51 protein-coding genes and 1 pseudogene (2 of these 52 only partly in view) are annotated in these 57,671 nt (G+C 61.1%); 30 read left to right on the forward strand and 22 right to left on the reverse strand.

Going from position 1 to position 57,671, the window contains the following annotated elements; translation table 11 throughout:
• Together AC1DXW_RS00530 and mdoH are read left to right on the forward strand one after the other, a co-directional pair.
• Positions 1-57: the end of a glucan biosynthesis protein gene (locus AC1DXW_RS00530; RefSeq protein ID WP_477752194.1), read on the forward strand. 1,758 nt of this gene lie to the left of the window's left edge; only the last 57 of its 1,815 coding nucleotides appear in the window; its start codon lies off the left edge, out of view; the stop codon is at positions 55-57.
• Entirely contained in the window at positions 50-2,620 is a 2,571-nt protein-coding gene (gene mdoH / locus AC1DXW_RS00535) for a glucans biosynthesis glucosyltransferase MdoH (RefSeq protein ID WP_477752193.1), read from the forward strand. Before AC1DXW_RS00530 ends, mdoH begins: the two co-directional genes overlap by 8 nt.
• Before the next feature lie 161 nt (positions 2,621-2,781).
• On the opposite strand, the gene AC1DXW_RS00540 is transcribed toward mdoH, so the two are convergent.
• The 11 genes and pseudogenes from AC1DXW_RS00540 to ubiE all read right to left on the reverse strand — a co-directional run bounded on the left by AC1DXW_RS00540 (position 2,782) and on the right by ubiE (position 10,982).
• Positions 2,782-3,654, reverse strand: a complete 873-nt coding sequence (locus AC1DXW_RS00540) for a methyl-accepting chemotaxis protein (RefSeq protein ID WP_477759727.1) — start codon at positions 3,652-3,654, stop codon at positions 2,782-2,784.
• Positions 3,637-4,698 (reverse strand): annotated as a pseudogene (locus AC1DXW_RS00545) (methyl-accepting chemotaxis protein); the annotation flags it as partial. The pseudogene AC1DXW_RS00545 and the gene AC1DXW_RS00540, both read right to left, overlap by 18 nt.
• Before the next feature lie 225 nt (positions 4,699-4,923).
• A complete protein-coding gene (locus AC1DXW_RS00550; protein ID WP_477752192.1) occupies positions 4,924-5,631 on the reverse strand; it encodes a 16S rRNA (uracil(1498)-N(3))-methyltransferase in 708 nt (235 codons plus the stop codon).
• Complete coding sequence (gene tatC, locus AC1DXW_RS00555; RefSeq protein ID WP_477759706.1) at positions 5,628-6,422, reverse strand: twin-arginine translocase subunit TatC; 795 nt, start codon at positions 6,420-6,422, stop codon at positions 5,628-5,630. Before tatC ends, AC1DXW_RS00550 begins: the two co-directional genes overlap by 4 nt.
• Positions 6,419-6,871, reverse strand: a complete 453-nt coding sequence (tatB, locus tag AC1DXW_RS00560) for a Sec-independent protein translocase protein TatB (RefSeq protein WP_477752190.1) — start codon at positions 6,869-6,871, stop codon at positions 6,419-6,421. The genes tatC and tatB overlap by 4 nt, the downstream gene beginning before the upstream one ends.
• Before the next feature lie 10 nt (positions 6,872-6,881).
• Positions 6,882-7,154, reverse strand: a complete 273-nt coding sequence (locus AC1DXW_RS00565) for a twin-arginine translocase TatA/TatE family subunit (RefSeq protein ID WP_108216223.1) — start codon at positions 7,152-7,154, stop codon at positions 6,882-6,884.
• Positions 7,155-7,179: 25 nt separating this feature from the next.
• Complete coding sequence (locus AC1DXW_RS00570; protein WP_007975564.1) at positions 7,180-7,512, reverse strand: phosphoribosyl-ATP diphosphatase; 333 nt, start codon at positions 7,510-7,512, stop codon at positions 7,180-7,182.
• Entirely contained in the window at positions 7,505-7,906 is a 402-nt protein-coding gene (gene hisI / locus AC1DXW_RS00575; protein WP_477752189.1) for a phosphoribosyl-AMP cyclohydrolase, read from the reverse strand. Before hisI ends, AC1DXW_RS00570 begins: the two co-directional genes overlap by 8 nt.
• Positions 7,907-7,987: 81 nt before the next feature.
• Positions 7,988-9,592, reverse strand: a complete 1,605-nt coding sequence (gene ubiB / locus AC1DXW_RS00580; protein ID WP_477752188.1) for a ubiquinone biosynthesis regulatory protein kinase UbiB — start codon at positions 9,590-9,592, stop codon at positions 7,988-7,990.
• Entirely contained in the window at positions 9,589-10,212 is a 624-nt protein-coding gene (locus AC1DXW_RS00585) for a ubiquinone biosynthesis accessory factor UbiJ (protein ID WP_223457570.1), read from the reverse strand. The genes ubiB and AC1DXW_RS00585 overlap by 4 nt, the downstream gene beginning before the upstream one ends.
• Positions 10,212-10,982, reverse strand: coding sequence for a bifunctional demethylmenaquinone methyltransferase/2-methoxy-6-polyprenyl-1,4-benzoquinol methylase UbiE (gene ubiE / locus AC1DXW_RS00590; RefSeq protein ID WP_007989286.1), 771 nt, complete (start codon positions 10,980-10,982; stop codon positions 10,212-10,214). The genes AC1DXW_RS00585 and ubiE overlap by 1 nt, the downstream gene beginning before the upstream one ends.
• Positions 10,983-11,137: 155 nt before the next feature.
• Here ubiE and AC1DXW_RS00595 point away from each other — a divergent pair, with 155 nt between their 5' ends.
• The 3 genes from AC1DXW_RS00595 (at position 11,138) to AC1DXW_RS00605 (ending at position 12,914) form a co-directional block, all read left to right on the forward strand.
• A complete protein-coding gene (locus AC1DXW_RS00595) occupies positions 11,138-11,413 on the forward strand; it encodes a polyhydroxyalkanoic acid system family protein (RefSeq protein ID WP_429560593.1) in 276 nt (91 codons plus the stop codon).
• A 246-nt stretch (positions 11,414-11,659) separates the two neighbouring features.
• On the forward strand, positions 11,660-12,082 hold the full coding sequence (locus AC1DXW_RS00600; RefSeq protein WP_477752186.1) for a phasin family protein: 423 nt from the start codon (positions 11,660-11,662) through the stop codon (positions 12,080-12,082).
• 10 nt (positions 12,083-12,092) lie between these two features.
• Positions 12,093-12,914, forward strand: coding sequence for a phasin family protein (locus tag AC1DXW_RS00605; protein WP_477752185.1), 822 nt, complete (start codon positions 12,093-12,095; stop codon positions 12,912-12,914).
• A gap of 193 nt (positions 12,915-13,107) precedes the next feature.
• On the opposite strand, the gene AC1DXW_RS00610 is transcribed toward AC1DXW_RS00605, so the two are convergent.
• From AC1DXW_RS00610 to AC1DXW_RS00655, 10 genes are all read right to left on the reverse strand, one after another.
• Positions 13,108-13,728: a TetR/AcrR family transcriptional regulator gene (locus tag AC1DXW_RS00610; RefSeq protein ID WP_477752184.1), complete on the reverse strand. Its 621-nt coding sequence runs from the start codon at positions 13,726-13,728 to the stop codon at positions 13,108-13,110.
• A gap of 59 nt (positions 13,729-13,787) precedes the next feature.
• Positions 13,788-15,470 carry a class II poly(R)-hydroxyalkanoic acid synthase gene (gene phaC / locus AC1DXW_RS00615; protein WP_477752183.1) on the reverse strand — a complete coding sequence of 561 codons (1,683 nt, stop codon included), beginning with the start codon at positions 15,468-15,470 and terminating at the stop codon, positions 13,788-13,790.
• A 115-nt stretch (positions 15,471-15,585) separates the two neighbouring features.
• Positions 15,586-16,440, reverse strand: coding sequence for a poly(3-hydroxyalkanoate) depolymerase (gene phaZ / locus AC1DXW_RS00620; protein WP_347910147.1), 855 nt, complete (start codon positions 16,438-16,440; stop codon positions 15,586-15,588).
• 162 nt (positions 16,441-16,602) lie between these two features.
• Positions 16,603-18,282, reverse strand: coding sequence for a class II poly(R)-hydroxyalkanoic acid synthase (phaC, locus tag AC1DXW_RS00625; RefSeq protein ID WP_477752182.1), 1,680 nt, complete (start codon positions 18,280-18,282; stop codon positions 16,603-16,605).
• A gap of 259 nt (positions 18,283-18,541) precedes the next feature.
• Entirely contained in the window at positions 18,542-18,919 is a 378-nt protein-coding gene (locus AC1DXW_RS00630; protein WP_477752181.1) for a gamma-butyrobetaine hydroxylase family protein, read from the reverse strand.
• A gap of 143 nt (positions 18,920-19,062) precedes the next feature.
• Complete coding sequence (gene hslU / locus AC1DXW_RS00635) at positions 19,063-20,400, reverse strand: HslU--HslV peptidase ATPase subunit (RefSeq protein WP_477752180.1); 1,338 nt, start codon at positions 20,398-20,400, stop codon at positions 19,063-19,065.
• 55 nt (positions 20,401-20,455) lie between these two features.
• On the reverse strand, positions 20,456-20,986 hold the full coding sequence (hslV, locus tag AC1DXW_RS00640) for an ATP-dependent protease subunit HslV (protein WP_046031180.1): 531 nt from the start codon (positions 20,984-20,986) through the stop codon (positions 20,456-20,458).
• A 232-nt stretch (positions 20,987-21,218) separates the two neighbouring features.
• On the reverse strand, positions 21,219-21,932 hold the full coding sequence (locus AC1DXW_RS00645; protein WP_007975583.1) for an SPOR domain-containing protein: 714 nt from the start codon (positions 21,930-21,932) through the stop codon (positions 21,219-21,221).
• 1 nt (position 21,933) lies between these two features.
• Positions 21,934-23,670, reverse strand: a complete 1,737-nt coding sequence (gene argS, locus AC1DXW_RS00650; RefSeq protein WP_477752179.1) for an arginine--tRNA ligase — start codon at positions 23,668-23,670, stop codon at positions 21,934-21,936.
• A gap of 209 nt (positions 23,671-23,879) precedes the next feature.
• A complete protein-coding gene (locus AC1DXW_RS00655; protein ID WP_477752178.1) occupies positions 23,880-26,099 on the reverse strand; it encodes a primosomal protein N' in 2,220 nt (739 codons plus the stop codon).
• A 292-nt stretch (positions 26,100-26,391) separates the two neighbouring features.
• On the opposite strand from AC1DXW_RS00655, the gene rpmE reads away from it, so the two are divergent.
• From rpmE to AC1DXW_RS00670, 3 genes are all read left to right on the forward strand, one after another.
• Entirely contained in the window at positions 26,392-26,610 is a 219-nt protein-coding gene (rpmE, locus tag AC1DXW_RS00660) for a 50S ribosomal protein L31 (protein ID WP_007975586.1), read from the forward strand.
• Positions 26,611-26,645: 35 nt separating this feature from the next.
• On the forward strand, positions 26,646-27,434 hold the full coding sequence (locus tag AC1DXW_RS00665) for a thermonuclease family protein (protein WP_477752177.1): 789 nt from the start codon (positions 26,646-26,648) through the stop codon (positions 27,432-27,434).
• 182 nt (positions 27,435-27,616) lie between these two features.
• Positions 27,617-28,885, forward strand: coding sequence for a malic enzyme-like NAD(P)-binding protein (locus tag AC1DXW_RS00670; RefSeq protein ID WP_053153375.1), 1,269 nt, complete (start codon positions 27,617-27,619; stop codon positions 28,883-28,885).
• 234 nt (positions 28,886-29,119) lie between these two features.
• Here the strand turns inward: AC1DXW_RS00670 and AC1DXW_RS00675 are convergent, their stop codons facing one another.
• Positions 29,120-31,561, reverse strand: coding sequence for a penicillin-binding protein 1A (locus AC1DXW_RS00675; protein ID WP_477752205.1), 2,442 nt, complete (start codon positions 31,559-31,561; stop codon positions 29,120-29,122).
• 217 nt (positions 31,562-31,778) lie between these two features.
• Here AC1DXW_RS00675 and AC1DXW_RS00680 point away from each other — a divergent pair, with 217 nt between their 5' ends.
• The 22 genes from AC1DXW_RS00680 to gspL all read left to right on the forward strand — a co-directional run.
• Positions 31,779-32,843, forward strand: a complete 1,065-nt coding sequence (locus tag AC1DXW_RS00680) for a pilus assembly protein PilM (protein WP_477752176.1) — start codon at positions 31,779-31,781, stop codon at positions 32,841-32,843.
• The gene (locus AC1DXW_RS00685) at positions 32,843-33,409 is read left to right on the forward strand and encodes a PilN domain-containing protein (protein ID WP_477752175.1); all 567 of its coding nucleotides are present in this window, start codon (positions 32,843-32,845) and stop codon (positions 33,407-33,409) included. The genes AC1DXW_RS00680 and AC1DXW_RS00685 overlap by 1 nt, the downstream gene beginning before the upstream one ends.
• Positions 33,406-34,029, forward strand: a complete 624-nt coding sequence (locus tag AC1DXW_RS00690; RefSeq protein ID WP_477752174.1) for a type IV pilus inner membrane component PilO — start codon at positions 33,406-33,408, stop codon at positions 34,027-34,029. Before AC1DXW_RS00685 ends, AC1DXW_RS00690 begins: the two co-directional genes overlap by 4 nt.
• The gene (locus AC1DXW_RS00695; RefSeq protein ID WP_477752173.1) at positions 34,026-34,553 is read left to right on the forward strand and encodes a pilus assembly protein PilP; all 528 of its coding nucleotides are present in this window, start codon (positions 34,026-34,028) and stop codon (positions 34,551-34,553) included. Before AC1DXW_RS00690 ends, AC1DXW_RS00695 begins: the two co-directional genes overlap by 4 nt.
• Before the next feature lie 13 nt (positions 34,554-34,566).
• Positions 34,567-36,639, forward strand: a complete 2,073-nt coding sequence (locus AC1DXW_RS00700) for a type IV pilus secretin PilQ (RefSeq protein ID WP_477759707.1) — start codon at positions 34,567-34,569, stop codon at positions 36,637-36,639.
• Between the two features lie 4 nt (positions 36,640-36,643).
• Positions 36,644-37,162 (forward strand): shikimate kinase AroK, encoded by a 519-nt coding sequence (gene aroK / locus AC1DXW_RS00705; RefSeq protein ID WP_015093141.1) that lies wholly within the window; start codon positions 36,644-36,646, stop codon positions 37,160-37,162.
• Between the two features lie 150 nt (positions 37,163-37,312).
• Positions 37,313-38,413 carry a 3-dehydroquinate synthase gene (gene aroB / locus AC1DXW_RS00710; RefSeq protein ID WP_007975598.1) on the forward strand — a complete coding sequence of 367 codons (1,101 nt, stop codon included), beginning with the start codon at positions 37,313-37,315 and terminating at the stop codon, positions 38,411-38,413.
• Positions 38,414-38,423: 10 nt separating this feature from the next.
• Positions 38,424-40,016 (forward strand): ExeA family protein, encoded by a 1,593-nt coding sequence (locus AC1DXW_RS00715; RefSeq protein ID WP_477752171.1) that lies wholly within the window; start codon positions 38,424-38,426, stop codon positions 40,014-40,016.
• A 351-nt stretch (positions 40,017-40,367) separates the two neighbouring features.
• Entirely contained in the window at positions 40,368-44,813 is a 4,446-nt protein-coding gene (gene gltB, locus AC1DXW_RS00720; RefSeq protein ID WP_477752170.1) for a glutamate synthase large subunit, read from the forward strand.
• Between the two features lie 32 nt (positions 44,814-44,845).
• Positions 44,846-46,264 carry an FAD-dependent oxidoreductase gene (locus AC1DXW_RS00725; RefSeq protein WP_477752169.1) on the forward strand — a complete coding sequence of 473 codons (1,419 nt, stop codon included), beginning with the start codon at positions 44,846-44,848 and terminating at the stop codon, positions 46,262-46,264.
• A gap of 253 nt (positions 46,265-46,517) precedes the next feature.
• Positions 46,518-47,585, forward strand: a complete 1,068-nt coding sequence (gene hemE / locus AC1DXW_RS00730; RefSeq protein WP_477752168.1) for a uroporphyrinogen decarboxylase — start codon at positions 46,518-46,520, stop codon at positions 47,583-47,585.
• Positions 47,586-47,875: 290 nt separating this feature from the next.
• Positions 47,876-49,342, forward strand: coding sequence for an N-acetylglucosamine-binding protein GbpA (gbpA, locus tag AC1DXW_RS00735; protein ID WP_477759708.1), 1,467 nt, complete (start codon positions 47,876-47,878; stop codon positions 49,340-49,342).
• A gap of 58 nt (positions 49,343-49,400) precedes the next feature.
• Complete coding sequence (locus AC1DXW_RS00740; protein ID WP_477752166.1) at positions 49,401-49,970, forward strand: type II secretion system protein N; 570 nt, start codon at positions 49,401-49,403, stop codon at positions 49,968-49,970.
• An 8-nt stretch (positions 49,971-49,978) separates the two neighbouring features.
• Positions 49,979-51,895, forward strand: a complete 1,917-nt coding sequence (gene gspD / locus AC1DXW_RS00745) for a type II secretion system secretin GspD (protein WP_477759709.1) — start codon at positions 49,979-49,981, stop codon at positions 51,893-51,895.
• Between the two features lie 3 nt (positions 51,896-51,898).
• Entirely contained in the window at positions 51,899-53,371 is a 1,473-nt protein-coding gene (gspE, locus tag AC1DXW_RS00750) for a type II secretion system ATPase GspE (RefSeq protein ID WP_477752164.1), read from the forward strand.
• A gap of 3 nt (positions 53,372-53,374) precedes the next feature.
• On the forward strand, positions 53,375-54,583 hold the full coding sequence (gene gspF / locus AC1DXW_RS00755; RefSeq protein WP_477752163.1) for a type II secretion system inner membrane protein GspF: 1,209 nt from the start codon (positions 53,375-53,377) through the stop codon (positions 54,581-54,583).
• A 3-nt stretch (positions 54,584-54,586) separates the two neighbouring features.
• Positions 54,587-55,042, forward strand: coding sequence for a type II secretion system major pseudopilin GspG (gspG, locus tag AC1DXW_RS00760; protein WP_477752162.1), 456 nt, complete (start codon positions 54,587-54,589; stop codon positions 55,040-55,042).
• A 3-nt stretch (positions 55,043-55,045) separates the two neighbouring features.
• Positions 55,046-55,513: a type II secretion system minor pseudopilin GspH gene (gene gspH, locus AC1DXW_RS00765; RefSeq protein ID WP_477752161.1), complete on the forward strand. Its 468-nt coding sequence runs from the start codon at positions 55,046-55,048 to the stop codon at positions 55,511-55,513.
• Positions 55,506-55,889, forward strand: coding sequence for a type II secretion system minor pseudopilin GspI (gene gspI / locus AC1DXW_RS00770; protein ID WP_477752160.1), 384 nt, complete (start codon positions 55,506-55,508; stop codon positions 55,887-55,889). The genes gspH and gspI overlap by 8 nt, the downstream gene beginning before the upstream one ends.
• Positions 55,882-56,424, forward strand: a complete 543-nt coding sequence (locus AC1DXW_RS00775; RefSeq protein ID WP_477752159.1) for a type II secretion system protein GspJ — start codon at positions 55,882-55,884, stop codon at positions 56,422-56,424. Before gspI ends, AC1DXW_RS00775 begins: the two co-directional genes overlap by 8 nt.
• Positions 56,421-57,272 (forward strand): type II secretion system protein GspK, encoded by an 852-nt coding sequence (locus tag AC1DXW_RS00780; RefSeq protein ID WP_477752158.1) that lies wholly within the window; start codon positions 56,421-56,423, stop codon positions 57,270-57,272. The genes AC1DXW_RS00775 and AC1DXW_RS00780 overlap by 4 nt, the downstream gene beginning before the upstream one ends.
• A protein-coding gene (gspL, locus tag AC1DXW_RS00785) for a type II secretion system protein GspL (RefSeq protein ID WP_477752157.1) crosses the window boundary here: on the forward strand, positions 57,269-57,671 show its start. Its footprint extends 704 nt past the window's final position; 403 of the gene's 1,107 nt are visible here — the first part of the coding sequence; the start codon lies at positions 57,269-57,271; its stop codon lies beyond the right edge, outside the window. Before AC1DXW_RS00780 ends, gspL begins: the two co-directional genes overlap by 4 nt.

The raw sequence follows: 57,671 nt of genomic DNA on the forward strand, positions 1-57,671 counted from the left end.
CCGACTGAAGAAGTCCTGACCGAGACCTGGAGCTATCAGTTGCCTGCCGATGAGTAACTCTCAAGTACGGCCAGAAACTCTCTCCGAGTATCTGGCGCATCTGCCGATGACCGACCAGCAGCGCGCGGAACTCGCGGGCTGCCAGTCTTTCAGCGAATTGCACGAACGCCTGTCGTCATCGACGTTCGACGCCCCGACCGAAGCCGCCCAGGCTTCGGTCGGCAAACGCCTGACCCTGAGCACCGCCGAAGAGTTGCAGGACGCGGAAATGCTGGCGCTCGACGCCAACGGCCGGGTTTGCCTCAAGGCGACCCCGCCGATTCGGCGGACCAAGGTCGTGCCGGAGCCGTGGCGCACCAACATTCTGGTGCGTGGCTGGCGTCGGATGACCGGTCGTACCAACCCGCCGGCGCCGCCGAAGGACGAACGTGTCCTGCCGGCGGCGCGCTGGCGTACCGTGGGTTCGATCCGTCGCTACATTCTGTTGCTGCTGATGCTCGGCCAGACCATCGTCGCCGGCTGGTACATGAAAGGCATCATGCCGTACCAGGGCTGGTCGTTCGTCGACCTCAACGAAGTGCTGCACCAACCGCTGCTGCAAACCGCCACGCAAGTGCTGCCGTATGCCTTGCAGACCAGCATCCTGATCCTGTTCGGGATACTGTTCTGCTGGGTATCGGCCGGTTTCTGGACCGCGCTGATGGGCTTCCTCGAATTGCTGACCGGTCACGATAAATACCGTATCTCCGGTAAAAGTGCCGGCAACGAGCCGATTCCAAAGGATGCGCGCACCGCACTGGTGATGCCGATCTGCAACGAAGACGTGCCACGGGTATTCGCCGGCCTGCGGGCGACCTTCGAGTCGGTAGCGGCCACGGGTGACCTGGACCGCTTCGACTTCTTCGTCCTCAGCGACAGTAACGACGCCGATATCTGTGTCGCCGAGCAACAGGCCTGGCTGGACGTCTGCCGTGAAGCCGGGGGCTTCGGCAAGATCTTCTACCGCCGTCGTCGTCGTCGCGTAAAACGTAAAAGCGGCAACCTCGACGACTTCTGCCGTCGCTGGGGCGGTGACTACAAGTACATGGTCGTACTCGACGCCGACTCCGTGATGAGCGGCGAGTGCCTGACCAGTCTGGTGCGCCTGATGGAAGCCACGCCGGACGCCGGGATCATCCAGACCGCGCCACGTGCGTCGGGCATGGACACCCTGTATGCGCGCATGCAGCAGTTCGCCACTCGCGTGTACGGCCCGCTGTTCACCGCCGGCCTGCACTTCTGGCAACTGGGCGAGTCGCACTACTGGGGCCACAACGCGATCATCCGCATGAAGCCGTTCATCGACCACTGCGCCCTGGCGCCGTTGCCGGGTAAAGGCGCGTTCTCCGGCTCGATCCTGTCCCACGACTTCGTTGAAGCCGCGTTGATGCGCCGTGCCGGCTGGGGCGTGTGGATTGCCTACGATCTGCCGGGCAGCTATGAAGAACTGCCGCCAAACCTGCTGGACGAACTCAAGCGTGACCGTCGCTGGTGCCACGGTAACCTGATGAACTTCCGCCTGTTCCTGGTCAAGGGCATGCACCCGGTGCACCGCGCGGTGTTCCTGACCGGCGTGATGTCCTACCTGTCGGCGCCGTTGTGGTTCTTCTTCCTGGTGCTGTCGACCGCGCTGCTGGCGGTCAATACGCTGATGGAGCCGCAGTACTTCCTCGAACCGCGCCAGCTCTATCCGCTGTGGCCACAATGGCACCCGGACAAGGCGATTGCGCTGTTCTCGACCACCATCGTGCTGCTGTTCCTGCCGAAACTGTTGAGCATCATCCTGATCTGGGCCAAGGGTGCGAAAGAGTTCGGCGGCAAGTTCAAGGTGACCCTGTCGATGCTGCTGGAGATGCTGTTCTCCATGCTGCTGGCGCCGGTGCGGATGATCTTCCACACCCGTTTCGTCCTCGCCGCGTTCCTCGGCTGGGCCGCGACCTGGAACTCGCCGCAACGTGACGACGACTCCACGCCGTGGAGCGAAGCGGTCAAGCGCCACGGTCCGCAGACCTTGCTGGGCTTCTTCTGGGCCATGCTGGTGATCTGGCTGAACCCGAGCTTCCTGTGGTGGCTGGTGCCGATCGTCGGCTCGTTGATGCTGTCGATCCCGGTGTCGGTGATCTCCAGCCGTGTCGGCCTGGGTCTGAAGTCCCGTGACGAGAGCCTGTTCCTGATCCCTGAGGAATACAATCCGCCGCAGGCGTTGCTGGCCACCGACCAGTACACCCACGAAAACCGCTGGCATGCGCTGAACGACGGCTTCGTCCGTTCGGTGGTCGATCCACAGCAGAACGCCTTGGCGTGCTCGCTGGCGACCTCCCGTCACCGTCAGGCCGAGCCGATCGAATGGCTGCGGGTCGAGCGGGTGCGACACGCGATGAAGGTTGGACCTGAAGGCCTGACCAACAACGAGCGTGTGCAACTGTTGAGCGACCCGGTGGCCTTGGCTCGCTTGCATGAGCAGGTCTGGAGCGAGGGCCATGCGGAGTGGCTGGGCGCATGGCGCAAATCGGTCAAGGCCGATCCCCACGCGCCGCTGCTGCCGCTCAAACCGATGAGCGAACAGCCTCAGTTGGCATGATGAAAAAAACCCGCGAAAGCGGGTTTTTTTTGGGGGGTTCAAAGTTACACCGCGTCGTTCCAATCGCGAGCAGGCTCGCTCCCACAGGGCCGGCGCCTGGCACAGGCGTTGTGTCTGAGCCGGTCAGTGTGGGAGCGAGCCTGCCCGCGATGGGGTTTCACTCATACCTTGAACCTGCCCACGAGCATCTGCAAATGCGTCCCCAACCGCGCCAGCTCAACGCTGGACGCCGCCGTCTCTTCACTTGCCGCCGACGTTTGATCCGACACATCTCGCACATTGAGCACACTGCGGTTGATCTCTTCGGCCACGGCGCTTTGTTGTTCGGCGGCAGTGGCGATCTGCTGGTTCATCGCCTGAATCGCCGAGACGGTGCGGGTGATGCTTTCCAGTGAGCCGCCGGCGCGGCGGGTCAGTTCGACACTGCTGTCAGTCAGGTTGCGGCTGTTGTCCATGATGGTCGCCACTTGTTGCGTGCCGCTTTGCAGGCCGACGATCAGCTCTTCGATCTCTTCGGTGGACTTCTGGGTGCGCTGGGCCAGGCTGCGGACTTCGTCTGCCACCACGGCAAAACCACGCCCGGCTTCACCGGCGCGGGCGGCTTCAATCGCCGCGTTGAGGGCCAGCAGGTTGGTTTGCTGGGCCACGGATTTGATCACGTCGAGCACGCTGCCGATCTTGTCGCTTTCGCGCTTGAGTTCGCCCATGGCCTCGGTGGAGTGACCGACTTGCGCGGCCAGGCGTTCGATCTGGGCGATGGCTTCACCCACCACTTTGTCGCCCTCGCGGGCCTGCTGGTCGGCGGCGACGGCAGCTTCGGAGGCTTCTTCGGCGTTGCGCGCGACTTCCTGCACGGTGGCGGCCATTTCGTTCATGGCGGTGGCGACCTGATCGGTCTCGACCTTCTGGCTGTTGACCCCGGCGCTGGTCTGCTCGGTGACCGCAGACAGTTCTTCGGCGGCGCTGGCGATCTGCGTGACGCCATCGCTGATGCCGCCAATCAGTTCGCGCAGGCCTTGGGTCATGCTCTGCATGGCGCGCTGCAACTGGCCGAGTTCGTCGCGGCGCTGCGACGTCAGGTTGTGGGTCAGGTCGCCACTGGCGACGCGCTCGGCGACGGCCAGGGTCTGGTTCAATGGAATGATGATCTGCCGGGTGATCGCCCAGGCGGCCAGCAGGCCGAAGGCGATGGCCAGTACAGTGGCGAGGGTCAGCATGTTCTTGGCATGGGCGGCGTCGGTGTCACGCACGACGGTTTGCGAGACGGTGAGTTTCTGACTCATGCCCAACAGGATGTCGCCTTGGGCAGACATGCGTACCAGAGCCTTGGCGCTGGCCACCTGGGAGTCGCGGAACTGGCTGACGGCGGCGCGGTAGGCCTTCAGTGAATCAGTCGCCTGTTGCAGGTTGGCGATGTGTTCTTCAGGCAGTTTGGCCGGCAGGCTCTCGAGGTTCTTCAGGGCGTTGTCGATCGCGTCGAGGGCTGGCTGTTCGGCTTCGCTCTTGCCGCTGTAGGTGTAGCCGCGAACCTGGAAACGCGCCTGCTGGATCAGTTTGCTCAGGTCGATCACGCTATTGAAGGCGGTCACGCTGTCACCTTGCAGCATGGATTTTTCCACTTCGGCGACGCGGGCCACGGCATTGTCGGCGGTGGCGCCGAGTTTGCTGCGGGCGTCTTCACGCTGGGCGCCGGCCTGGGTCATGTCGCTGAAGGCACGGCGGTATTCGGCGACAGCGGCCAGTTGTTGATCGACCATGGCCGTATCAGCCGGTTGCTCGATCAGGCCGCGGGCGGTCTGCAGGCCGCTTTCGAGTTTACCCAACAGCTCGTTGACGGCGCCGGGGCCTTGTTCGCCGCGACGCATCTCGTAATCCAGGCGAGCAATGCGCAGGTCCTTGGTCAGGTCGTTGAGACTGGCGATGAACCCCAGTTTATCGCCACGGCTGGTCACACCGCTCAGGCCACTCCAGCCCGTGAAGGTGATCAGCAGGGTCAGTAACAGCACCAGGCCGAAGCCGATCCCCAGCTTGCGTTTGACGCTGACGTTTCCCAGATTCTCGGCTAGCCATTGGTACATGCTGAAACTCCCCGGACCACATTTTGGTTTTATGGGGGGCGTATCGGCAGGGGAGCCTGAATCAGTAGACACTACTCGATGTACGGACAACTGAGTTTTTCGGGGCAGATGATGAACCTGTGGGAGCGAGCTTGCTCGCGATGACGGTGTATCAGCCACTTCATTGTTGACTGACACGCCGCTATCGCGAGCAAGCTCGCTCCCACAGGGGGTTGTGTCCGGGGATTAGAAAAGGCGTGCCAGCAGCGCGGTCACGGCGGTTTCAACGCGCAAGATGCGCTCGCCCAGTTGCACCGGTTGCAGGCCGGATTTGCCCAGCAGGTCGATCTCGTAGGGAATCCAGCCACCCTCGGGGCCGATGGCCAGGGTCACCGGTTCGCTGAGTGCGCGAGGGCAGGGCGGGTAATTGCCCGGATGCCCCACCAGGCCGAGGGTGCCCTCGGTAATCGCCGGCAAACGGTCTTCGACGAACGGCTTGAAGCGCTTCTCGATGACGACTTGCGGCAGCACGCTGTCCCGGGCCTGTTCGAGGCCGAGGATCAACTGCTCGCGAATCGCCTCGGGCTCCAGGAACGGGGTCTGCCAGAAGCTCTTCTCGACGCGATAGCTGTTGACCAGCACGATCCGCGGCACACCCATGGCCGCCACGGTCTGGAACACCCTGCGCAGCATCTTGGGGCGTGGCAGGGCCAATACCAGGGTCAATGGCAGCTTGGCTGGTGGTGGCTGGTCGAGGGTGACGCGCAATTCCGCTTCGCCGGTGTCCAGGCGCAGCACTTCGGCCGAGCCCATCAGCCCGCCGATCCGCCCGACACGCATGCTGTCGCCCACTTCGCAGCGGTGGACTTCCTGCATGTGGGTCAACCGGCGATCACGCAGGATCACCCGGTCGGCCGCAATGAAATCGGCTTCTTCGAGCAGCAGCAGGTTCACGGTTGAGTCGCTGGCGGCTGGTCGTTGTTGTCGTCAGCCGGCTGGTCGTCCGGGTGCTCGCCACGCTTGCTGATCAGGCTGCCAAACAGGATGCCGATTTCGAACAGCAACCACATCGGCACGGCTAGAAGGGTCTGCGAGAAGATGTCCGGCGGCGTCAGGATCATGCCGACCACGAAGCAGCCGATGACCACGTACGGGCGGATTTTCTTCAGGTATTTGACGTCGACTACGCCGATCCACACCAGCAGCACCACGGCCACCGGGATTTCGAACGCCACGCCAAAAGCGAAGAACAGCGTCATGACGAAATCGAGGTAGCTGGTGATGTCGGTCATCATTTCCACGCCGGCCGGGGTGGCAGCGGCGAAGAACTTGAAGATCAGCGGGAACACCAGGTAGTAGGCGAACGCCATGCCGGCATAGAACAACACGATGCTGGACATCAGCAACGGCACAGCAATGCGTTTTTCATGCTTGTACAGGCCCGGGGCGATGAAACCCCAGATCTGGTGCAGGATCACCGGGATTGCAAGGAACAGCGAGACCATCATCGTCAACTTCAGTGGCGTCAGGAACGGCGACGACACATCGGTGGCAATCATCGTGGCGCCGGCGGGCAGGTACGCGCGCAGTGGCGTCGAGACGAAGGTGTAGATCTGCTGGGTGAAGGCGAACAGCCCGGCAAAAATGATGAAGATCGCCGCTACGCAGCGCAGCAGACGGGTACGCAACTCGGTGAGGTGCGAAACCAGCGGCATGTGCTGGTCGTTTTCAGGGAGATCGCTCATGGGGCTCGCGGCGGCAAAGTGGTGTCGTTAGGCGCCGTCGTTGTCGGCGCAGCGGCTGGAGCAACGGGTTCAACCGGAGTCGCTGCCACAACGGGCGCGGGTTGCGCGGCCGAAACAGCAGGTGCAGGTGCTGTCGCGGCGGCAGCGGCAGGCGCATGAATCGTCTGCTCTCCCACATGCTCCACCGGCGTCGGCTCCTGCTGGGTCGGGGTGAAGATTTTCCGCGCCTCCTGCTCAAGCGACAGGATGTGCTCGTTGTGCAGTTGCCGACGAATCTCGTCGGCACCGATTTCACGTTCAACTTCCTGTTTGATCGCGTTGAAGCTGCGCTTCAGACGCCCGACCCACAGGCCAGCGGTGCGCGCAGCGCCCGGCAAACGCTCGGGGCCCAGCACCAGCAGGGCGACGAGGCCGACGAGCAGCAGTTCAGAGAAGCTGATACCAAACATTAGTCAGTGCTCACACGTCTTTGCGGATCGGCTCTTCGACTTTCTGTGCCTGCACGTCGATGGTGTGCGGCTGGTTCACCGAGGCCTGTGGCTGTACCGGTGGCACCGGTTGGGCCGGGTTCGCATTCGGGTCAGCCGGTTTTTCGTCGTCGTTCATGGCTTTCTTGAAGCCCTTGATCGATTCGCCGACGTCAGTGCCGAGGTTTTTCAGTTTCTTGGTGCCGAACACCAGTACCACGACAACCAGGATGACGATCCAGTGTTTCCAGTCAAAAATGCCCATGCTGCTGCTCCTCTCTAATAGTTATTCAGGCGGACGGGCGCGAGGCTTTCTCGGCGTGTCCGGAGAGACCGAAGCGACGGTCCAGTTCATCGAGTACAGCCTGTGGATGCTGCCCCAATTGGGCGAGCATGACCATGCTGTGGAACCACAAATCGGCGGTTTCGTAGATCACATCGCTGCAGTCGCCGCTGACGGCGGCATCCTTGGCGGCAATGATGGTTTCGACCGACTCTTCGCCGACTTTTTCCAGAATCTTGTTCAAACCCTTGTGATACAGGCTGGCGACATACGAGCTGTCGGCGGCGGCGCCTTTGCGCTCTTCCAGTACTTCGGCCAGACGGGTCAGTGTGTCACTCATGTGTGTGCCCTGCGCAGTAGATGGCGTGCGGATCTTTGAGCACCGGGTCGACCGTTGTCCAGTCGCCGTTTTCAAAAACGCGGTAGAAGCAGCTCTGGCGGCCGGTATGGCAGGCGATGTCGCCGACCTGCTCGACCATCAGGATGATGACGTCGGCGTCGCAGTCCAGACGCATCTCGTGCAGGGTTTGCACATGGCCAGACTCTTCGCCCTTGCGCCACAGCTTGCCACGGGAGCGCGACCAGTAGATTGCGCGGTTCTCGGCAGCGGTCAGTTCCAGTGCTTCGCGGTTCATCCAGGCCATCATCAGGACGCGCCCGGTCTTGTGATCCTGGGCAATCGCCGGCACCAGGCCGTCGGCGTCCCACTTGATCTCGTCCAGCCAGTTTTTCATCTTCGACTCCGACAGCGGGCTCGACACTTCAATAGTCGAGCTCAGGCGTTGAAACAGTGTGCCAGTCGTTCAGCCAACTGGCTATCGGCGCACGACCAGATACAAGCCGACCGCCATCATGATGCCGGCCGGCCAGTAAGCCAACTGGTTCAGCGGGCCGCCAGCAGCAAGGATGGCGCCCCCGGCCAGGTGCGCCGTGCCGAGCAGGCGCAGGAACCAGTCATCGCGGCGTCGGTGCCACGCTGGCGGCGGGTCGTAGGCGTGGGGTTGGGACATGCGTTCGAGCAGGTCGCGGGCCATGTTGGCCAGGTGCGGGATCTGTTCGAACTGGCTGTGCACGTTGCCGAGCAGGGCTTTGGGGCTGACGCGCTCGCGCATCCAGCGTTCGAGGAACGGCTGCGCGGTGTTCCACAGGTCGAGGTCCGGGTACAGCTGGCGGCCCAGGCCTTCGATGTTCAGCAGGGTTTTTTGCAGCAGGACCAACTGCGGCTGCACTTCCATGTTGAAGCGGCGCGCAGTCTGGAACAGGCGCATCAGCACCTGGCCGAAGGAGATATCCTTCAGCGGTTTTTCGAAGATCGGCTCGCACACGGTACGGATCGCTGCTTCGAATTCGTTGAGTTTGGTTTCCGCCGGCACCCAGCCCGAATCGATGTGCAACTGCGCCACGCGACGGTAATCGCGCTTGAAGAAGGCGAACAGGTTGCGCGCCAGGTAATCCTGGTCCTCCGGGGTCAGGCTGCCGACGATGCCGCAGTCGATCGCAATGTACTGCGGGCTCCACGGATTCACGGTGCTGACGAAAATGTTGCCGGGGTGCATGTCGGCGTGGAAGAAGCTGTCACGGAACACCTGGGTGAAGAAAATCTCCACACCACGCTCGGCGAGCATTTTCATGTCCGTGCGCTGGTCGGCCAGGGTCGCCAGATCGGTAACCTGAATACCGTAGATGCGCTCCATCACCAGCACTTTCGGCCGGCACCAGTCCCAATAGACTTGCGGCACGTACAGCAGCGGCGAACCGTCGAAGTTGCGCTTCAACTGGCTGGCGTTGGCCGCCTCGCGCAGCAGGTCGAGTTCGTCGTAGATGGTTTTTTCGTAATCGCTGACCACGTCCACCGGGTGCAGCAGGCGCGCATCGGCCGAGAGTTTTTCGGCGGCGCGAGCGAGGATGAACAGCCACGCCAGGTCTTGGGCGATCACCGGTTTAAGGCCAGGGCGGATCACCTTGACCACCACTTCTTCACCGGTTTTCAGTTGCGCGGCATGCACCTGCGCCACTGAGGCCGAGGCCAGCGGTTCGACGTCGAAACGGCTGAACACGTCGCTGATTTTCTTGCCCAGCTGTTCTTCGATCAGCTTGATCGACACTTGCGAGTCGAACGGCGGAACGCGGTCCTGCAGCTTCATCAGTTCGTCGGCGATGTCTTCGGGCAACAGATCGCGGCGGGTGGACAGGATCTGCCCGAACTTGATGAAAATCGGCCCCAGGTCCTGCAACGCCAGGCGCAAGCGCGCGCCACGGCTGAGGTCCAGGGTCTTGCGCGGGAACCAGCGCCACGGCAGGACATAACGCAGCGCCCGCAGGAACCAGGGCAGTGGCAGGGCGAACAGCAGGTCATCGAGGCGGTAGCGGATCACGACGCGCTGGATGCGCAACAAACGGCGGACGGCAAGCAGCTTCATGCGTTATCGCTTGGGTCGAGGGATCGGGAAAGGCGCTCGAAACGCGCCTCGAGACGTTCCAGATCGAGCTTGATCTGGTCCAGCTCACTGAATCGGGCTTCGGCTTCGCGCTGGCCGACGAGGGTGCGCGATTCTTCTGCCAGGTATTCGCCCAGGTTCTGGCCCAGGCTGGCAAAACCTTGCTGATACCAGCGGGCGCGGCTGCGCAGGTGACCGCCGAGCAGTTGCGTGGCCACCGGCCCCAGCCAGCGCGAGAGTTCGTACTCCCAGTCCAGCTCCAGGTCCTGGAGGATCGCCGCCAGTTCCAGAAGCACGCCGCTGTCGCCGTCGAGTTCGACTTCAGGGGCGTGCAGAACAGAAGTCTTGTCCTTGCTCATGGCCAGTTTCAACAGGCTCGAGGCCGGTGCACGCAAGGTGCAGTCGGCGCCGGTTTCCCACTGGGAAGCGAGCATCAGGCCTTCGTCGCTGGGCAGGATGAACAGTTGCAGCGCCGGGCTGCGACAGTCGACGGCAATCACTCTGCCGCTCAAATGCGCCAGCCGCGGCAGCGCCGTGCTGTCGAGACGCAGCACCCGGTTCAGGCCGAGTTCAACGCTGGCGAGCAGGCCGGCGAGCAGCATCAGGGCTTGATGCCGCGGTGCAGGGCAACGATGCCTGCGGTCATGTTGTGGTAGGTCACGCGGTCGAAACCGGCCTCGACCATCATCGACTTCAGGGTTTCCTGGTTCGGGTGCATGCGGATCGATTCGGCCAGGTAGCGATAGCTTTCCGAGTCGTTGGTGATCAGCTTGCCCATCAGCGGCATGAAGGCGAACGAGTAGGCGTCGTAGGCCTTGGACATCAGCGCGTTGGTCGGCTTGGAGAATTCCAGCACCAGCAAACGGCCGCCAGGCTTGAGCACACGCAGCATCGAGCGCAGGGCATCTTCCTTGTGGGTCACGTTGCGCAGGCCGAAGGCGATGGTCACGCAGTCGAAATGGTTGTCCGGGAACGGCAGTTTTTCCGCATCGGCCTGGACGAATTCGACGTTGCCGGCCACACCGAGGTCCAGCAGGCGGTCACGACCGACCTTGAGCATGGATTCGTTGATATCGGCCAACACGACCTGGCCGGTCGGGCCTACCAGATGCGAGAACTTGCGGGTCAGGTCGCCGGTACCGCCGGCGATATCCAGCACGCGGTTGCCGGTGCGCACGCCCGACAGTTCGATCGCGAAACGCTTCCACAGACGGTGCATGCCGCCCGACAGAAGGTCGTTCATCAGGTCATATTTGGCGGCTACCGAGTGGAAAACCTCAGCGACTTTTTCCGCTTTCTGGCTTTCCGGAACGTTTTTGAAGCCGAAGTGAGTGGTGGGTTCGGCATCGCTGCCTTTGCGCTGATCAGTCATATCGCTGTCACCAAAAGAGAATGCGCGACATTCTAATCCCCAAGGCATGCTTTGTCTTGGCAAGGCTGAAGGTAAGATGGGTAACCATCGGGACGTTTTGACGCAGCAGGGGTCAAGATGCCTCGGGAAAGCATCCATAAAGCAGGAGTCATTTGATGGCCCGTATTAGTGTTGAACGTGCCCATGGCCTGGGTAAGGAAGCGGCTCGCGAGAAGGCCGACAAGCTGGCGCAGAAACTTTCCGATCAGTATGGCCTGGAGCCGCAGTGGTCCGGCGATACCCTGAATCTCAAGCGCTCGGGTGTGAAGGGCGCGGTGCATGTCAGTGAAGATTCGATCAAGGTCGACGTGGAACTGGGCCTGATGATGTCGGCCATGAGTGGCATGATCAAAGCGGAAATCGAAAAGGCGCTGGATAAGGTCTTGGTCTGATTTTCTGGCTGAAACGAGATCCCCCTGTGGGAGCGAGCTTGCTCGCGATGACGGAGTGTCAGCCGACATTGATTTCGACTGATCAATCGCTATCGCGAGCAAGCTCGCTCCCACATTTGTTTTGTGGTGCACCTGACCTTTCATGTCATTTGTTAGGGTGCCGTTTCTAATTTTTCTCCCTACTTTGTGCCAGAGCCCGACACTTATCCGGGCAGTTCCTCAAACCTTCTGCGCGTGAGGTGCACCATGGCCAAAGTTATTTTGAAGAAAAAAACCGACCCGTCGACCGGCACGCTGAGCGACGTCAAATCCTATGCCCGCAAGATCTGGCTGGCAGGCCTGGGCGCCTACGCCAAGGTCGGTCAAGAGGGCAGCGAATACTTTCAAGAGTTGATCAAGGCTGGTCAGGTTGTTGAAAAGAAAGGCAAAAAAGTAGTCGCCGAGAAACTGGAAGCGGCCAATGCCGAAATCGATGAAGCCAAGAGTGAAGTCAGCACTTTCAAAGGCCGCGTCGAAGTTCAACTCGAGAAGGTCGAGAAGGCGTTCGACACGCGTGTCGCAAGTGCCTTGAATCGTATCGGCATTCCGTCTAAACATGACGTTGAGACACTCTCTGCTAAGCTCGATGAGCTGACGGCATTGCTCGAACGTGTCGCGCGTAAATCTTAAGGAGAACGGGATGGCTGTTAAAAAGAAAACCGAAAAAGAAGGCAGCTCGTGGATCGGGAAGGTTGAAGATTACTCCCGAAAAATCTGGCTGGCTGGTTTAGGCGTGTACTCGAAGATCGACACTGACGGCAGCAAGCTCTTCGATGCATTGGTTAAGGACGGCGAGAAAGCCGAGAAGCTCACCAAGAGCGCTGTTGGCAAGACAGTCGACGCCGCCAAGGACTCTGCTTCCTCGGCCAAGTCGCGCATCAGCGGCGTGAAAGATCGCGCACTGGGCAAATGGGATGAGCTGGAAGGCGCCTTTGACAAGCGTCTGAACAGCGCCATTTCGCGTCTGGGCGTACCGAGCCGCAACGAAGTGAAGGCACTGCACAGCAAGGTCGAAACACTGACCAAGCAAATCGAAAAACTGACCGGTGCCAAGGTTGCGCCTGTTGCGGCGAAAACCGCGGCGGCCAAACCTGCTGCCAAGCCGGCCGCCAAAACCGCAGCCAAGCCACTGGCAAAAGCAGCGGCCAAGCCTGCTGCTAAAACCGCGGCAGCCAAACCTGCAGCGGCCAAGCCAGCAGCCAAACCAGCCGCTAAACCGGCTGCCAAGCCTGCAGCAAAACCAGCTGCTGCCAAGCCAGCGGCCAAACCCGCTGCGGCGAGAAAACCTGCAGTGAAAAAGCCGGCAGCTCCAAAAGCCGCCGCGCCAAAACCAGCAGTGGCAGCTGCCAAACCGGCAACGCCGGCAGCTCTGGTCAGCGCATCGAACTCCGCTGCCGCGCCAACCCCTGCTGTCACCCCGACTACCGCGCCAGCTCCATCGACGCCAACCAGTCAATCCTGATTCTCAGGGCTCTAGAAAACGCCCGGCCTGTGAAGGTCGGGCGTTTTTGTTTGTGCGCGAATCTCTGAGCGACACAAGCCCACTGTGGGAGCGAGCTTGCTCGCGATGAGGCCACCACATTCAACATTGATGTTGGCTGGTCCACCGCCATCGCGAGCAAGCTCGCTCCCACAGGGGTTCAATGTGCTCAGGGTTACTCGTGCTCTTCCAGGTACTCCATCGCCATCTGCTCAGTCGCGACCTTGATCGGTGGCAGCAAGTGTGGCGCCACCAGCATCATGATCTGGTAAACCACCAGCCGCACCTCGCCTTCGCGATCGAGAATCCGCTGGTAATCCAGTGAGAACAGCAGCGTCAGGGTGATCTGCTCCACCAATTGCCCCAGTGCCTGGGTATCGCTGACCAGCAGTCCTTGTGCCTTCAGTCGCGCCAGCAACGACGCCAGTGTGCGCTTGAGTGCATTGAGCAGGTTGCGAATGCCCTTGGCCAGTTTCGGCAGGCGTCCGGCGAGGTTCGACAGGTCCTGGAAGAGAAACCGGTAGTGGGACAGGCGTTCGACGATCAGGTGTAGGAACAGCCAGTAGTCTTCCGGTGCCAGTTCGACATCGGCCGGTGGGTCGAGCAAGGGGGTCAATTCGCCCTGAAAGCGCTCGAACAGCCCGAGAATCAACGGTTCCTTGCCGTGGAAGTGGTAGTAGAGGTTGCCCGGGCTGATGCCCATTTCATTGGCAACTTCCATGGTGGAGACATTCGGTTCGCCCTTTTGATTGAACAACTGCAGGGCACATTCGAGGATCCGGTCGCGGGTTTTCATCCAGTCTTCTTAATGATCGGGTCTTGCCACGGCCGGCAGAGGCCGTGGCGCGTTGAACGTCAGCGCACGCGCACATAAGTACCGGGTGCTGCCTCCATCGGTGGATAGTTCTGGTTGCCGAGCGCCATGTGGGTTTCCTTCTGCGCGCCGGAACGTTCCTGAATCCAGCTCAGCCATTGGGTCCACCAACTGCCGTCGACATGCTTGGCGTCGTAGTACCAGGCGCGGGGATCGCTGCTCAGTTTGCCGTTCTCGACGTAGTTGGCTTTCGGGTTGCTCGGCGGGTTGAGGATGCTCTGCACATGTCCGCTGTTGGACAGCACGAAGCGCCGCTCGCCACCCAGCAACAGCGTTGAGCGATACACCGCATCCCACGGTGTGATGTGATCGTTGATGCCAGCGACGCTGAAGCTGTCGACGGTGACCTTCTGCAAATCGATCGGCGTGCCACACACTTCCAGCCCGCCCGGGTGGGTCAGCGGGTTGTGCTTGAAGAAGTCCAGCAGGTCGCCATGCAGGGCGGCCGGCAAACGCGTGTTGTCGTTGTTCCAGTAGAGGATGTCGAACGCCGGTGGCTCCTTGCCCAGCAGGTAGTTGTTGACGAAGTAGCTCCAGATCAAATCATTGGGGCGCATCCAGGCGAAGACCTTGGCCATGTCGCGGCCGTCCAGCACACCTTTCTGATAGGAGCGGCGCTTGGCTGCCTCCAGAGTCTGTTCGTCGGCGAACAGCGAAACGGGGCTGTCCAGCTGGCTGTCGAGCAGGCTCACCAGATAGGTCGCGCTGGACACCCTGCGCAGCTGCCGCTTGGCCTGCAAGTGACCTTGCAACGCGGCAATGGTCAGCCCGCCGGCGCAGGCGCCCATCAGGTTGACCTCGCGTGCGCCGGTGATCGCCCGGCAGACATTCAAGGCCTCTTCCACGGCTTCCACGTAGGTCGAGAGCCCCCATTCGCGGTGACGCACATCCGGATTGCGCCAACTGATCATGAAGGTTTGCAGGCCGTTTTTGAGGGCGTACTGGACGAAGCTGTTGTGCGGGCTCAGGTCGAAAATGTAGTACTTGTTGATTTGCGGCGGTACTACCAGCAGGGGCTTGGAATACTGCTTTTCGCTCATCGGCTTGTACTGGATCAGCTCCAGCAGCTCGTTGCGAAACACCACGGCACCGGTGGTGGTGGCGACCGTCTTGCCAACCTCGAACGCTTGCTTGGTGACTTGCCGTGGCAGGCCATCGTTGTGCAGCAGATCGTCCACCAAATGACTGATGCCACGCACCAGGCTGTTACCGCCGGAATTGAAGAGCTCCTTGACCGCCAGTGGATTGAGCAGGGTGTTGGAGGGCGATACGGCGTCGTTGAGCAGGGCGAAAGCGAAGTGGGCGCGGGCGCGGTCGTCCGGGCTCATGTTGCTCTCGTCGATCCAGCTCTTGACCTGTTTCTGCCAGCTCAAATAGGCCTGCAGGCTGCGGCGATAAAATGGGTTGAGGCTCCACGCCGGGTCGGCGAAGCGAGCGTCCTGCGGGTTGGTCGGGTGCAGGGTTTCACCCAGCAGCACACGGCCAAGCTGACCACCGAGCTTGAGGGCATGTCGGGCGCTGTGCACCGGATTGCGCAAGCCATGGGCGGCCACCCTGCGCAGGGTCGACAACAGATCCCGGCCGCGCAGGCCGGTAATCGCACTCTGTGCATTGATGAACGCGGCGGGAGTCGGTAGGGAATCCCTCGCTGGTTTCTCGCGCATGAGTCAACACTCCTTCGTCTTCAGGCCAAAAACAAATACACCGAACCAGAACACCATAGACGCTGTAACGGGTTGTTGCGCGGTGTGGCGTCCTGCCGACCGCTGAGGCAGTGGTTTAGCCGCCCAATGGCGCCGGACGCGGATGCATCACCGCGCGCTGGCGCTCCTCTTCCAGGAATTTCATGATGATCGGGGCCACCGCTTCGGCCCGGGTAATCAGGAACAAATGCCCGTCATCGATGATGTGCAGCTGGGCGTTGGGAATCCGCCAGGCCAGCAAGCGCATGTTGACCAACGGGATCAGTGGGTCATCGTCGCCGGCCAGTACCAGGGTCGGTTGGCGGATCTTGTGCAACCAGTGAATGCTGGTCCAGCCGAGGCCGGCGAACAGCTGCCAGTAGTAACCGAGCTTGCCCGCCGAACGCACCTTGGCCGCATGGCTCGCGGCCAGCGTCGGGTCGCGACGGAACGCGCCGCCGTAGATCATCGGCGCAATGCGGATCACGTGGGATGGCTGGATGTAACGTCGAGGGCTGGCCATCATCCACAGCACTTTCGGCTTGCCCGGCACCATCACCGCACCCGCCGCCGTCGCCGCCAGTACGAGTTTCTTGCAGCGCTCCGGATAGTCGTAGGCGAATTGTTGGGCCAGGGCGCCACCCCAGGACACGCCGATGACGTTGACCTGCCCGTAGTCGAGATAGTCGAGCATCCGCGCCGTGAGTTTCGCCAGCCCCGGAAAACGATACGGCCGGTTCGGCGTCGACGAACCACCGACACCGGGTACGTCGAAGGCGATGACTTCCAGGTCCGGATCCAGCGCCGCGATGAACGGGAACACCAGCTCCAGGTTGGCGCCGATACCGTTGAAAATCAGCAGGGGCGTCAAGTGAGGCTTGCCGGGGCGTACCGCCGTGCGGAGCGTCTGGCCATCCAGATCGACGGTACGGAATATGAAGGGTTGCGGCATGCTTCTGGCCCTGTGGGTCGCTTTCTTGAATTCTTCCCTGATCCCCTGTAGGAGCGAGCTTGCTCGCGAAAAACGTGAGGGCAACGCGTTATCCAAGCAGCACGCGTTATCGTTAACGTCCATCGCGAGCAAGCTCGCTCCTACAGGGGCGGGGTGTATCAGTTACCGCTCATGCACATAGGTGCCTGGCGCCGCTTCACCCGCTGGATAGGCCTTGTTGCCCAGTTTCAGCGGAGCCTTTTTCAGGTTGCCCGAACGCTGCGCCTGCCATGCCTGCCAGTGCAGCCACCAGGAGTCGGCATGCTTGGTCGACTCTTCCTGCCAGTCATCGGCATTGGTGGGCATTTCGGTGCTGGTCATGTAACGCGATTTCGGATTGCCCGGCGGGTTCAGAATGCTCTGGATGTGCCCGCTGCTGGACAGCACGAATTCAACATTGCCGCCGAACAGTTGCGCCGACTTGTAGCAGGAACGCCACGGGGTGATGTGGTCGTTGGTGCCAGCCAGCGAGAAGATGTCGGCGGTGACTTTCTTCAGGTCGATCGGCGTGCCGCACACTTCCAGTGCATCGGCACGGGTCAACGGGTTACTTTTGAACATCTCGATCAGGTCGCCGTGGAACGCGGCGGGTAATCGGGTGGTGTCGTTGTTCCAGAACAGAATGTCGAACACCGGCGGTTCATTGCCCAACAGGTAGTTGTTGACCCAGTAGTTCCAGATCAGGTCGTTGGGGCGCATCCAGGCGAAGATTTTCGCCATGTCGCGGCCTTCGAGGACGCCGGCCTGGTAGGAGTGGCGCTTGGCAGCTTCGAGGGTTTTCTCGTCGACGAACAGGGCCACGTCGCTGTCCAGGGTGGTGTCGAGCACGCTGACCAGCAGGGTCAGGGCATTGACCTTGTTCTCGCCGATTGCCGCGTAGTGGCCCAGCAGTGCGGTGCAGGTGATGCCACCAGAGCAGGCGCCGAGCATGTTCACGTCTTTGCTGCCGGTAATGGCGGTGACCACATCGACCGCTTCCTTGAGCGCTTCGATATAGGTCGACAGGCCCCACTCACGCTGCTCCTTGGTCGGGTTGCGCCAGCTGACGATGAAGGTCTGCACGTTGTTGCGCAGGCAGAACCGCGCCAGGCTCTTGTCCGGGCTCAGGTCGAACACGTAGAACTTGTTGATCTGCGGCGGTACCACCAGCAGTGGGCGTTCATGCACCTGCTCGGTGATCGGCTTGTACTGGATCAGCTCCAGCACGTCGTTGCGAAAGACCACCGCACCCTCGGTCACGCCAAGGGTCTTGCCGACCTCGAAGGCGCCCATGTTGACCTGGCTCGGCATGCCGCCGTTGTGCACCAGGTCCTTGGCCAGGTGCGAGAGACCATCGAGCAGGCTTTTACCGCCGGTTTCGAAGAAGCGCTTGACCGCCGCGGGGTTGGCCGCCGTGTTGGTCGGCGCGAAAGCTTCGGTCATGAGGTTGATCACGAAGTGCCCGCGACTGACATCCTTGGCTGGCAGGTTACTGTCGTCGATCCAGTCGTGGAGTTCCTTGCGCCACGCCAGGTAGGTTTGCAGATAACGTTTGTAGAGCGGGTTCTGGCTCCAGGCCGGATCCGCGAAGCGACGGTCATCGCTGGTCGGTTGCAGCTCGGATTTGCCGAACAGTACGTTCTTGAGTTCAAGGCCGAAATGCGCAACATGCTTCGCGCTGTGCACTGGTTGCCTGATGGCCTGCCTGAGTACCATGCGAGCAGATGCCAGTAGATCCTTTCCACGCAGCCCAACGACAGGATTCAGCCCCAAGGTGTTTTCCGAGGCCTGATACTTCAAGTCATCGTTATTCTGTTTACTCATCTACGACGCTCCATTGTCCTGAGACGAGTACCGGGTCCTGCTGTGTAGTCACACAGCCAATGCCAGGTACTACTGCTCGGGGTGACCGTTAATACTGCATTGCTGCTTTTTTAATGCAGAGAGCACTGCAGGGAACTTGCCAGTTCCATTGGTTACCCGAGTTTAATTTTTTTCGCAAGCAGGCCAGTCGGTGGCCCTGAAGCGGAGCATTCAAACAGATGAAATTAGAAAATGCCCTCTAAAGAGCAAGAGGCTCGGATTAGAGCATCAGCTTGACGACGGATTCGTTCGGGTCGCGGGTTTTTCCGGCGGCTTTGAGCTCGGCCAGATAATCTTCCCAGAGTGCGTCATAACGTCGCCCCAGCTCGTAGAGGTATTCCCAGGTGAACAGGCCACTGTCGTGACCGTCATCGAAGGTCAGTTTCAGTGCGTACTGACCGGCCGGTTCTACCTTGGTCAGGCCGACGTTGATCTTGCCAAATTGCAGGATGGGTTTGCCGTGGCCCTGGACCTCGGCGGAAGGCGAGTGCACGCGCAGGAACTCGGCGGGCAGGGTGTATTCCTCGCCGGACGCGTATTTGAGCGTCAGGGTTTTCGAGGCTTTGTGCAGCTTGATGTCGGTGGGGAGTTGGGTCATGGCGGGTCGTCCGTCTATGTGGAACGTTCTGTAGGAGCTGCCGCAGGCTGCGATCTATTGATCTGGTTTTTGAAGCAAGATCAAAAGATCGCAGCCTGCGGCAGCTCCTACAAGTGTTTCGTTCTCACAGGAGAGTAGGTGACCTACAGGATATAACGGGACAGGTCTTCGTTCTGCGCCAATTCGCCCAAGTGGCTGTTGACGTAGTCGGCGTCGATCTGGATCACCTTGCCGTCATGGACGCTGGCCAGGTCGCCGGCGCTGAACGACACCTCTTCGAGCAGGCGCTCGAGCAGGGTGTGCAGTCGACGGGCACCGATGTTTTCGGTTTTCTCGTTGACCTGCCAGGCGATCTCCGCGATGCGCTTGATGCCGCTCGGCTGGAACTCGATGTCCAGGCCTTCGGTTTTCAGCAGTGCGCAATATTGCTCGGTGAGCGAGGCGTGCGGTTCGCTGAGGATGCGCTCGAAATCTTCCGGGCTCAGGGCCTTGAGTTCAACACGAATCGGCAGACGACCTTGCAGTTCTGGCACCAGGTCGCTTGGCTTGCTCAGGTGGAACGCACCGGAAGCAATGAACAGGATGTGGTCGGTCTTGACCATGCCCAGCTTGGTGTTGACGGTGCAGCCTTCGATCAGCGGCAGCAAGTCACGCTGCACGCCTTCGCGGGACACATCGACGCCGCCGGAATTGCCACGCTTGGCGACCTTGTCGATTTCGTCGATGAACACGATGCCGTGCTGCTCGACCGCTTCCAGGGCCTTGGCCTTCAACTCTTCATCGTTGACCAGGCGGCTGGCTTCTTCGTCGCGAACCAGCTTGAGCGCTTCCTTGACCTTGAGCTTGCGGCTCTTGCGCTTGCCCTTGCCCATGTTGGCGAACAGGCTTTGCAGCTGGTTGGTCATTTCTTCCATGCCCGGTGGCGCGGAGATATCGACGCCGGCCATTTCGGCGACTTCGATTTCGATCTCCTTGTCGTCCAGCTGACCTTCGCGCAGGCGCTTGCGGAACAGCTGGCGGGTGTTGGAGTCGGCAGTCGGGGCGTCGTCGCTGCTGAAACCCATGCGTGCCGGTGGCAGCAGTGCGTCGAGGATGCGCTCTTCTGCAGCGTCTTCGGCGCGGTGGCGAACCTTGACGATTTCCTGCTCGCGCAGCAGCTTGATCGCGGCATCGGCCAGGTCACGAATGATCGATTCGACGTCGCGGCCGACATAGCCGACTTCGGTGAACTTGGTCGCTTCGACCTTGATGAACGGTGCGTTGGCCAGTTTCGCCAGGCGACGGGCGATCTCGGTTTTACCGACACCGGTCGGGCCGATCATCAGGATGTTCTTTGGCGTGACTTCAACGCGCAGCTCTTCAGGCAGCTGCATGCGGCGCCAGCGGTTGCGCAGGGCAATGGCGACGGCGCGCTTGGCATCGTCCTGGCCGATGATGTGGCGGTTGAGTTCGTGGACGATTTCACGGGGAGTCATGGACATAGTATTTAGCGGACCTCAAGCAAGAATGAGCCGTGGCGCGAAGGCCAACACGGGCTTACTCGGCGCAGTCCTGCTCCTCAATGGTCTGGGTGTGATTGGTGAATACGCAGATGTCGGCGGCGATGCCGAGGGCGGTTTCGACGATTTCCCGGGCCGACAGATCGGTTTTCTTCAGCAGCGCACTGGCAGCGGCCTGGGCGTAACCGCCGCCGGAACCCATGGCGATCAGGCCTTCTTCGGGTTCAACTACATCGCCGTTGCCGGTGATGATCAGGGAGGCGTCTTTGTTGGCGACCGCGAGCATGGCTTCGAGGCGGCTCAGGGAGCGGTCGGTGCGCCATTCTTTGGCGAGTTCGACGGCGGCGCGCACCAGGTGACCCTGGTGTTTTTCAAGCTGGCCTTCGAAGCGTTCGAAGAGGGTAAAGGCGTCAGCGGTGGCACCGGCAAAACCGGCGATGACCTGGCCGTGGTACAGGCGGCGAACTTTTTTCGCGTTGCCTTTCATCACGGTATTACCAAGGGAAACCTGGCCGTCGCCGCCCATGACGACTTTGCCGTGGCGGCGAACTGAAACGATGGTGGTCAAGGGAAGAGTCTCCACGCTGCGGGGCGAAAATGCCTTATGCCCATTCATATGGGGGTGCTGGAGTGGATTTCAACTGTGGGGCGAGACGAGGGACGAATGGTGCGAATCGAGTTCTGGATATAGTGCCCTTTCAGGCGCATTCGCTGGCAAGCCAGCTCCTACAGGGTTTGTCGAATATTCTGTAGGAGCTGGCTTGCCAGCGAAGAACGATGACGCAGTGGCCCTGACGGGATCAGCGGCTCTGGCGTTGTTGTAACAACAAATTGCTGAAACCGGCACCGGCCAGTTGTTTCTGCGCAGTGGTCAGTTGTTCGCGGTTGCTGAACGGACCGACCAGAACCCGATACCAGGTTTCGTCCTTCACCGTGCCGGACTCAACCGCCACGGCCTGGCCCAGCAGAATGATCTGCGCCCGCACCTTGTCCGCATCAGTCTCTTTGCGGAACGAGCCAGCCTGCAGGAAAAACTTCGTCACAGGCGCAGCCTTGACCGGTGGCGCAGGTGGCGGAGTAATCCCGGCCAAAGCTGCCTGGGCGCGGGCGGTATCGATCTTCGCCGCTTCGGCCGGGGTGACCGGCGTGGTCGGGATGGCCGGTACTTGCGGCGTCGGCAGGGTTTTTTCCGGCACGGCATCCGGCGGCACGATGACTTCCGATTCCGGCAGCAAGGTGTAGAAGTCGTACTTCGGCTTCACCGGCTGCGTCGGGCTCGGCGGGGTCTTGTTGGCCTCGGCGATCTTGCTGGCTTTCTGCTGTTGCTGTTGTTCGACCTTTTCACGCTTGACCGTGTCGCTGCCCTTGCCCGGTTCCAGCTTCATCAGAAATACGATGAAGGCGCCGACCGTCAGGCCGATGGCCATCCACAACCAACCCGGGATCGGTTGCTTTGCAGGAGCCTGGTAACGGCTGGCACCACGCTTGGGTGCAGGTTTTTTCTTGGCAGCCAACTTACATACGCTCCAGAGTTTCCAGGCCCAAGAGTTCCAGGCCTTGCTTGAGGGTGCGTCCGGTCAGCGCGGCGAGGCGCAGGCGGCTCTGCATTTGTGCCGGGGTATCGGCGGCGAGGATCGGGCAGTTCTCGTAGAAGCTGGAGAACAGGCCGGCGACGTCGTACAGATAGGTGCAGAGGATGTGCGGGGTGCCTTTTTCGGACACGTTGTTCAGAATTTCACCGAATTGCGCGAGTTTCGCCGCCAGTTCGTGTTCGTGCGCCGCTTCCAGAACGATCTGGCCGTCGACTTCGCTGAAGTCCTTGCCGAGTTTGCGGAACACGCCGGCCACACGGGTGTAGGCGTACAGCAGGTACGGCGCGGTGTTGCCTTCGAAGTTGAGCATCAGGTCGAAGTTGAAGCTGTAGTCACTGGTGCGGTGCTTGGACAGGTCGGCGTATTTCACTGCGCCGATGCCCACGACCTTGGCGATGTTGCGCAACTCGGCTTCGGCAAGTGTAGGGTTCTTGTCCTTGACCAGGGTGTAGGCGCGTTCCTGGGCTTCGGTCAGCAGGTCGATCAGCTTCACGGTGCCGCCATCACGGGTCTTGAACGGACGGCCGTCAGCGCCGTTCATGGTGCCGAAGCCCATGTGTTCCATTTCCATCGGATGGGTCACGAAACCGGCCTTGTGCGCCACGGCGAACACTTGCTGGAAGTGCAGGGCCTGACGCTGGTCGACGAAGTACAGCGCACGATCGGCCTTGAGCTTGCCGCTGCGGTAGCGCACGGCCGCCAGGTCGGTGGTGGCGTAGAGGTAGCCGCCGTCAGCCTTGACGATGATCACCGGCAGCGGGTCGCCATCGGCGTTCTTGAACTCGTCGAGGAACACGCACTGGGCGCCGTTGCTCTCGACCAGCATGCCTGCCGCCTTCAAATCATTGACCACGTTGATCAGGTCGTCGTTGTAGGCGCTTTCGCCCATTACGTCGGCCATGGTCAGTTTGACGTTAAGCAGTTCGTAGATCTTCTGGCAGTGGGACAGCGAGATGTCCTTGAACTTGGTCCACAACGCCAGGCAGTCAGCATCGCCGGCCTGCAACTTGACCACCAGGCCACGGGCGCGGTCGGCGAACTCTGCGGATTCGTCGAAGCGTTGCTTGGCGGCGCGGTAGAAGTTTTCCAGGTCCGACAGCTCGTCGCTGGTGATCGGGTTTTCCTGCAGATACGCCATCAGCATGCCGAACTGGGTGCCCCAGTCGCCGACGTGGTTCTGACGGATCACGGTGTCGCCGAGGAATTCCAGCACGCGGGCCACGCCGTCGCCGATGATGGTCGAGCGCAGGTGGCCGACGTGCATCTCTTTGGCCAGGTTCGGTGCCGACAGGTCGACCACGGTGCGCTGCACCGGGCCGGCCTTGCGCACGCCGATGTGGGCATCGGCCAGGGCAGCGTCCAGGCGGGTCGCCAGGGCGTCGGTGTTCTGGAAGAAGTTCAGGAAGCCTGGACCTGCGATTTCGGTCTTGGCGACATTTTCGTCAGCCGGCAGCGCGGCGATGATTTTTTCCGCCAGATCGCGGGGCTTCATGCCGGCCGGCTTGGCCAGCATCATGGCGATGTTGCTGGCGAAGTCGCCGTTCTTCTTGTCGCGGGAGTTTTCCACCTGGATCGCCGGCGACAGGCCTTCAGGCAACACACCTTCGTTGACGAGTTGGGTGATGGCTTGTTGGATCAGCTGGCGAATGGTGTCTTTCATGGTCTTCTCTTTCGACCGCAGGCGCGGCGGCGCATCATGCGCTGGTGGAAAAACTGGGCATTATCCGTTGCGAAGACGGGCTTGCCAACCTTAGCAGGCAGGATATGGATGTGTGGTGACAAAAGAGGCAAAGATCGCAGCCTTCGGCAACTCCTGCACGGATTGCGCGTTTCTGTAGGAGCTGCCGAAGGCTGCGATCTTTTGAGCGTTTAATACAAGTCCACAGGATCAACATCCAAAGACCAACGCACCGCCCGCCCGCTCGGCATCTGCTCCAGCACCAACAGCCAACTGGCCAGCAATCGATGCAACGGCGCCCGGGCCGTAGCCTGCAACAACAGCTGCGCACGATAACGCCCGGCCCGTCGCTCCATTGGCGCCGGCACCGGTCCCAGCAATTCAATGCCGGTCAGACCCTGTTCGGCCAGCAAACGTTCGGCCTCGCTGCAGGCTTCATCCAGGAAGCCTTCGGCCTGACCCGGTTTATGCGCCTCGGCCCGCAGCAGCGCCAAGTGCGCAAACGGCGGCAATCCGGCCGCACGGCGTTCGCTCAAGGCCTGTTCGGCAAAGGCGAAATAGCCTTGCTCGGTCAATTGCACCAGCAGCGGATGGTCGGCCAGGTGCGTCTGGATAATCACTTTGCCCGGCTCTTCGGCGCGACCTGCGCGGCCGGCGACCTGGACGATCAGCTGAGCCATGCGCTCGCTGGCGCGGAAGTCGCCGGAGAACAGGCCACCGTCGGCGTCAAGGATCGACACCAGTGTCACCCGTGGAAAGTGGTGGCCTTTGGCAAGCATTTGCGTGCCGATCAAAATGCACGGCTGACCTTTTTGAATGGTTGCGAACAACTGGTTCATCGCGTCCTTGCGCGATGTGCTGTCGCGGTCGACCCGCAGCACCGGATAGTCCGGGAACAGAATCGCCAGGCGCTCCTCGGCCCGTTCGGTGCCGGCGCCCACGGGGCGCAGATCGACCTTGTTGCACTTCGGGCACTGGCGCGGCACGCGTTCGACGTAGCCGCAATGGTGGCAGCGCAACTCGCCGTGACGCTGATGCACGGTCATCCGCGCATCGCAACGCTGGCATTCGGACATCCAGCCGCAGTCATGGCACAGCAGGGTCGGGGCGAAGCCGCGGCGGTTGAGGAACACCAGTACCTGCTGCCCGGCGGCCAGGGTCTGGCCGATGGCTTGTTGCATCGGCCCGGAAATACCGCTGTCCAGCGGGCGGCTTTTGACATCCAGACGCAGGAAGCGCGGCTGTTTGGCGCCGCCGGCTCGCTCGTTCAAGCGCAGCAGCCCGTAGCGGCCGGTGTAGGCATTGTGCAGGCTTTCCAGCGAAGGGGTGGCGGAGCCGAGGACAATCGGGATGTTTTCCTGGCGAGCCCGCACCAATGCCAGATCACGGGCGTGGTAGCGCAAGCCTTCCTGCTGTTTATAGGAACCGTCGTGTTCTTCGTCGATGATGATCAGGCCGGGGTTCTTCATCGGCGTGAACAGGGCCGAGCGGGTGCCGATAATAATGTCGGCCTCACCGTCCCGGGCGGCCAGCCAGGCCTCGAGGCGTTCGCGGTCATTGACCGCCGAATGGATCAGCGCGATACGGGCATTGAAACGCTGTTCGAAGCGCGCCAGGGTCTGCGGACCCAGGTTGATTTCCGGGATCAGCACCAGTGCTTGCTTGCCGGCCTCAAGGGTTTCGCGAATCAACTGTAAATAGACTTCGGTCTTGCCGCTGCCGGTGACGCCGGCCAGCAGGAACGCGTGATAACTGTCGAAGCCGGCGCGAATCGCCTCATAGGCGGCGCGTTGCTCCGGGTTCAGCGGCAGTTCCGGTTGCGCCAGCCAGTGTTCGTGGCGTACGCCCGGGGCGTGGCGGCGGATCTCGACCTGCACCAGCTCCTTGGTCAGCAGCAAATCCAGGCTGTCCTTGCTCAGCATCAGCTTGCTCAGCAACTGATGAGCGACGCCGTGGGGATGCTGGGCCAGCGTGGCCAGGGCTTCGCGCTGGCGCGGGGCGCGGGCGATGCGCGGATCATCGAGGCTGGCGCCCGGCGCGGCGGACCAGAAACGTTCCTGGCGCGTTTCGGCCAGCTCACCCTGGCGCAGCAACACCGGCAGCGCCCAGCTCAAGGTGTCGCCGAGGCTGTGCTGGTAATACTGGGAGGTCCACAAGCACAGCTTGAACAACGCGGGCGGTAGTGGTGGCGTAGCGTCGAGCAGTGCCAGGGCCGGCTTGAGTTTCTCGGCCGGCACTTCGCTGGTGTCGGTGACTTCCACCAGAATCCCGATCATCTCGCGCCGGCCGAACGGTACCCGCAGGCGCATGCCAGGGTGCAACTGGGCGCGCAGGACGCCGGCCGGAGCGCGGTAGTCGAACAGGCGGCGCAGCGGCGAAGGCAGGGCGAGGCGCAGAATGGCGTTGGGCACGCGGGGGGATCTCGGTCGGCGGAAGATAAAAGCGGGGGGTTGCATGTCCCCCTGTAGGAGCGAGCTTGCTCGCGATAGCGCCGTGTCAGGCAACACATATGCTGACTGACACGCCCTCATCGCGAGCAAGCACGCTCCTACAGGGATCGCGTATTGGGCCGGGAGCCTAGCAGACGACTGGTTTCAGGGACAGCTTGCGTGATCAGGATTGTCTGGTAGAATCCGCGGCCTAATTACGTGCGGTATTCAACAATAGTGTTGGGTGGCGGCACGCTAGCCTGAGGAAGACACCATGAAAGCTGATATCCATCCAGAATACCCGGCAGTTGCTGTTACCTGCAGCTGCGGCAACAAGTTCGAAACCCGTTCGACCTTCGGCAAAGCCCTGGCGATCGACGTTTGCAACGAATGCCACCCGTTCTACACCGGTAAGCAGAAGACTCTGGACACCGGTGGTCGCGTACAGAAGTTCGCCGACCGTTTCGGTGCTTTCGGCGCGAAAAAGGCCTAAGGCCGATCAACTTGGGAAGCCGCTACGGTTTTTCCATGCTGATGAAGAAGGCGTCCCTGGCGGGCGCCTTTTTTATGTCCGCGATTTGGCTGTCTGGCGCCCAAGCCTTTTGCCCGGCGCCAAGCGGCCTGACGCCCGTAGCGGTGCAGCGGGTAGTGGACGGCGACACCCTGCGCCTGAGCGATGGCCGCAGCGTGCGCATGATCGGCTTGAACACGCCGGAACTGGGCAAGAAAGGCCGTTCCGACGAACCGTTCGCCGTGGCCGCGCGCAAACGCCTCGAAGCTCTGGTGGCGGCGAGTGACGGGCGGGTTGGGTTGGTGCCTGGCAAAGAAAGCAAGGACCATTATGGCCGCACCCTGGCCCATGTCTACGGTGCCGATGGCGCCAACCTCGAAGCGCAGATGCTCGCCGAGGGCCTGGGTTTTCTGGTGGCCGTGGCACCGAATGTCGATCTGGTCGCCTGTCAGCAAGCCGCAGAGCGCAACGCTCGACAGGCCGGGCTCGGTGTGTGGCGCCAGTCGCCTGTACTGAAAGCGGAGCAGATCAGCACTTCCGGTTTTGCCGTGCTCAGCGGTCGTGTGAGCAAGGTGCAGCGCAATCGCGGCGGAGTTTGGATCGAGTTACAGGATTCTGTTGTATTACGCGTTGCACCCAATCTGTTGGCGCGTTTCGATGTGATTTCGCTGGAAAGCCTCAAGGGCAAGCAGGTCGAGGCGCGCGGCTGGGTGCTGGATCGCTCGCGCAAAGGCGGTCTCAAGGATGGCCAGGCGCGCTGGATGTTGCCCTTGACCGATCCGGCGATGCTTCAAGCGGCACAGTGATAAAAAATTGTAGACATTTTTTCTGTCGATTGTGAACAGTCTATCCCTTGTGTTCCGTGGCTCTTGGTCCAAAGTCGTAGGGCCGGGCGCTTGACAGGGGTGACCGGTCAGTCTTGTGGGGACTTTGCGAGGCGCGTATCCTCGCTGACCAGTCTGTCCAACAGTAAAAGCGGAATGCCAAAATGTCTGATCTGAAAACTGCCGCTCTCGAATATCACGCCAATCCTCGTCCAGGGAAGCTGAGTGTCGAGCTCACCAAGGCCACTGCTACCGCTCGCGACCTGTCGCTGGCCTACAGCCCGGGCGTAGCCGAACCAGTCCGCGAGATCGCCCGCGATCCTGAACTGGCCTACAAGTACACCGGCAAAGGCAACCTGGTTGCAGTCATTTCCGATGGCACCGCGATTCTCGGCCTGGGTAACCTCGGCCCATTGGCTTCCAAGCCAGTGATGGAAGGTAAAGGCGTACTGTTCAAGCGCTTCGCCGGCATCGACGTTTTCGACATCGAAGTCGACTCCGAAAGCCCGCAAGCCTTCATCGACACCGTCAAGCGCATCTCCATCACCTTCGGTGGCATCAACCTGGAAGACATCAAGGCACCAGAGTGCTTTGAAATCGAACGCGCTCTGATCGAGCAGTGCGATATTCCGGTATTCCACGATGACCAGCACGGCACCGCTATCGTGACCGCCGCTGGCATGATCAACGCCCTGGAAATCGCTGGCAAAACCCTGGCTGATGCCAAGATCGTCTGCCTGGGCGCCGGCGCTGCCGCCATCTCCTGCATGAAATTGCTGGTGAGCATGGGCGCCAACATCGAAAACATCTACATGGTCGACCGTACCGGCGTGATCCACTCCGGCCGTGACGACCTGAACCAGTACAAGGCTGTGTTCGCTCACGCGACCGACAAGCGCACCCTGGCTGACGCCCTGCAAGGCGCTGACGTGTTTGTAGGCCTGTCCGGTCCGAACCTGCTGAGCGCTGAAGGCCTGCTGTCGATGGCGCCTAACCCGATCGTGTTCGCCTGCTCCAACCCTGATCCGGAAATCTCCCCGGAACTGGCGCACGCCACTCGTAACGACGTGATCATGGCTACCGGTCGTTCCGACTACCCGAACCAGGTCAACAACGTACTGGGCTTCCCGTTCATCTTCCGTGGTGCCCTGGACGTTCGCGCCAAGCGCATCAACGAAGAAATGAAAGTGGCTGCGGCCAACGCCCTGCGCGAACTGGCCAAGTTGCCGGTGCCTCAGGAAGTGTGCGACGCCTACGGCGGCATCAAGCTGGAATTCGGTCGTGAGTACATCATTCCGAAGCCAATGGATGCCCGCCTGATCACCCTGATCTCCGATGCCGTGGCCAAAGCCGCGATCGAGACCGGTGTGGCGACCCTGCCGTATCCGAAGAACTACCCGCTGAAAAGCGTGGATGACGTGTTCAACGGCTAAGCTGTTGTAGCGCTTCAACGAAAAGCCCCGGCTTGTGAGAGTCGGGGCTTTTTTGTGCCTGAGGGTTTTGGGTTGGCTTTCAGGTTGCTATCGCGAGCAGGCTCGCTCCTACCTTGGAATGCGTACTCCCTGTAGGAGCGAGCTTGCTCGCGATGGTGGTGTTACAAGAAACCCGGATATCAAAAAGCCCCGCCTTCCAACGAAGAGCGGGGCTTTTTGCCTTGCGTCATCCAATCAGAACAAATCGATCGGCGCCGCTTCATCCGCTGGCAGCGGGCTGCCAGGTGCCAGGCCGTTGCCCAGTTCGTTCCCCGACGGTGGCGTATCTTCGACCTTGAACAGCTCGAAGTAGGCCCCCGGGGTGCCCGGGCTGGCCGCGCGGCCGCTGATCGGATCGACTCGCAGGCTGAGTATGCCTTCCGGCTCCGGCTGCGTATGTGGCGGTTTGCCTTTGAGCGCGGGGCCCATGTAGTTCATCCAGATCGGCAGCGCGACGGTGCCGCCGAATTCCTTGCGGCCCAGGCTTTCCGGTTGATCGAAACCGGTCCACACGGTCGTCACGTAATCGGCGTTGTAACCGGAGAACCAGGCGTCCTTGGATTCGTTGGTCGTGCCGGTCTTGCCGGCAATGTCCGGGCGGCCCAGGGCCAGTGCGCGGCGACCGGTGCCGAGCTTGATCACGTCCTCAAGCATGCTGTTGAGGATGTACGTGGTGCGCCCGTCAATGATGCGTTCAGCCACGGCGGGTGCTTGTGGCGTCGACGTAGTGCCTGGGGCTTCGCCCACCGTTGCGTTGACTGTGAAGGCTTGAGGGGCGGTTGGCGCGGCAATGCCATCGCTGGCAGCACCGCCCTGAGGCACGCTTGGTGGGTTGGCGACGAACAGTGTGTCGCCGTTGCGGCTTTCGATCTTGTCGATGATGTACGGGGTGATCTTGTAGCCGCCGTTGGCGAAGGCGCTCCAGCCGGTGGCGATTTCCATAGGCGTCAGGGTCGCGGTGCCCAGCGCCAGGGAAAGGTTGGGTGGCAGGTCCTGTTTGTTGAAGCCGAAGCGAGTGATGTAATCGATGGTCTTGCCTACGCCCATCGCTTGCAGCAAGCGGATCGACACCAGGTTGCGCGACTTGTACAGCGCTTCGCGCAGGCGAATCGGGCCGAGGAAGGTATTGGTGTCGTTCTTCGGGCGCCAGACCTTGTCCAGGTACTCGTCGACGAACACGATCGGTGCGTCGTTCACCAGGCTGGAGGCGGTGTAGCCGCTATCCAGTGCGGCGGCGTAGACGAACGGCTTGAAGCTCGAACCCGGCTGGCGCTTGGCCTGCAATGCGCGATTGTAGTTGCTCTGTTCGAAGGCGAAACCGCCGACCAGCGAACGAATGGCGCCGTTCTGCGGGTCCAGGGACACCAGCGCGCCCTGGGCCTGCGGGATCTGGCTGAATTTCAGCGAATTGTCCGGCTGACGCTGCACGCGAATCAGATCGCCCACTTGAGCCACGTCCGAAGGTTGCTTCGGATTGGCGCCCATGCTGTTGGTATTGAGGAACGGGCGGGCCCATTTCATGGTGTCCCAGCTCACGTGTTCCTGGCCGGTGCGGGTCAGCACTTGCAGGCCGTTCTTGTCGACCAGGGTCACGATGGCTGGTTCCAGGCCGCTGATGGTGCGTTGTTTGGTCAGCTCGGTGGCCCAGGCTTCGCGAGTCTTGCCCGGCAGCCGCGACTCGGGTCCGCGATAGCCGTGGCGCTGATCGTAGGTCATCAGGCCTTCGTGGACCGCGGTGTTGGCCAGCTCCTGGAGGTTGCTCGGCACCGTGGTGGTGACGCGGAAGCCTTCGGTATACGCGTCGCTGCCATAACGCCCAACCATTTCGGCACGGGCCATTTCGGCGATGTACGGGGCATTCACTTCTGGAGTCGGCACGTGATAGCTGGCGTTCAGCGGCTCGTTGACCGCAGTGGTGTAGTCGGCCTCGCTGATTTTTCCGAGCTTGTACATGCGCCCCAGGATCCAGTCGCGACGCTCCTTGCTGCGCGCCGGGTTGGCCAGCGGGTTGAAGCGCGACGGCGCCTTGGGCAGACCGGCAATCATCGCCATCTGCGCCAGGCTGACATCGCGGATCGATTTGCCGTAATAGACCTGCGCCGCCGCCTCGATGCCATAGGCACGGTTACCCAGATAGATTTTGTTGACGTACAGCTCGAGGATCTCGTCCTTGGTCAGCTGCCGTTCGATCTGCAGGGCCAGCAGGATCTCGGTGGTCTTGCGCGAAAAGCTGCGTTCGCTGCTCAGGAAGAAGTTCTTCGCCACCTGCATGGTGATCGTGCTGCCGCCGGACTGGATGTGTCCGCTTTTGACCAACTGGGTCGCGGCACGCATCAGGCTGCTCGGATCGACGCCGTAGTGGTTGGCGAAATTGTCGTCTTCAGCACTTAGTAACGCATTGATGAAATTGGGGGGAATGTCGGCGAAACGGATCGGCGTGCGGCGCATTTCACCAAATTCTGCGATCAACTTGTTATCGCTGCTGTAGACCCGCAAAGGGATCTGCAACTGGATGCTTCTCAGCGCCTCCACGGACGGCAGCCCGGGACTAAGGTAGAGGTACGCCCCGCTCAGACCCAGAAGGAGTCCGCAGAAAACCGCGACGATGGACCAACCGAAAAACTTCAGCAGACGAATCAAGGCTTTTGGATATCCAGGGCAAAAATGAATTGGGCAACAGGGTTCAGGCTAAATGAGAACGACCCGCGCTTGAGCAAATGCGGAAAAAAAACGCTGGGCATTATAAGCATTTTTCTGACCGGGAGCGTGGTTGACGCTGCTGTCAAGACGGGTGGATTGAACGCAATGGATATTGCAGAGTCCGTAACTCACGGAAAGTCATAGGGAATTGGTAGTGCCAGGACTCTTCAACAAAAAATCCAATACGCTCTTGGGAATCGACATCAGCTCCACCGCGGTGAAACTTCTGGAGTTGAGCCGTCAGGGCGAGCGCTACCGGGTCGAAGCCTATGCGGTCGAGCCATTGCCGGTCGGCGCGGTGATCGAAAAGAACATCGCTGAACTCGAAAGCGTGGGGTTGGCCCTCACGCGCGTGCTGATCAGGGCCAGAACCGGCCTCAAGAACGTGGCCGTGGCCGTGGCAGGCTCGGCGGTGATCACCAAGACCATCGAGATGGATGCAGGTCTTTCCGAGGACGAGATGGAAAGCCAGCTGAAGATCGAGGCTGATCAGTACATTCCTTATCCGCTGGACGAAGTCGCGATCGACTTTGAAGTCCAGGGCACCTCCGTGCGCAATCCGGATCGCGTCAACGTGTTGCTAGCCGCTTGCCGCAAGGAAAACGTCGAAGTCCGCGAGGCAGCCCTGACCCTGGCGGGGCTGACCGCCCGCGTGGTCGAGGTCGAGGCCTACGCGCTGGAGCGTTCATTCGAATTGCTGGCCAGCCGTCTCGCGGTTTCCGGGGAGTCTTCGACGGTCGCAGTGGTGGACATCGGCGCCACCATGACCACCCTGAGCGTGCTGCGCAACGGGCGGATTATCTACACCCGCGAACAACTGTTCGGCGGTCGGCAACTGACCGAGGAAATCCAGCGTCGCTATGGCTTGACGCTGGAGCAGGCGGGGCTGGCGCAAAAGAAGGGCGGTCTGCCGGATGACTATGCCGGTGAGGTCTTGCAACCATTTCGAGAGGCGCTGGTGCAGCAGGTGTCGCGCTCGTTGCAATTCTTCTTCGCCTCAGGCCAGTACAGCGTCGTCGACCATGTCCTGTTGGTCGGCGGTACCGCGTCGATCCCGGGGCTGGACCGTTTGATCGAGCAGCAATTGGGCACGCCGACCCAGGTTGCGAATCCTTTTTGCGAAATGACTCTGGGCAGCAAGGTCAATGGTGCTGCTCTGGCGAGTGATGCCCCGGCGTTGATGATCGCCTGTGGTCTGGCCCTCAGGAGCTTCGACTGATGGCACGGATCAACCTTTTACCTTGGCGCGAGGAGCGGCGTGAAGCCCGCCGCAAGCGCTTCCTGCTGGTCCTGGTGGCCGTGATGGTGGGCACGATGGGCGCGGTACTGGTCGCGAACCAGGCCATCAGCGGTGCCATCGACCGGCAAGTCGCCCGTAACGACTACATCGGCAAGCAAGTCGCCGTGGTCGATGAGCGGATCAAACAGATCAATGATCTCAAGGCGCGCCGTCAGCAACTGGTCGAGCGCATGCGCATCATCCAGGACCTGCAGGGCAATCGCCAAATCAGCGGGCGAATATTTGACCAGTTGGCGCGAGCACTGCCTGACGGCGTGTATTTCACCGAAGTGAAAATGACCGCAAAGACCTTGTCCATCACCGGCGCTGCGCAATCCAACAACCGTGTTTCAGAATTGATGCGCAACCTTGAGGCATCAGACTGGTTCGATGCGCCGAGCCTGACCGAAGTCAAGGCCACAGCTGCCGGCCAGGTGGAGCCGGCCAACGTCTTCCAGTTGACCGTTCGCCAGACTCAACCCGCAGCACCGGAGGGGGGCAAATGAGTCCATCCGAATGGTTCGAAGGGCTGCGCAAGATCGACATCAATGAGCTGGATACCAGCAACATGGGCTCCTGGCCGCCGCCGATCAAGTTTCTGGTGGCTGGTTTGCTCGTGCTTCTGGTGCTGGCCTTTGGCTATAGCTTTTCCACCCGCGACCTTGTGAGCCAGCTCGATCTCAAGCGCGAGGAAGAGTCGACACTCAAGGAGCAGTTCGCCGACAAAGCCCGCATGGCGGCGAATCTGGATCTCTACACCCGGCAGTTGAAGGAGATGGAGAACGCCTTCGGCGTGCTGTTGCGGCAACTGCCCGGCGACACCGAAGTGCCCGGCTTGCTGGAAGACATCACGCGTACGGGCCTCGGCAGTGGCCTGGAGTTCGAAGAGATCAAGCTGCTGCCGGAGGTCGCCCAGCCGTTCTACATCGAACTGCCGATCCAGATCACGGTCACCGGGGATTACCACGACCTGGCCACCTTCGTCAGTGGTGTGGCCGGATTGCCGCGAATCGTCACCTTGCACGATTTCGACCTTGCCCCCCTCAGCCCCCAGGGTGGTCCGAAACTGCGCTTGAGCATCCTCGCCAAGACCTACCGCTACAACGACAAGGGACAGCATCGATGAGACCGGCGCAGTGTTTTTCGGTAGTGGTGGTGCTGTCTGCCCTGTCCGGTTGTGGCGCAGGCGATGACTACAACGATCTGGACGCGTACATGAACGAAATGCGCCTGCGTGGGCCGGGCAGGATTGAGCCAGCGCCGGTATTCCGGTCTTACCCGACATTCACCTACAACGCGGCGAATCTGCGCAGCCCGTTTTCGCCGCAGATCAGCACTGATCTGGCGGCTCAGCGGCGGGGTTCACGTAACGTCAAACCCGACCCTGGTCGGGTCAAGCAATACCTCGAAGGTTTCAACATCGAGCAGTTTGAGATGGTCGGCACCCTTTCCAATGTAACGGGCTCTTATGCCTTGCTGCGAGGGGCGGGTGGGGTCCATCGGATGAAAGTCGGCGATTACCTGGGGCGTAACGACGGACGGATCGTTGCAATCAATGGCTCGCAAGTCGAAGTGGTTGAAATTGTCCCTGATGGTCAGGGCGCGTGGCTGGAGCGTCCCCGGACCATCCCTTTGAAAGAGCACTCATAGTGGAACTCGAATAATGAACCGGATTTTCTCAACCTTCGGCCTTTCGCTATGGATAGCGCTGTTGTCGCCGATGGTACAAGCGGCCAATCTCAAGACGCTGGATGTCGCTACGCTGCCGGGAGACCGTGTCGAGTTGAAGTTGACGTTCGATGAGCCGCCCCCGGTGCCCCGCGGCTACACAACGGAGTCGCCGGCCCGGATTGCCCTGGATTTGCCGGGTGTCGCCAGTCAGCTGGCCAGCAAGACTCGCGATCTCGGCAGTGGAAATGCCCGTAGTGCAACGGTAGTGGAAGCCCGTGACCGTACACGATTGATCATCAACCTGACCCAGCCGGCCCCGTACGACTCGCGAATTGAAGGCAACAATTTGCTGGTAGTTGTCGGGCAGGGTGTCAAGCCGTCGACATCCAGGCCGGCGGCTACAGCAGCAATGCCAGTTCCGGCACGAGCCGCTGCGCCGGCAGGCAAGGCCATCCGCGGTGTGGATTTCCAACGGGGAACCCAGGGTGAAGGCAACGTGGTGATCGACTTGTCGGATCCATCGATGGCGCCCGACATACAAGAGCGCGAGGGCAAGATCATCGTCGGATTTGCCAAAACCCGATTGCCCGAGCCGTTGCGCGTGCGTCTGGATGTGAAGGATTTCGCCACGCCAGTGCAGTTCGTCAATGCCAGCGCCAGCGGCGATCGAGCCACCATCAGCATTGAGCCCGGTGGCAGGTTCGATTACTCGACCTATCAGACCGACAGCAAGCTCACGGTCAGCGTTCGCCCGGCGACGGTCGACGACCCGCAAAAGCGCAATGCCGGGCAACACGCCTACAGCGGCGAGAAGCTTTCGCTGAATTTCCAGGACATCGATGTACGTTCGGTGCTGCAACTGATCGCTGATTTCACCAACCTCAATCTGGTGGCCAGCGACACGGTGCAGGGTGGCATCACTTTGCGCTTGCAGAACGTGCCGTGGGACCAGGCGCTGGATCTGGTGCTGAAAACCAAGGGGCTGGATAAGCGCAAGGTCGGCAATGTCCTGCTTGTTGCACCGGCCGATGAAATTGCTGCTCGTGAGCGCCAGGAGCTGGAATCACAGAAGCAGATTGCCGATCTGGCGCCATTGCGTCGGGAGCTGTTGCAGGTCAACTACGCCAAGGCGGCGGACATCGCCAAGCTCTTCCAGTCGGTGACCAGTGCCGAAGCGAAATCCGACGAACGGGGGTCTATCACCGTCGACGAGCGCACCAACAACATCATTGCCTACCAGACCCAGGACCGGCTTGATGAGTTGCGCAGGATTGTCACGCAACTGGATATCCCTGTGCGTCAAGTCATGATCGAGGCGCGCATTGTCGAAGCCAACGTCGACTATGACAAAAGTCTCGGGGTGCGCTGGGGCGGTTCGATACAGAACAAGGGCAACTGGAACACCTCCGGTGTCAGTAACGGGGTCAATGGGTCGTCGACCATTGGCACGCCCGGCAGTACCAGCACCAATTCACCGTTCGTCGACATGGGCGCGGTCAATAACACCTCGGGAATCGGCATCGCGTTCATCACCGATAACGTCCTGCTGGACCTGGAACTGACAGCCATGGAGAAAACCGGCAACGGGGAAATCGTCTCGCAACCCAAGGTGGTCACGTCAGACAAGGAAACCGCCAAAATCCTCAAAGGCACCGAGATTCCCTATCAGGAAGCCAGTTCCAGTGGCGCGACTTCGGTGTCGTTCAAGGAGGCTTCGCTGTCGCTGGAGGTGACGCCGCAGATCACGCCCGACAACCGGATCATCATGGAGGTCAAGGTGACCAAGGACGAACCGGACTTCCTGAACAAGGTCCAGGATGTGCCGCCCATCAAGAAAAACGAAGTCAACGCCAAGGTCCTGGTCAACGATGGCGAGACCATCGTCATTGGCGGCGTTTTCTCAAATACTCAGAGCAAGGTCGTAGATAAGGTGCCATTTCTTGGCGATGTGCCGTATCTTGGCCGCCTTTTCCGGCGTGATGTGGTTTCGGAGAAAAAATCCGAGCTGTTGGTATTCCTCACTCCGCGTATCATGAATAACCAGGCGATTGCTGTGAGTCATTGATTCTGTGCGAAATTTGATTCTTGTTGGACCGATGGGTGCTGGAAAAAGCACCATCGGCCGGTTGCTGGCCAAAGAGCTGCGCCTGCCATTCAAAGATTCCGATAAGGAAATTGAATTGCGCACGGGCGCCAATATCCCTTGGATCTTCGATAAAGAAGGCGAACCGGGCTTTCGCGATCGCGAGCAGGCAATGATTGCCGAGCTGTGCGATTACGACGGTGTGGTGCTGGCGACAGGCGGGGGCGCGGTCATGCGCGAAGCCAATCGCCGGGCACTGCATGCCGGTGGGCGGGTGGTTTATCTGCATGCGTCTGTCGAACAGCAGGTCGGCCGCACGGCCCGCGACCGCAATCGGCCATTATTGCGTACTGCCGATCCGGCCAAGACCCTTCGGGATCTGTTGGCGATCCGCGATCCGCTTTATCGGGAAATTGCCGACCTGGTGGTCGAAACCGATGAGCGACCGCCACGAATGGTCGTACTCGACATTCTAGAGCGCTTGCAGCAGTTGCCACCCCGTTAAAGCGCCGCGCGAAATGCGCTATCCTCGACGTCGCGCCATGACCGCTCAAGGTTGTGGCGGATGGCTTGCGAACGGCGTCACACCAGCAGAGGCCGTGGATATCCGTAAACTCAGGGCAGGATGCCTGATTCATCTTCACTGTGGGGACACATGCAGACACTCAAGGTCGATCTAGGCGAGCGCAGCTACCCGATTCATATTGGCGAAGGTTTATTGGATCAGCCTGAGCTGCTGGCCCCGCACATTCGCGGACGGCAAGTAGCGATCATCTCCAACGAGACTGTTGCGCCGCTCTATCTCGAGCGTCTGACCCGCAGCCTGGCGCAGTTCTCGGTGATTTCCGTGGTGCTGCCCGACGGCGAGGCCTTCAAGACCTGGGAAACCCTGCAACTGATTTTCGACGGCCTGCTGACCGCCCGGCATGACCGCCGCACCACAGTGATCGCCCTCGGTGGCGGTGTGATCGGTGACATGGCCGGCTTTGCCGCCGCCTGCTACCAGCGCGGCGTCGATTTCATTCAGGTTCCGACCACACTGTTGTCGCAAGTCGACTCTTCGGTGGGCGGCAAGACCGGGATCAACCATCCGCTGGGCAAGAACATGGTCGGCGCCTTCTATCAGCCGAACGTGGTGCTGATCGATACCGCCAGCCTCAATACCCTGCCGGCGCGCGAGCTGTCCGCCGGGTTGGCCGAAGTCATCAAGTACGGGCTGATCTGCGATGAGCCGTTCCTGACCTGGCTCGAAGACAACGTCGACCGTCTGCGCAATCTGGATCAACAAGCCCTGACTTATGCCATCGAGCGCTCCTGCGCGGCCAAGGCAGCGGTGGTCGGTGCCGATGAGAAGGAGACGGGCGTTCGTGCCACGTTGAACCTGGGCCACACTTTTGGCCACGCCATCGAAACCCACATGGGCTATGGTGTATGGCTTCATGGTGAAGCAGTGGCTGCTGGCACCGTAATGGCGCTGGAAATGTCCGCGCGACTGGGCTGGATCAGCGAGCAAGAGCGCGATCGCGGCATTCGCCTGTTCCAGCGTGCGGGGCTGCCGGTCATACCGCCAGAAGAGATGACAGAAGCCGATTTCCTCGAACACATGTCCATTGATAAAAAAGTGATCGACGGTCGTTTGCGCCTGGTGCTACTGCGCCACATGGGTGAAGCGGTGGTGACCGACGATTATCCGAAAGAGGTTCTACAGGCCACGCTGGGGGCAGACTACCGCGCCCTGGCCCAGCTTAAAGGTTAATAAGAACACAATGACTAGTTTGCATGCCGACGAGGCTTTCCTCGGCCATTACCAGTTGAGTCATGACCCTTTTGCTCCGCGGGTGCCTGGCTTCAAGTTTTTCCCGGCCCAGCGCAAGCCCGTGCTGGGACAACTGCATCACCTGGCGCGTTACAGCCAGTTACTGCTGGTGGTCACCGGTCCTGAGGGCAGTGGCAAGACCCTGTTGCGCCAGGCCCTGGTCGCCAGTACCAACAAGCAATCGGTACAAAGTCTGGTGGTGTCCGCCCGTGGCGCCGGCGATGCGGCCGGAGTGTTGCGTCAGGTGGCCCAGGCGCTGAACGTTGCCCAGGCTGATGCCGACGCTATTCTGGCCCAGGTGGTGCAGCTTGCACTGACCGGGCAGGAAGTCTATCTGCTGGTCGATGACGCCGAACAACTGGACGAGTCCGCCCTTGAGGCGCTGATGATCCTCGCTGCCGGCGCGCCTGAAGGCCGCCCGCATGTGTTCCTGTTCGGTGAAACCTCGCTGATTGCTCAGCTTGAGGCTTTGCATCTCGAGGAAGAGCGTTTCCACGTCATCGAACTACAGCCCTACACCGAAGAAGAAACTCGCGAATATCTGGAGCAGCGGCTTGAAGGCGCTGGTCGCGGTATCGAACTTTTCACCGCAGATCAGATCTCTGATATTCACGAAAGCTCCGAAGGTTGGCCTGGCAGCATCAATCAGGTCGCCCGCGATGCAATGATCGAAGCCATGATCGCCAGCCGCTCAGCGGTCAAGCGTCCAAAAATGGGGTTCAATATGCCGAAGAAACACGTATTGGCGATTTCCGCCGTGGTCGTGGTCGCGGTAGCTGCCGCCTGGTTGATGCCGGGTCGCAACAAGGCACCGACCACGGGTACACCGGCCAACGAACAGGCGCAACTGCCGCTTGGTCAGGGCCAGCCAACAGCGAATAGTGGCGGTGCTCCAGCCGTCGAATTCGCCGGCAACACGCAGCCGATGCCATTGCCGTTGGTCGGCAATTCGCAGCCGGTCATGCGAGGTCCGCTGGCTGAAGCCGCAGGCGGCATCACCGAAGGCGACGATGGCGTGCCGGTCGAAGGTTCCAGCGCTACGCCGCCGACCGTCACCACAACCGCGCCGCCTGTGGGTGTTCCTGCCGGTCCTGCGCCGACGCCAGCCGCCAAGCCTACCCCTGCGCCGACTCAGGTCGCCAGTGCCAAGCCAGCGCCTGCTCCAGTGGCTAAACCTGCTCCAGCACCGGCCAAGCCAGCCGTTGCTGCTGCGGCCAAGCCTGCAGAGAAACCAGCCCCGGTGGCCAAGGCGGCTGGCGGCACCTGGTACGCAGGGCAAGCACCGGGCAACTACGTGGTGCAGATCCTCGGCACCAGCTCCGAAGCGTCCGCACAAAACTTCGTCAAGGAGCAGGGTGGCGAGTACCGTTACTTCAAGAAAGTCCTCAACGGCAAGCCGCTTTACGTGATCACCTACGGCAACTTCGCCAATCGTGATGCAGCCGTTTCCGCCATCAAGGCCTTGCCAGCGAAGGTTCAGGCTGGTAAACCTTGGCCTCGCACTGTCGCCAGCGTCCAACAGGAACTGGCAACAACTCGCTGAAGATTCGGCGGCCTTACCCAGGCCGCCTCTCCAAGCACCTCAAAATTTCTACAAGTGCGCGCCGTCTCTACAGACTGCGTGCCTTGTGGTGTCTGCGTCACAGTAGTCTTTGAGTCGTTGCGGTCAAAATTAAAAAAAGTTTTGACTAGCACAGCAGATCGCTTTAAACCTTTCACAAATGCGACATAGATTTGCGACATTTCGTCGTCAAATTTGTGAGGCCAAGTGTCGGTGTGTACAATGACCTCCCTTTTGCCCCCGCAAAGCTGGCGTGCGTTCGGCGTGGATGGCAAGTGGTTGAATTGAAAAGAAATTTGCCTCGATCAGAGGCAGCCTGGTGAGAAAGTGTCTATGAAAGCAGGTCTGTACCAACCAGATGAATTCAAGGATAACTGCGGTTTCGGCCTGATAGCCCATATGCAGGGCGAGCCCAGTCATACCCTTTTGCAAACGGCCATCGAGGCCCTGACCTGCATGACCCACCGCGGTGGGATTAATGCCGACGGCAAGACCGGTGACGGTTGCGGTCTGCTGATTCAAAAGCCGGACGTGTTCCTGCGAGCCATCGCCCAGGAAACCTTCGGCGTCGAAATGCCCAAGCAATACGCCGTGGGCATGGTCTTCTTCAACCAGGACCCGGTCAAAGCCGAAGCCGCTCGCGAGAACATGAACCGCGAGATCCTGGCCGCTGGCCTGCAACTGGTCGGCTGGCGCAAAGTGCCGATCGACACCAGCGTTCTCGGCCGCCTGGCCCTTGAGCGCCTGCCGCAGATCGAGCAAGTGTTCATCGGCGGTGAAGGCCTGAGCGATCAGGACATGGCCGTCAAGCTGTTCACCTCCCGTCGTCGCTCGTCCGTGGCCAACGCCGCTGACACCGACCACTACGTCTGCAGCTTTTCGCACAAGACCATCATTTACAAAGGCCTGATGATGCCGGCGGACTTGACCGCCTTCTATCCAGACCTGAGCGATGAGCGCCTGCAAACTTCGATTTGCGTGTTCCACCAGCGCTTCTCCACCAACACCCTGCCGAAATGGCCGCTGGCCCAACCGTTCCGCTTCCTGGCGCACAACGGCGAGATCAACACCATCACCGGCAACCGCAACTGGGCCGTGGCCCGTCGCACCAAGTTCACCAACGATCTGATGGACCTGGAAGAACTCGGCCCGCTGGTCAACCGCGTCGGTTCCGACTCCTCGAGCATGGACAACATGCTCGAGCTGATGGTCACCGGTGGCATCGACCTGTTCCGTGGCGTGCGGATGATCATTCCGCCTGCGTGGCAGAACGTCGAGACCATGGACCCGGACCTGCGTGCGTTCTACGAATACAACTCGATGCACATGGAACCGTGGGACGGCCCGGCCGGCGTGGTAATGACCGACGGTCGCTACGCGGTGTGCCTGCTCGACCGTAACGGTCTGCGTCCGGCGCGTTGGGTCACCACCAAGAACGGTTTCATCACCCTGGCCTCGGAAATCGGTGTCTGGAACTACCAGCCTGAAGACGTGATCGCCAAGGGCCGTGTGGGCCCGGGCCAGATCTTTGCCGTGGACACCGAAACCGGTCAGATCCTCGACACCGATGCGATCGACAACCGCCTGAAGTCCCGTCATCCGTACAAGCAATGGCTGCGCAAGAATGCCCTGCGCATTCAGGCGACCATGGAAGACAACGACCACGGTTCGGCGTTCTACGACGTCGATCAGCTCAAGCAATACATGAAGATGTACCAGGTCACATTCGAAGAGCGCGACCAGGTGCTGCGTCCACTGGGCGAACAGGGCTACGAAGCCGTGGGCTCGATGGGCGACGATACGCCGATGGCCGTGCTGTCCCAGCGTGTGCGCACGCCGTACGACTATTTCCGCCAGCAGTTCGCCCAGGTGACCAACCCGCCGATCGACCCACTGCGTGAAGCCATCGTCATGTCGCTGGAAATCTGCCTCGGTGCCGAGCGCAACATTTTCCAGGAGTCGCCGGAACACGCTTCGCGCGTGATCCTCAGCTCGCCGGTCATTTCCCCGGCCAAGTGGCGCTCGCTGATGAACCTCGATCGTCCGGGCTTCGAGCGCGCGATCATCGACCTCAACTACGACGAAAGCGTCGGCCTCGAAGCGGCGATCCGCAACGTTGCCGATCAGGCTGAAGAAGCCGTGCGCGCCGGTCGTACCCAGGTCGTGCTGAGTGACCGTCACATTGCTCCGGGCAAGCTGCCGATCCACGCGTCCCTGGCTACTGGCGCGGTGCACCACCGCCTGACCGAAAAAGGCCTGCGTTGCGACTCCAACATCCTGGTGGAAACCGCGACCGCTCGCGATCCGCATCACTTCGCCGTGTTGATCGGTTTCGGCGCCTCTGCCGTTTACCCGTTCCTGGCCTATGAAGTGCTGGGTGACCTGATCCGTACCGGTGAAGTCCTGGGCGACCTCTACGAGGTGTTCAAGAACTACCGTAAAGGCATCACCAAGGGCTTGCTCAAGATCCTGTCGAAGATGGGCATCTCGACCATTACTTCGTACCGTGGTGCGCAGTTGTTCGAGGCCATCGGCCTGTCCGAGGAAGTCTGCAACCTGAGCTTCCGTGGCGTGCCAAGCCGTATCAAGGGTGCGCGTTTCGTCGACATCGAAGCCGAGCAGAAAGCCCTCGCTACCGAAGCCTGGAGTCCGCGCAAGCCGATCCAGCAAGGTGGTTTGCTGAAGTTCGTCCACGGTGGCGAATATCACGCGTACAACCCGGACGTGGTCAACACCCTGCAGGCCGCCGTGCAGCAGGGCGACTACAGCAAATTCAAGGAATACACGTCGCTGGTGGATAACCGCCCGGTGTCGATGATCCGCGACCTGCTGAAAGTCAAAACCCTCGACACACCGCTGGATATCAGCGAAATCGAACCGCTGGAATCGGTGCTCAAGCGCTTCGACTCCGCCGGTATCTCGTTGGGCGCCCTGTCGCCGGAAGCTCACGAAGCCCTGGCCGAAGCCATGAACCGCCTCGGTGCGCGTTCCAACTCCGGCGAAGGCGGCGAAGACCCGGCGCGCTACGGCACCATCAAGAGCTCGAAAATCAAGCAAGTGGCGACCGGCCGTTTCGGTGTAACCCCGGAATACCTGGTCAACGCTGAAGTGCTACAGATCAAGGTCGCCCAAGGCGCCAAGCCTGGCGAAGGTGGTCAGCTGCCGGGCGGCAAGGTCAACGGTCTGATCGCCAAGCTGCGTTATGCAGTACCGGGCGTGACCCTGATTTCGCCACCGCCGCACCACGACATCTACTCGATCGAAGACTTGTCGCAGCTGATTTTCGACCTGAAACAGGTCAACCCGCAGGCGCTGGTCTCGGTGAAGCTGGTAGCGGAAGCGGGCGTCGGCACCATCGCTGCCGGTGTGGCCAAGGCCTACGCGGACTTGATCACCATCTCCGGCTACGACGGCGGCACCGGTGCATCGCCGCTGACCTCGATCAAATACGCGGGCGCTCCGTGGGAGCTGGGCCTGGCCGAAACCCACCAGACCCTGCGCGGCAACGACCTGCGCGGCAAGGTCCGGGTACAGACCGACGGCGGCCTGAAAACCGGCCTCGACGTAATCAAGGCGGCGATCCTCGGCGCTGAAAGCTTCGGCTTCGGCACCGCGCCAATGATTGCTCTGGGCTGCAAATACCTGCGCATCTGCCACCTGAACAACTGCGCCACCGGCGTCGCGACGCAGAACGAGAAGCTGCGCAAGGATCACTACATCGGTACCGTCGACATGGTGGTGAATTTCTTCACCTACGTCGCCACCGAGACCCGTGAGTGGCTGGCCAAGCTGGGCGTGCGCTCCCTCGAAGAGCTGATCGGCCGTACCGATCTGCTGGAAGTCCTCGAAGGCCAGACCGCCAAGCAACATCACCTGGACCTGACCCCGTTGCTGGGCAGCGACCACGTGCCGGCGGACAAGCCGCAGTTCTGTGGCGTGGAGCGCAACCCGCCGTTCGACAAGGGCCTGCTGGCCGAGAAAATGGTCACTATGGCCACCTCGGCGATCAATGACCTGAGCGGCGCCGAGTTCGCCCTGGAAATCTGCAACTGCGACCGTTCCATCGGTGCACGGATCTCCGGCGAAATCGCGCGCAAGCACGGCAACCAGGGCATGGCCAACGCACCGATCACGTTCCGTTTCAAAGGCACGGCCGGGCAGAGTTTCGGCGTGTGGAACGCCGGCGGCCTGAACATGTACCTGGAAGGTGACGCCAACGACTACGTCGGCAAGGGCATGACCGGCGGCAAGCTGGTGATCGTTCCTCCGAAGGGCAGCGTCTACCGGACACAGGACAGTGCCATCATCGGCAACACCTGCCTGTACGGCGCCACCGGCGGCAAGCTGTTCGCCGCCGGCACCGCGGGCGAGCGTTTCGCCGTGCGTAACTCCGGTGCCCACACCGTCGTGGAAGGCACTGGCGATCACTGCTGCGAGTACATGACCGGTGGTTTTGTCTGCGTATTGGGCAAGACCGGTTACAACTTCGGCTCTGGCATGACCGGCGGTTTCGCCTACGTGCTCGACCAGGACAACTCCTTTGTTGACCGGGTCAACCACGAACTGGTGGAAATCCAGCGGATCAGCGGCGAGGCGATGGAAGCCTATCGCAGCCACCTGCAGAACGTGCTGAACGAGTACGTCGCGGAAACCGACAGCGAGTGGGGTCGTGAACTCGCCGAAAACCTCGATGACTACTTGCGCCGTTTCTGGCTGGTCAAGCCCAAGGCTGCCAACCTGAAATCGTTGCTTTCCAGCACCCGTGCCAACCCGCAGTGATATGCGCCTGAAGAGTTTGATGAGGTTTTAAAATGGCTGAACGTCTGAATAATGACTTCCAGTTCATCGAGGTCGGGCGCAAGGATCCGAAGAAGAAACTGTTGCGTCAACGCAAGAAAGAGTTCGTGGAAATCTACGAACCCTTCAAACCCCAGCAGTCGGCCGACCAGGCCCACCGCTGCCTGGGTTGCGGTAACCCGTATTGCGAATGGAAGTGCCCGGTGCACAACTTCATTCCCAACTGGCTGAAACTGGTGGCCGAGGGCAACATCCTCCAGGCCGCCGAACTGTCGCACCAGACCAACACCCTGCCGGAAGTCTGCGGCCGGGTGTGCCCGCAGGACCGTCTGTGCGAGGGTGCCTGCACCCTTAACGACGGCTTCGGCGCGGTGACCATCGGTTCGGTGGAGAAGTACATCACCGACACCGCGTTCGCGATGGGCTGGCGCCCGGACATGTCCAAGGTCAAGCCGACCGGCAAGCGTGTCGCGATCATCGGTGCCGGGCCTGCTGGCCTGGGCTGTGCCGACGTGCTGGTGCGTGGCGGCGTGACCCCGGTGGTGTTCGACAAGAACCCGGAAATCGGTGGCCTGCTGACCTTCGGCATCCCCGAGTTCAAGCTGGAAAAGACCGTGCTGAGCAATCGTCGCGAAGTCTTCAGCGGCATGGGCATCGAATTCCGCCTCAACACCGAGGTGGGCAAGGACGTGACCATGGAGCAACTGCTCGAAGAATACGATGCGGTATTCATGGGCATGGGCACCTACACCTACATGAAGGGCGGTTTTGCCGGTGAAGACCTGCCGGGCGTGTATGACGCGCTGGACTTCCTGATCGCCAACGTCAACCGTAACCTGGGCTTTGAAAAGTCGCCGGAAGATTTCGTCGACATGAAAGGCAAGAAGGTCGTGGTACTCGGCGGTGGCGACACGGCGATGGACTGCAACCGGACCTCGATCCGCCAAGGCGCCAAGTCAGTGACCTGCGCTTATCGTCGTGACGAAGCGAACATGCCAGGCTCGCGCAAAGAGGTGAAGAACGCTAAGGAAGAAGGCGTGAAATTCCTCTACAACCGCCAGCCGATCGCCATTGTCGGTGAAGACAAGGTCGAAGGCGTGAAGGTGGTCGAGACCCGTCTCGGCGAACCGGACGCCCGTGGCCGTCGCAGCCCCGAACCGATCCCGGGTTCCGAAGAGATCATCCCGGCCGACGCCGTGGTCATCGCCTTCGGTTTCCGCCCGAGCCCGGCGCCATGGTTCGAGCAGTTCAGCATCCAGACCGACAGCCAGGGCCGCGTAGTGGCGCCGGAACAAGGTCAGTACAAACACCAGACCAGCAACCCGAAAATCTTCGCCGGTGGCGACATGGTGCGCGGTTCCGACCTGGTGGTGACGGCGATTTTCGAAGGCCGTAATGCCGCGGAAGGGATCCTGGATTACCTGGGCGTGTAACCCCCGATCCAGAGCCAAATGCAATACCCCTGTGGGAGCGAGCTTGCTCGCGATAGCGGTGGATCAGTCGACAGAAATGTCGAATGTGACGCCGCCATCGCGAGCAAGCTCGCTCCCACAGTTGTTTCGCGGTGTTGCTAAACTCTGTATTTCATTGCGACAAATTGACCCGATAGACAAAAGCCTCCGCTCTTGCCGTGCCTTTTGCGCCCGGCTCTGAGAAAATGACCGCACTTTTTTTCCGGATGCCGACATGACTGCCCTGAAGAACGACCGTTTCCTGCGCGCCCTGCTCAAGCAACCCGTAGACGTCACCCCAGTGTGGATGATGCGTCAGGCCGGTCGCTACCTGCCTGAATACCGCGCCAGCCGTGCCAAGGCCGGCGACTTCATGAGCCTGTGCATGAACCCGGCGTTCGCTTGCGAAGTCACGATGCAGCCGCTCGACCGTTATCCACAGCTGGATGCGGCGATCCTCTTTTCCGACATCCTGACCATCCCCGATGCCATGGGCCAGGGCCTGTACTTCGAAACCGGTGAAGGTCCGCGCTTCAGGAAAGTCGTCAGCACCCTGGCCGACATCGAAGCCCTGCCGATTCCTGACCCACAGAAAGACCTGGGCTACGTGATGGACGCGGTCAGCACCATCCGCCGCGAACTGAACGGCCGTGTGCCGTTGATCGGTTTCTCCGGCAGCCCGTGGACCCTGGCGACCTACATGGTCGAAGGCGGCTCGTCGAAAGACTTCCGCAAGACCAAGGCCATGCTCTACGACAACCCGCAAGCCATGCACCTGCTGCTCGATAAACTCGCGCAGTCGGTCACCAGCTACCTCAACGGCCAGATCATGGCCGGTGCACAGGCCGTGCAGATCTTCGACACCTGGGGCGGCAACCTGTCGGCGGCGGCGTACCAGGAATTCTCCCTGGCCTACATGCGCAAAATCGTCAGCGGCCTGATCCGCGAGCACGAAGGTCGCAAGGTGCCGGTGATCCTGTTCACCAAGAATGGCGGCCTGTGGCTGGAGAGCATTGCCGAGGCTGACGCCGATGCGTTGGGTCTGGATTGGACCTGCGACATCGGCAATGCCCGCGCCCGTGTTGGCGACAAGGTCGCACTGCAAGGCAATATGGACCCGACCGTGCTCTACGCCAAGCCGGAAGCGATTCGCGCTGAAGTCGGGCGCATCCTGGCCAGCTACGGCAAGGGCAGCGGCCACGTGTTCAACCTCGGCCATGGCATCACGCCGGAAGTCGATCCGGAACATGCTGGTGCGTTCCTGCGTGCGGTACATGAGCTGTCAGCGCAGTACCACGAATAGCGATTGCCAGTTTCGACAAAACCTGTCCCGCCTCGTGCCGGACAGGTTTTTTTGTGCCGTTTAAAAGCTCAATCGATAAAGCATCACTTRCTGTAAGAATGTTTTCTTTCTTTGTCGGAAAATCGAATACACAGACTATTCCCGCCTGGCTCGATGATTACTCCTACATAGAACTCTTCGTTATCCCCGTAAGGTTCCAGACCCCTGTTCAGCGCAGCGCTGAACAATAACGAAGGGAACATCGCCGCCTGCAAGGTGCGTTGTTTTCGATAAGCAGTCTGGAATACATCATGAAAATTACATTTGATAAAAGAAGTGCTTTAACGGCCTGCACTTCATCGATGATCCTGTTATCGGCAATGCTGGCCTCTCAAACCGTTTCCGCCCATGGCTATCTGGAAGTGCCGCCTTCGCGTGCATTGGCGTGTCAGACAGGCTTGAACACCAATTGCGGTGGCGCGCAGTACGAGCCGCAGAGTGTCGGTGAAACCTTCAAGGGCTTTCCGGCAGGCGTCGGCGGTGCACCGTTGCAGGGGCCGGTCGATGGCAAGATCGCCAGCGGCGGTCTCGCGCTGTTCTCCGCCATGGACGCACAGTCCGCCGCCCGCTGGCACCTGACGGAAATCAAGGATCGCAATATCGATTTCCAATGGCGTTACACCGCGGCCCACCCGGCTACCAAGCACGAGTATTTCATTACCCGCAATGGCTGGAATCCGAACGAAACTCTGAAACGAGCCACTTTCGAAAGTACTTCGTTCTGCACCGTCGACGGCGGTAACAAGTTGCCGTCCAACAGCGACAAACACAACTGCACTATTCCCGCGGACAAATCCGGTCACCACGTCATCCTGGCCATCTGGACCGTCGGTGATACCGATGCAGCGTTCTACAACGCGGCAGACGTGAACATCCTGGCCGAACCGGAGCTGCCGGGCGGCTGGTCCTCCGTAGGCAACATTGCACCTTCGACTGCGTTGCTGGTGGGCGACAAGGTCAAGGCCCGCGCGTTTACCGCCAATGGCGAGAGCCCGGACTACAGCGTTGAAATCAGCATCGATAACGCTGAAGACGGGACGCCGCAAAACTGGTCGTTCAAGCTGGCGGAAAAAATCAACGCGACCCACACCCTCGTTCGCGCCGGCATCCGCGACGAGAGCGGCAATGTCGAACCGGTCAAAGGCACCAACAGCCTCTACGCACAAAAAGAAAGCGGGGTAGTCCGCTACGAAGTGCAGCTGGACATGAAGGAAGACACCGCTGCGCGCATGTCGGTGTCCTCGCAACAAGCCGAATACGTTCTGGATAAAGGCCGGGCCAAGGTCGACTTCAGCATGCTAGCGAACCGCCCGATGAACGTCGAAGCCACCTTGCTCGACCAGAACAACAAACCGGTAGGCACCACCTCGGCACAAGTGACCAGTGGCTCCGCCTCGCTGTCCATGGATGTGCGCAGCAACCCGGGCGCGCACACCCTGACCCTGGTCGGCACCACCCTGGATGGCCGCACCACCCGTCAGGACACCCAGACCTCCCAACTGACCGGTGAAGGCGCAGGCATCGAATACGACTTCGTCTTCCCTGAAGGCCTCAGCGGCTACACCGCCGGTACCAAGGTGCTGCAACCGAAGACCAACGAAGTCTTTGAGTGCAAGCCATTCCCCGAGTCGGGTTACTGCAAGCAGTACAGCCCGACTGCCAACGGTTTTGAACCGGGTGTCGGTGCTCACTGGCACATGGCGTGGGACAAGTTGTAAGCCCTCGCAACTGGCTTCAGGCGGCCTCGAAAAGGTCGCCTGAAGCCAGGCGCCTCTGTTGAGTATCGAGCTGAAAATGAAGGTTTCGAAGTTCTCCGGACAACGCTTTCGGGCATGCCTGAACAGCGTTTGTTGGCTCGCGTTGCCAGTGGGTTACGCGGTGTTTCTGGTGTGGCAGGAAAGGGAATTTCGCGAGCATCTGGTTTCGCAGTCGTCCGACATTGCAACCCTGGTGACGGTGCCTGTACGTGAGCCGCTCGAACGTGAGCCGCTCGAAACAGCATCGATTGCCATCGTGTTCGGCCTGACGACAGAGGCCACGCCGCAGCCCAGCGCCGAACCGCTGACTTTGCAGGCGAGCTTTGTCAGCAACGGATTATCCAAGGCACTGCTGGCCAATGCACAAGGCTCTCGTCTCTATCAGGTGGGTGAGCGCTTGCCTGGCGGCAGCGTCTTGCGTCGTATCGAGACCCACCAGGTTGCACTGTGGAACAAGGGGCGAGAAGAGCTGCTGACGCTCGCACCCTCTGGCGCACGTTTTCTGAAGGGACTCGAATCATCCGTCGATTCTCAACCGGTTACAACGGCCACGCGTTTTTTACGCCCGCTCAGCGGGCAACCAGAGTGATGAATTTCATGAACAGCTTCGTCGGCGCGTATTGGTTGCGCTCCATGCTTCTGCTTGCCGTTTTGGCGGCTGCAGCCTTTTCGGGCACGCTTCGCGCCGAAGAAAAATGGCAGCTGGCGATGAACAACGCAGAGCTGCGCGATATCGTCGAAGAGATCTCCAACATTCTCGGGACCACCGTGGTGCTGGACCCCAAAGTCTCCGGTCGAGTCACGGTCATGTCCCGGCAGGCCCTCGATCGTGAAGGGGTGCGCCGGTTGTTCTATTCGGTGCTCGATGCCCACAACTTCACGGTGATCGATGAGGGCGACCGGATCCTCATCACCCCGGTTGCCGAGGCCAGGACCCGAGCCGGCCAGGGCACGGTTAAAACCACCACGGCGTCGCAGTTCGTGACCGAAGTCATTGGCTTGAACACCAGCAGTGCCTCCGATATTGCCGGGCTGGTGCGGCCGCTGGTGTCTGCCAATGGTTATGTCGGCCCTTCGGTGTCGGCCAACGCCTTGGTGTTGACTGATACAGCCGCCAATGTGAAACGTATCGCCAGGGTGATCCGCGAACTGGACTCTGGTCAAAACAATCTGCACGCGGTGGTTCAGCTCAACCACGCCCAGGCGGGCGACGTCGCACCGGTGATCGAGGCGTCCATGGGCAAGCGCAATGCCGAGTCAGCGATTCAGGTACTGGCTGACACCAGGACCAATCGCCTCATTTTCATTGGCCCGCCGGTCGTTCGCCAGCGCTTGATCGAATTGGCCCGAGGTCTCGATACGCCGGCCACCACGACGCTCGACAATGCCCGGGTGATTCGCCTGCGTCACAGCGATGCCAAGCAATTGGCCGAGATTCTGGAGTCGATGGGGCAGGGCAGAAAACAGGCGTCCACCATCGGCAGCGCCAAGGACACGTCTGGCGGTGCAGCCTTCATGATCAAGGCCGACGAAAGCCAGAACGCGCTGGTGCTGATTGCTGAACCGGCGCAGGTGCGGACCATCGAAAACATCGTGCGTCAGCTGGACCAGCCACGGGCCCAGGTGTTGATCCATGCCGCCATCGTCGAAATCTCCGGCGATATCGCCGAGGCCGTCGGTGTGCAGTGGAACCTCAACACGGGCGATGCCAAGGGCTTCATCAACTTTCCAGGCACCGACATTCCGATCGTCGGTGGGCTGAGGTTCGACGAGAAAAGATCGGCGCCGGAAGGGGCGATCCTGCAATTGGGCAGTGACCGCTTCGGCGCGCTGATTTCGGCCCTGGCCAGCAACACCCATAGCAACCTGCTGTCCACACCGAGCCTGTTGACCCTGGACAATCAGGAAGCCGAAATCATCGTCGGCCAGAACGTGCCGTTCAAGACCGGTTCCTACGCCACCAACAGCAACGGTGCGGAGAATCCGTTCACCACCGTCGAGCGCAAGGACGTCGGCATCAGCCTGAAAATCAAGCCTTACATCAACGAAGGCTCGACGTTGCGCCTGGAGGTCGAGCAGGAAGTGTCGGACATCGCACCCTCGGTGTCGGGCATTGATTCCTCGGACCTGATCACCAACAAGCGAGCGCTCAAAAGCACCATCCTCGCCGACGATGGCGAAATCATCGTGATCGGCGGCCTGATCAGGGACAGCGTGCGTACCCAGAAAAGCGGCGTGCCGCTGCTGCGTGACATTCCCTACCTCGGCGCGTTGTTCCGCTGGAGCCGCGACACCCAGACCAAAAGCAACCTGATGGTGTTCTTGCGCCCGACCATTGTGCGCAGCAAGGAGGACCTGTCTCAGGTCAGCCAGCAGCGATACAACGCGCTGCGTGACTTGAGCAAACCAGGGGCGGGGGAAAACAACTCGTTGTTGCTGCCATCCGAAGCGCGCGGGTTGTTCGAACCGGCCGCCGATGCGCCAGTGTTCGATTTGCGCGGCAAGGCGCAGTAATTCATGAGCGAACTTTGCGAGCAATTGCCCTTCAGCTTCGCCCGGCGTTTTGGTGTGTTGCTGGAGCATGACGGCGACGACCTGCGCCTTGTCCTGCGCAACGACGCGCCGCTCACCGCCTTGGCTGAAGCGCGCCGGGTGTGCGGGCCGACGCTGCCGTTTGTCATCGTCGATGTCGAAGATTACGCCTCACGCCTGGCGGCAGCCTATCGCGAGGGGCAAAGCGCGGTGGAGCAGGTAGCCCAAGGGCTGGACGAAGAACTGGACTTGCTCAGCCTGGTCGATCAGGTCCCGCAAACCGCCGATCTGCTGGAACAACAGGGCGATGCGCCGATTATTCGCCTGATCAACGCGCTGCTCGGTGAAGCGGTGCGTGAGCACGCCTCGGACGTGCACCTGGAAACCTTCGAGCAGTACCTGTCGGTGCGCATGCGGGTGGATGGCCAACTGCGTGAAATGCTCAGGCCCAAGCGCGAACTGGCGACGCTGCTGGTGTCGCGGATCAAGGTCATGGCGCGCCTGGACATCGCGGAAAAACGCGTGCCCCAGGATGGGCGAATGGCCTTGCGCCTGGCCGGGCATGAAGTCGATGTGCGGGTCTCGACGCTGCCTTCGGCCCATGGCGAACGGGTGGTGCTGCGCCTGCTCGACAAGCAGGCCGGGCGCCTGGACCTGCATCGGCTGGGCATGCCGGACGATACCCTCGCGGCCCTGCGCCAGTTGCTCGGCAGACCCCACGGCATCCTGTTGGTGACCGGGCCGACCGGTTCCGGCAAGACCACCAGCCTGTACGCCGCGCTGAGCAGTCTGAATGACCAGACCCGCAATATTCTCACGGTCGAAGACCCGATCGAATATCACCTGCCGGGTGTCGGCCAGATGCCGGTCAATCCGAAGGTCGACATGACCTTCGCCCGGGGCCTGCGGGCGATTTTGCGCCAGGACCCGGACGTGGTGATGGTTGGCGAAATCCGTGACCGTGAAACCGCCGAGATCGCTGTCCAGGCTTCCTTGACCGGGCATCTGGTGCTCTCGACCCTGCACACCAACAGCGCGGCCGGCGCGGTCACGCGGCTGGTAGACATGGGCGTCGATGCCTATCTGCTGGCGTCCTCACTGGTGGGCATTCTGGCCCAGCGCCTGCTGCGCACCTTGTGCCCCCATTGCAAGGTTTCGTACATCGCCGACGCGGCGGCCTGCCAACGGCTGGGGCTCGACACGGCCACGCCGCACACCCTGTTCAAAGCCTCGGGATGTGAACAGTGCCAGCATGGCTATAAGGGGCGCATCGGCATTTACGAACTGGTCAACGTGACCCCCGCTGTCTCGGCGCTGATCCATCAGGGCGCCAGTGAGCAAATCCTCATCGACGAAACGCGCAAGGTCTCGCGCAGCCTGTTCCAGGACGGGCGTCAGCGGGTGCAGGAAGGATTGACCAGCCTCGATGAGTTGCTGCGTGTGACGCAGGAGGACTGACCGGTGCCGACCTTCGACTACCGCGCCCACGATTCCCTGGGACGCTCCTGCAAGGGGCGACTGGAGGCCGATGGACCCCGCCATGCGCGACAGTTGTTGCGTGAGCGCGGCTTGTGGCCACGTGTGTTGACCGAAGTCCGGGTCGGCAGTGGCACTGGCAGGCAGCCTCGCAGAGGAAGCCTGAGCGCAGCTGATCTGGCGCTGTTGACGTTGCAACTGTCAACGCTGGTCCAGGCCGGACTGCCCCTTGAGGAAGCGCTCGATGCGGTGGCGAAGCAGAGCTCAAAGCGCAAGGTGGCGAGCTTGCTCTCGGCGGTCAGGAGCCGGGTGATGGAAGGCCACGCCCTGGCCTCGGCGCTGGGGCAATTTCCCCGGGCCTTCCCCGAGTTGTTCCGCGCCACCGTGGCCGCTGGAGAACGCTCGGGGCATCTGGGCCATGTGCTGGAGCAACTGGCGGCCTACACCCAGGCCCGCCAGGCCTCGCGGCAAAAGATCCAGATGGCCCTGGTGTACCCGTTGATCCTGATGTTGGCCAGCCTGGCAATCGTCGGTTTTCTGCTCGGTTATGTGGTGCCGGATGTGGTGAAGATTTTCGTCGACAGCGGCCAGCCGTTGCCCTGGCTGACCCGGGCGCTGATCGGCGTGAGCAACGGCCTGCGCAACCATTTCCTGTTGTTGATGAGCGTGCTGGCGACGCTGTTCGGCCTGTGGCGCTGGAGCTGGCAGCAGCCGCAGTGGCGCCTGCGCTGGCATCGCTGGGTGCTGAGTGCGCCAGTCATCGGTGAAGTGCTGCGTGCCATGGAAGCCGCGCGGTTTGCCAGCACCCTGGCAATCCTCGGCAAAAGTGCCGTGCCGTTGGTGGACGCACTGGAGATTGCCGCCGCGGTCATCGGCAACCTGACCATCCGCGCGCGGATGGTCGATGTCGCCCGCTCCGTCCGCGAAGGCGGAACGCTGACCCGTGGCCTGGAACTGAGCGGCGACATCCCGCCGATGATGCTGCACATGATCGCCAGCGGCGAACGTGCCGGCGAACTCGACCGCATGCTGGCCCGAGCCGCCGAACAACAGGAAAGCAGCCTCGCCGCGCGCATTGCGCTGGTGGTGAGCCTCTTCGAGCCGGCCATGCTGGTGCTGATGGGCGGCGTCGTGCTGCTGATCGTCATGGCCATCCTGCTGCCGATTCTCAGCCTCAACCAATTGGTGAATTGACCCATGCAAACTGTCCGCAGAAACCTTTCCCGCGCGCAACGCGGTTTTACCCTGATCGAAATCATGGTGGTGGTGGTCATCATCGGCGTGCTGGGGGCCATTGTGGTGCCGCAGTTCATGAGTCGCCCCGATCAAGCCAAGGTCACCGCCGCCAGAATCGATATCCAGGCCATCGCCACCGCCCTGGAAATGTATCGCCTCGACAACGCCCATTACCCTTCGACCCAGCAAGGCCTGGAAGCGTTGGTCAAGCGTCCCTCCGGACTGCCCGCGGCACGGGGCTGGAACCCTCAGGGTTACCTCAAGAGCATGCCGGTCGACCCGTGGAGCACGCCTTATCAGTACCTCAATCCGGGTGTGCGATCGGCAGATGGCACTTACGACCTTTTTTCCCTGGGCGCTGATGGCGTTGCGGGCGGCGAAGGGTTTGCAGCCGAAATCGGCAATTGGGGCCATTGATCCGTGGGCTACCGCTGCCGAGGGTTTACCTTGCTGGAATTGATGGTCGTGATTGTCGTGGTCGGCGTCTTACTGGGCATGGTGAGCCTTGCCGGTGGGGGCAGTCCCGCGCGTGAGGTGAAGCAGGAAGCCGAGGTGATGATGCAGGTGATCCATCAGTTGCGTCAGCGCGCCGTGTTCGAAGGTCAAGAGTACGGCCTAAGGCTCAGTACCGATGGCTACCGGGCGATGCGCCTGGAAGTGCGCGGGTGGGAGCCGGTGGCGGCGCTTTCTCGCTGGCCCCTGAACGTGCGCGTACGTTTTCAGCAGGATGGCTATGCGGTAGCGCTGGACGCTGACGAAGGACCGCCGCAGTTGCTGATACTCAGCAACGATGAAACCAGTGCCTTCACCCTGACATTCGAGTCCGGCAACAGGGCCTGGCTGAGCCTGTCTGGCGATGGCCTCGGCGAGGTAACGATCGATGGTTAGCCCGCGATCCCGATCCGCCATGGGCGGTTTCACGCTGCTGGAAATCATGGTGGCGTTGGCGGTCTTCGCGACATTGGCGGCAGCCGTTCTGTCGGCCAGTCAATACGCGGTGAAGCAGCGCGGCGCCGTTGAGGCGCGACTGTTCGCGGCGTGGCTGGCGGATAACCGGTTGAACGAATTGCGCCTGCAATCCGGCCTGGCGGCCGGCCAACTACAACAGATCGTGTCGATGGATCAGCGCGACTGGGTGCTGCAACAGCACATCAGCGCCACCCGCGATCCGCGTTTGCTCCAGGTCGACATTCAGGTCAGCCCGGCGAACAGTGCACACGCCTTGCATCGTGCCAGCGGCTGGATACTCGCGGTTCATGAATAAGCAGCGTGGGTTCACCTTGCTGGAGCTGGTCATCGCCATGGCCATCTTCGCCGTGCTGGGGCTGGCCAGCTGGGGCTTGTTCGATAGCGTGCTGCGAGTGCAACAGGGCGCGACGGCTCACGAGCGAGAACTGAGGAGCCTGCAACGGGCCGTGGCGGTGATCGAGCGGGATCTGCTGCACATCACCGTACAGCCGATGGTGCTCGCACCGGCGCTTTTGCAGTTCCAGCGCAGTCACTGGCGCAATCCTCTGGACCAACCGCGCAGTGAGCGTCAGGCGCTGACCTATCGACTCGATGGCGGCGTGCTGTGGCGCGAAAGCCAGGGCGAAGGTACGGAGTTCGTGCAGCGGCAAAAACTGCTGGAAGGTGTGCGCGAGTTGAGCTGGCGTCTGTTCGACAACCCGTCCGGCTGGGTCGCCCTTTGGCCGGCCGGGGAGGATGCAAAGGCGCCCTTGGCGCTGGAGTTGCAAGTCTCTGTCGGGCGCTTCGAATCGATCCGTCGGGTGTTGCCAATGCCGGGTGCATTGCCATGAACGGGCACCAACGCGGCATTGCGTTGATCAGTGTATTGCTGGTCATGAGCCTGGCACTGCTGATCACCGGTGGCTTGTTGCGCAGCCATCACCTGTCGCTGCAAAGCAGTGGGCAACAGTTGCAGCAGATACAGCTACGGCAACTTGCATCGGGCGGGGAAACCTGGGCGTTGTTGCTGTTGCGCGACGCGTTACAGGACACGAAAAAACCCGTCGAGCGGATTCAAGGCTGGATGGCCATGGCGCCAGGTTTCGAGGTTGAAGATGCGCAGATCCGCATCGATATCGATGACCTCGCCGGGCGCTTCAATCTCAATGCGTTGTTACGCCAGGGGCAGGTGGATCAGGTCACCCTCAACCGTTGGGCGCGCCTGCTCGAGCTGCTCGAACTGCCTCCTGTGCAACTGAGCCAGGTCGGGCCGCTGCGGGAACTCAGCCAGCTGCGCTTGCTGCCCGGCATTGACGCTCGCTTGCTGCAGCGGCTGGAGCCCTGGGTGGCGCTGCTGCCCACCGACACAGCCTTGAACATCAACACCGCACCGGCGCTGCAGTTGAGAACGCTCGGCGAGGTGGATGCCGCGACCGCCGATGCGCTGGCGATTCAGGCCGCAAAAACGCCTTGGGCGAGTGTCCAGGCGTTTACCCAGGACCCATTGCTCTCCGGGCAGGGCTTGAGCAGTCACGGACTTGGCACCCATAGCCGCTGGTATCGGATCAGCGTGCAGGTGAGCCGCGACGGGCGCGAACTGCACCTGGCTACGGATGTCGGGCACGACTCCAAGACTCGAAAACTGACGGTGCTGCAACGACGTTTTCTTCCCATGAATAGCCACGAGAGGCAGCGATGAGCACTTGGCTTTACCTGACCGCCGAGGGGCAGGACGCGCCATCGGGCCTGTGGCCCTGCGTCCTGTGGTCGCCAACCGGTCAACGCCTGCCGATGCCTCTGAATCAGGCGGCCTCGGCATTGCAGGGGCAGGCGGTCGATGTGCTACTGCCCATGGAAATGTGCAGTTGGCTACGCAGCGAGCCATGGCCGGCACGGCGCAGACCCGAGGCGCAGGCCATCGCCTACGCCGTCGAAGATCAACTGGGTGAAGTGCTGGAAGTTGTGCATCTGAGCGTCGGCGCTCGTGATCGTGACGGCTGCTTCCCGGTCATGGTCATTGGCCGGGAAAGGTTGGCCGCCGTGCTCGACTTGCTGCGTGAGGCGGGTATTGAGGTGCGCGGGGTGTTCGTCGATGCCG

It is taken from the genome of Pseudomonas sp. P4_C4, assembly GCF_056402055.1.

Bases quoted from the DNA above. Each gene is read 5' to 3' on its own strand.
- AC1DXW_RS00540 (WP_477759727.1), bottom strand. From the start codon at position 3,654: ATGCAGAGCATGACCCAAGGCCTGCGCGAACTGATTGGCGGCATCAGC.
- AC1DXW_RS00690 (WP_477752174.1), top strand. From the start codon at position 33,406: ATGAGTCCATCCGAATGGTTCGAAGGGCTGCGCAAGATCGACATCAAT.
- hisI (WP_477752189.1), bottom strand. From the start codon at position 7,906: ATGAAAAACTGGCTGGACGAGATCAAGTGGGACGCCGACGGCCTGGTG.
- AC1DXW_RS00600 (WP_477752186.1), top strand. From the start codon at position 11,660: ATGGCCAAAGTTATTTTGAAGAAAAAAACCGACCCGTCGACCGGCACG.
- AC1DXW_RS00715 (WP_477752171.1), top strand. From the start codon at position 38,424: ATGACTAGTTTGCATGCCGACGAGGCTTTCCTCGGCCATTACCAGTTG.
- AC1DXW_RS00775 (WP_477752159.1), top strand. From the start codon at position 55,882: ATGAATAAGCAGCGTGGGTTCACCTTGCTGGAGCTGGTCATCGCCATG.
- AC1DXW_RS00725 (WP_477752169.1), top strand. From the start codon at position 44,846: ATGGCTGAACGTCTGAATAATGACTTCCAGTTCATCGAGGTCGGGCGC.
- AC1DXW_RS00605 (WP_477752185.1), top strand. From the start codon at position 12,093: ATGGCTGTTAAAAAGAAAACCGAAAAAGAAGGCAGCTCGTGGATCGGG.
- AC1DXW_RS00610 (WP_477752184.1), bottom strand. From the start codon at position 13,728: ATGAAAACCCGCGACCGGATCCTCGAATGTGCCCTGCAGTTGTTCAAT.
- gltB (WP_477752170.1), top strand. From the start codon at position 40,368: ATGAAAGCAGGTCTGTACCAACCAGATGAATTCAAGGATAACTGCGGT.
- phaZ (WP_347910147.1), bottom strand. From the start codon at position 16,440: ATGCCGCAACCCTTCATATTCCGTACCGTCGATCTGGATGGCCAGACG.
- gspI (WP_477752160.1), top strand. From the start codon at position 55,506: ATGGTTAGCCCGCGATCCCGATCCGCCATGGGCGGTTTCACGCTGCTG.
- gspG (WP_477752162.1), top strand. From the start codon at position 54,587: ATGCAAACTGTCCGCAGAAACCTTTCCCGCGCGCAACGCGGTTTTACC.
- AC1DXW_RS00685 (WP_477752175.1), top strand. From the start codon at position 32,843: ATGGCACGGATCAACCTTTTACCTTGGCGCGAGGAGCGGCGTGAAGCC.
- AC1DXW_RS00595 (WP_429560593.1), top strand. From the start codon at position 11,138: ATGGCCCGTATTAGTGTTGAACGTGCCCATGGCCTGGGTAAGGAAGCG.
- phaC (WP_477752182.1), bottom strand. From the start codon at position 18,282: ATGAGTAAACAGAATAACGATGACTTGAAGTATCAGGCCTCGGAAAAC.
- hslU (WP_477752180.1), bottom strand. From the start codon at position 20,400: ATGTCCATGACTCCCCGTGAAATCGTCCACGAACTCAACCGCCACATC.
- mdoH (WP_477752193.1), top strand. From the start codon at position 50: ATGAGTAACTCTCAAGTACGGCCAGAAACTCTCTCCGAGTATCTGGCG.
- gbpA (WP_477759708.1), top strand. From the start codon at position 47,876: ATGAAAATTACATTTGATAAAAGAAGTGCTTTAACGGCCTGCACTTCA.
- gspE (WP_477752164.1), top strand. From the start codon at position 51,899: ATGAGCGAACTTTGCGAGCAATTGCCCTTCAGCTTCGCCCGGCGTTTT.
- hemE (WP_477752168.1), top strand. From the start codon at position 46,518: ATGACTGCCCTGAAGAACGACCGTTTCCTGCGCGCCCTGCTCAAGCAA.
- ubiB (WP_477752188.1), bottom strand. From the start codon at position 9,592: ATGAAGCTGCTTGCCGTCCGCCGTTTGTTGCGCATCCAGCGCGTCGTG.
- tatB (WP_477752190.1), bottom strand. From the start codon at position 6,871: ATGTTTGGTATCAGCTTCTCTGAACTGCTGCTCGTCGGCCTCGTCGCC.
- argS (WP_477752179.1), bottom strand. From the start codon at position 23,670: ATGAAAGACACCATTCGCCAGCTGATCCAACAAGCCATCACCCAACTC.
- AC1DXW_RS00780 (WP_477752158.1), top strand. From the start codon at position 56,421: ATGAACGGGCACCAACGCGGCATTGCGTTGATCAGTGTATTGCTGGTC.
- tatC (WP_477759706.1), bottom strand. From the start codon at position 6,422: ATGAGCGATCTCCCTGAAAACGACCAGCACATGCCGCTGGTTTCGCAC.
- AC1DXW_RS00585 (WP_223457570.1), bottom strand. From the start codon at position 10,212: ATGCTGCTCGCCGGCCTGCTCGCCAGCGTTGAACTCGGCCTGAACCGG.
- phaC (WP_477752183.1), bottom strand. From the start codon at position 15,470: ATGCGCGAGAAACCAGCGAGGGATTCCCTACCGACTCCCGCCGCGTTC.
- aroB (WP_007975598.1), top strand. From the start codon at position 37,313: ATGCAGACACTCAAGGTCGATCTAGGCGAGCGCAGCTACCCGATTCAT.
- AC1DXW_RS00695 (WP_477752173.1), top strand. From the start codon at position 34,026: ATGAGACCGGCGCAGTGTTTTTCGGTAGTGGTGGTGCTGTCTGCCCTG.
- AC1DXW_RS00630 (WP_477752181.1), bottom strand. From the start codon at position 18,919: ATGACCCAACTCCCCACCGACATCAAGCTGCACAAAGCCTCGAAAACC.
- AC1DXW_RS00665 (WP_477752177.1), top strand. From the start codon at position 26,646: ATGCTGATGAAGAAGGCGTCCCTGGCGGGCGCCTTTTTTATGTCCGCG.
- AC1DXW_RS00570 (WP_007975564.1), bottom strand. From the start codon at position 7,512: ATGAGTGACACACTGACCCGTCTGGCCGAAGTACTGGAAGAGCGCAAA.
- ubiE (WP_007989286.1), bottom strand. From the start codon at position 10,982: ATGACTGATCAGCGCAAAGGCAGCGATGCCGAACCCACCACTCACTTC.
- rpmE (WP_007975586.1), top strand. From the start codon at position 26,392: ATGAAAGCTGATATCCATCCAGAATACCCGGCAGTTGCTGTTACCTGC.
- AC1DXW_RS00565 (WP_108216223.1), bottom strand. From the start codon at position 7,154: ATGGGCATTTTTGACTGGAAACACTGGATCGTCATCCTGGTTGTCGTG.
- gspD (WP_477759709.1), top strand. From the start codon at position 49,979: ATGAACAGCTTCGTCGGCGCGTATTGGTTGCGCTCCATGCTTCTGCTT.
- AC1DXW_RS00700 (WP_477759707.1), top strand. From the start codon at position 34,567: ATGAACCGGATTTTCTCAACCTTCGGCCTTTCGCTATGGATAGCGCTG.
- AC1DXW_RS00670 (WP_053153375.1), top strand. From the start codon at position 27,617: ATGTCTGATCTGAAAACTGCCGCTCTCGAATATCACGCCAATCCTCGT.